Source organism: Kitasatospora sp. NPDC032757 (assembly GCF_055579305.1).
On sequence record NZ_JBVINN010000004.1, the window covers coordinates 226,009 to 281,742 of the forward strand.

Here is a 55,734-nt window from a genome sequence, read left to right on the forward strand (position 1 = left end):
CGGCAGGTGGCCGAGCAGGTCGCCCGGCTGGCGGATCCGTGGTGCGGGCGGCCGGAGGGCGGGTCGGACGGAGGTGCGCAGGAGGTGCCGCTCGCGGCGCGGATCGTCCGGGTGGCCAACGCGCACGACGACCTGCTGACGGCGGCGCGGGGGCGCGGGCTGGGGGAGGCGGTGGGGCGGCTGGAGGTGCTGGAGGTGCTGCGGCTGGGGCGGGGGCGGGTCTACGACGCCCGGGTGGTCGACGCGTTGGTCCGGGTCCGGGGGTAGGGCCCCGGGGCGCCCGCGCGGAGCAGCGTGCGGGGAATGCGCGGGAGAGTGCGGCCCGCTGGGGTTGAGGCGGGGCGGTGGGGCGGGCAGGCTGGGTAGGGGCGGGCCGGTGGCGGGGGCAACCGCGGGCGGTGGGGAGCGCGGGCGGTGGCGGGCGTGGTTGGATGCGGTCGTAGCGTGGAACACCGACCCGGGACACCGGGCCCGTGACGCGGGAGCGGATGCGGGACTTGAGCGGACGACGACGGCAGGGACGAACGTGAGGATCTTCCACCGGGCACGGCACCGGCCGTCCGCCACCTGGCGGCAGACGACCGACCGGGCTTTCACGCTGATCGGCGACGGCCGGTACGAGGACGCGGGTGCCCTGCTGGTGATGGCGGCCGATCTGGAGCCCTGGCTGTCCGACTCGTGGTTCAACCTGGCGCTGCTGCACAAGTTCCGGCGGGACTGGGAGCAGGCGCGGTCTGCCGGGCTGCGCGCGGTGGCGCTGCTGGACCGTGAGCACGGCGCCCCCGACTGGTGGAACCTGGGGATCACCGCGACGGCGCTGCAGGACTGGCCGCTGGCCCGGCGGGCCTGGCAGGCGTACGGGCTGCGGCTGCCGGGCGGGCCCGGGGCGCAGCCGGACGGTCCGGTGAGCCTGGATCTGGGGACGACCCCGGTGCGGCTGTCGCCGGACGGCGAGTCCGAGGTGGTCTGGGGCCGTCGGCTGGACCCGGCCCGGATCGAGGTGCTGTCGATCCCGCTGCCGTCGTCCGGACGCCGCTGGGGCGAGGTGGTGCTGCACGACGGCGCCCCGCACGGTGAGCGGGTGAGCGACGGAGTGGCGTACCCGGTGTTCGACGAGATCGAGCTGTGGGCGCCGTCGCCGGTGCCGACGTACGTGGTGCTGTTGCAGGCCGCCACGGCGGCGGACCGGGACGCGCTGGAGCGGCTGGTCGCGGAGGCGGGGTATGCGGCGGAGGACTGGACGTCCTCGGTGCGGCTGCTCTGCCGGGCCTGTTCGGAGAGCCGGATGGCCTCGGACGACGGGCACACCGCCCACCACGATCCGCACGACGACGGGGATGCGGCCCATCCGGGGCACCTGAGCCATCTGAGCCAGGGCGCGGGCGGCATGTCCTGGCTGGTGGAGCGGGAGTGCGGGATCGCGGCCCCGGCCGGTCTGGTGCGGACGCTGCTGGACCGCTGGGTGGCGGCCGCGCCGGGAACGCGGGCGTACCGGGATCTCGAAGAGGTCTGCTGAGCCTGGCCGCTTACCCTTGGTCGGTACGGCCAGACAGTCCACGGAAGCGGAAGATAAGCAGCGATGGCGGAGCAGCACGACCACGAGCACGAGCACGACCACGACGCGGAGGCGGCCCAGCCGGTGAAGGTGGTCGGTGAGCAGCCGGACCTCTCGAAGGGCACGGCGCGTCCGATCACCGTGTACGGCAACCCGGTGCTGCACCGGGAGGTCAAGGACGTCACCGCGTTCGACGGTGAGCTCTCGGCGCTGATCGACGACATGTTCCAGTCGATGTACGCGGCCGAGGGCGTGGGCCTGGCCGCGAACCAGATCGGCGTGGACCTCAAGGTGTTCGTCTACGACTGCCCGGACGACGAGGGCGTGCGCCACATCGGCCACGTCATCAACCCGGTGCTGGAGGAGCTGCCGGCCGGCAGCAAGCGCGTGCTGGACGACGGCAACGAGGGCTGCCTCTCGGTGCCGACGGCGTACGCCGAGCTGCCCCGGCCGGACTACGCCGCGGTGACCGGCCAGGACAAGGACGGCAACCCGATCCGGGTCGAGGGCACCGGCTTCTTCGCCCGCTGCCTCCAGCACGAGACGGACCACCTGTACGGGTTCCTCTACATCGACAAGCTGTCGAAGCGGGACCGCAAGGACGCGCTGCGGCAGATGGCTGAGGGCACTCCGCGCTACGCGACGGTGCCGAACGCCTGACGGTGTGACGAAAGGGCCGGTGCGCGCGCACCGGCCCTTTCGCGTGGGTGCCTACGGCTGGACGAACAGCCACTCCGGGCCGTAGGTGAAGCGGGGGTCGAGGGGCAGCTTGACGGCGTTGATCTGCTGGGCGGTGTGGCGCATGGAGCCCATCAGCCCGATGGCCGGGAAGATGTCCGCCCCGCCGGGGCCCCAGGCGTCTTCGAGGGCGCGCAGCATGTCGCTGTACTGCTGGTTGAAGGTCCGGAGGAGCTCGGCGGTGGTCGCGTCGGGCTCGTTGCCGGGGGAGTTGGCCCACCCGCCCGCGGGGACCCGGGCGACCGGGGAGGTGTCCGGCAGCGGGACGTCGGCGCCGGTGAAGTCGAACTGCTGCGTCTGCTCGTCGAGGACGAGCTTCTTGCCGACGGCGATCTCCTTGAAGGCGTAGTAGTGGGCGAGTTCGCCCGAAGCGCCGGGGAAGGGGTTGTCCGGGGAGACGTCGGTCCCCTCGCCCTGGGTCTGGATGATGTGGATGGCGTTCAGTACGTCGTCGATGGTGTTCATCGCGACGATGTCGTTGCCGGCGCCGTGGCCCGACCCGAGCGGGAAGGTCACCTGCCGCTGACCGGTCAGCAGGTGGGCGAACGTGGGGAAGACGTTGGCGATCCGCTGGTAGAAGGCCCCGATGGTGTTGCCGTCGACGGCGAAGGCGAGCGGGTGCTCGGGCTTCTCGATGTCGGAGAAGAGGCCGGCCGACTCCCGCGTCAGCCCGCTGAGGAAGACCTCCAACCCGGGGTTGACGCCGCCGGGCAGCTGGCCGGGGTACTTCGGGACGGTGGCCGGGTCGGTGAGGACGACGGTGCCGCCGATGCTGGTGAGCATGTTGCAGACCAGGCCGAAGTGCGACATCTCGTCGAAGACGATCTCGCGGATCGTGTGGCGGACCGGCTTGCTGTTGTCCGGGTCGGTGATCGACCAGAGCGCGGTGGCGTACGGCGGGATCGTGGAGAGCTCCAGCATGATGGCCCGCTGGAGGGCGTCCTTGAGCTCCTGCTCGGTCCAGTCGTCCTCCGCCATGTTCATGAGCTGGACGATGGCGTCGCTCTGGTAGTCGAGGATTCCGGTCGTCACGGTGGGCCCCTTTCGTTCGGCTGTGGGCCGGACCGTAGCCGGGGGGCTGATCGTGTGCGGATGTTTGCCGCCGGTGTGGCCCGGGAGTTCATCCGGACGGGCGGCGTGCGGAGGTGTGGCCGCCCCGCCCGGCGTGAGCGCCGGACGGGAGCGGGGGAGTTCACGGCCCTGGTCGACCACACAATGGTGTCGTCGACCAGGGCCAGCGGCGTTACTGCTGGGGCATCGGCCCCATCACGAAACCACGGATCGGTACGTCATCGGTGGGCACGCCGTACGACGGGCCCTCTGGCGTCTCCTGCTGCTGTCGATAGAGCGCAACCAGCTCTGCGTACCGAGGGTCAATCCACTCTTCCACCGGAGCACCTCCTGTCGTGTGCTCCGCAGGGTACGCCGCCTACGCTGCCTTCGGCTTGTGGCACGGGTGTTCCGGCTTCGGCATGGGCTTGATCGGTCCGTCCTTGGCCGGGGCGTGCTGGCAGCCCGCAGTGACCGTCACCAGGTGGTCATCGTCGGGGGCGCGCCACAGATCCTGGTCGATGTTGAAACCGGCGGCCCGGATGGCGTCCTGCGTGTGCTCCAGGATGTTCGGGTCGTAGTTCTCGACGCCGTATCCGGGGCTGTGGTGAACGAACTCCCCGAAGCGCCCACACAGGTCCGCGTAGGTCTCGGTGTGCTGGATGAGGGCGTGCCAGCCCTCGTCCACGATGCGACTGGGCACGATGGCGATGTCACGCCGGAGCGCGCCCGTGACGACGAACGCGATCGCCTCCCGGGTGATCCGCTGTGCCATCTCGACCGCCATGCCGCGGTTGTTGTCGAGCACCGTCGAGACGACGGAGTCGAACATCATCGGACCCAGCAGGACGTCGGCCATGTGCGGCGCGGCCGGGATCACCGGTCCGGGGCCGGGCGGCGCCGGCGGCGGGGGCGGCTCGGGCGGTTGGGTCGTCACGGGGGTGCTCCTCTCGGCGGTATCGAGCAGTGTTGACTCCCGGGCCTCGGTCAGTTCCACAGGCTGGTGAGGGTGGTCAGCTGGTTGACCGGCACCCGGTGCGGCGGGGCGTCCGGCTCGAAGAGCGGCCGGACCAGGGCCTTTCCGTCCTGCACGGCCACGAGCTCGACCAGGCAGCCGGTCGTCAAGTCCTTCCGGACCGGGTTGTTGTCGATCCGCTCCATGAGTTCCGTATGTGTACGGCGACGCTTCGTTTCGGTCGGTTGGGCGAAACCCGCAGCAAGCATGGACCGCTCCCGTGACTCTCGGTCTGTTCTGGCGAGTCACCAAGTTACGGGGAGGGCGGGGTGGCTCCTACAAGCTTCCCTGTTCTTGCAAGAACTCGTCCCGGGCTCTTGCGGCCATCTCCCGCATGGTGTCACCGGAAAGAGCTTTGATTTCGAATCTGCTGAACCGCTCCAGGTACAGCTCCACGTCCTTGGGCTCGCTGGTGGTGATCTCCGCGTGGGGAATCTCCACGATCACCATCCGATTGTCGAACGTGACGAAGGACGAGGACGGCGCTTCGGTCATGCGGGCCGCGAGCGGTACGACGCCAATCCAGACATTCGGGAGGCGGGAGAGAGCGATGAGCCGGTCAAGTTGGACGGCCATCGCGGGCGGGGAGACAAGTCGCCAGCGCAGTACCGATTCGGTGATCAGGAATCGAAATGACTTGGCGGGCTCGAAGAGTACGGCTTGCCGTTGGAGCCGGGCGCCGATGGTCCGTGACAGCATTTCCTCCGTCAGGCCCTTGGTGTTGAGGATCGCCCGGACGTACTCCGGTGTCTGGCACAGGCCAGGGATACAGGACGGCTGGAAGACCCGCTGGACGGCTGTCTCGGCCTCTACGGCGCGGATGGCATCCTGGTGCAAGTGGAATCCGCTGCGGCGGTACAGTCGCCATGCCGTAGCCTCAGTGGCTTCTCTCCGGGCTGTCTCTACCAGTCCGGACCGGACTTCATCGGAGACCCCGATGGCCGCAAGGATGCGGTCTACGTCCATCGCTGTCGGGGTGATCTTCCCCGTCTCGATGCGGCTCAGCTTGGACGGAGACATAGCAGCGCTGCGGGCTACTGCCTTGGCCTCCTTCCCGCTGGCCTTTCGCAGCTCCCGCAGCGCGCTACCGATATTGGCTTTCACCAGCTGCCGTACCGCTCCCACCAGTCGGTGAACGGCTCAGCGTGGCTCAGGGCCGTGTCGCGCCAGTGAACCCACTTCATCACGTCGGGCTCTTGCTCCGCCCCGAGGAATCCGCCGTCGTTGTCGTAGGTCATCGAAACGGTCGTGGACTCATCGAACATCCAGAAGTCAGAAACGCCTTCGAGAGGGTTCGACTTCTCGGTGACATCGAGGATGAAGAACTCTTCGCCGGCGGTGGCATTCGTCCGGTATCCCCAGCCCAGCTCGAACTGGAGATAGGGAGTGAGAGGCCGGGTCAGGATGTGAACCCGGTACATTCGCCGACCGGCGTCGGTGTTCCGTCGGACCTGTGCCAGCCATGCGGAGTTGTAGTCGGCGGGCTGAGGCTTCCCAGCCAAGAACGCCTGGTAGGCGTCAACGCTGCCGGACTTGCTGTAGTCGTCCAGCGTCTCCAGCCGGAACGCCTCCCGCTGGAACCCGTCGAAGAGTGCGCCGAAGGCGTCAGGAGAGATGGTCACGAGCAACCCTCACCAGGAGGTCAACCGGGATGCGTACGGCTGTCTCGGTCTCCGGCAACTGCATCGTGGCCAGGGCTTCCGGATCGTCCACCTTGAAGCCCTGGACGACCAGCTCCCCGGTGTCAGTGGCGTAGATCGTCGGGCACGGCCCGTTGTCGCACGAGCTGTCTAGTTCGGTCAGCTTCATGGATATTCCTCCCTTGGCTGCTCGTTCGATGGTCCCGACTTCCCAGGTGCAGGGTCAAGAACGCGATCTTTCCAGAACGGGAAATCGGTCGGCCGCCCCGTCCGGCGTGAGCGCCGGGCGGGGCGGGGGAGTTCAGGGGCGGCTGGTGGTGATGGTGATCGGGTGGGCGGTCCAGTCGGTGAGTTCGCCGACGTAGAGGGTGGCGCTCCACCGGCCGCCTCGGTTGAGGCAGTGGGCGACGCCGTCGCCGCCTCCCGGGCCGACGCAGAAGCGGATGAAGTCGCGGTGGGCTTCGCGGACGGGGAGTTCGCGGATGTACTCCCAGAGGACGGGGAGTGCGTGGTCGAGGCTCAGGAGCACGGCGGGCGGCATGATGCCGCCGATCTCGGCGCGGACGGCGCTCACGCGGCGGCCTCGGCGGAGATGTGGCACCAGACGAACTTGCCGATGCCGCCGGCGCGGGGGCAGCAGCCCCACTGAGTGGCCAACTCGTGGACGAGGAGCAGGCCTCGGCCGGCCTCGTCGGAGTCGGAGGCGTCGCGGAGCGCGGGCCGCTCGCTGTCGGCGTCATGGACCTCGATGCGGAGGAGGCTGTCGGCGAGCCTGAGACGGATCTGGATCAGGCGTCCTCGGGCCGCACGGGCGTGCTGGATGGCGTTGGTGACCAGCTCCGAGAGCAGCAACTCACCAGTGGGGAGCAGGTCTTCGCTGTCGGGGTGGTCGGCGAGGAAGCGACGCAGCTCCTGGCGGGCGGCGCCGGCGGACTTCCGGTGCCGGGGGAGCCAGCAGACGTGTTCGGTGGGGGAGGGAGGAGCGGTGGAGACGGTTTCGGGCATGGCGGGGCCACCTCCGAGGGGTGTGGGGTGAAGACGGCTGAAGAAGGCATGGGAATGCCCGGGCGACGAGTCGCTGGATATGATCGCGGCCATTGCGGCGGAGACATGAGACGAGATCAGACAAGAGGTGTGAGCGCATGACCGTGCCGGAGATCGCCGCTCGGGGTTGGTGCAAGAGCAGCTACAGCGCCCAGGCGAACGAGTGCGTGGAGACCGGGCAGTTGGTGCTGGGCGGAATGGCAGTCCGTGACTCGAAGGACCCGGACGGGCCGGCTCTGCTCTTCCCGGCCGAGGCGTGGTCGTCGTTCCTCGCGGGGGTCAAGGGCGGGGAGTTTACGACCGACTGAAAACGACAGAGGTGCCCCGCACGGGCTGTGGCCGTGCGGGGCACCTGTCTGTCTGTCTTCGTTCTTCCTAGAAGTCGTCGTCGAAGGCGACCGAGCCCTCGACGGCGACCTGGTACGCCGACACGCGGCGCTCGAAGAAGTTGGTCAGCTCCTGGACGTTCTGGAGCTCCATGAAGCCGAACGGGTTCGTCGAGCCGTAGCGGATCGGCAGACCCAGGCGGGCGAGGCGCTGGTCGGCCACGGCCTGGAGGTACTCGCGCATCGAGGCGGTGTTCATGCCGGGCAGGCCTTCACCGCACAGGTCCTGGGCGAACTGGAGCTCGGCCTCGACGGCCTCCTCCAGCATCTCCGTCACCTGCTTGGCCATCTCGTCGTCGAAGAGGTCGGGCTCCTCCTCGCGGACGGTGTCCACCACGGAGAACGCGAAGTCCATGTGCATGGACTCGTCGCGGAACACCCAGTTGGTGCCGGTGGCCAGGCCGTGCAGCAGGCCGCGCGAGCGGAACCAGTACACGTACGCGAAGGCGCCGTAGAAGAACAGGCCCTCGACGCAGGCCGCGAAGCAGATCAGGTTCAGGAGGAACGCGCGACGGTCCTCCTTGGTCTGCAGCGAGTCGATGTGGTCGACCGCGTTCATGTACTTGAAGCAGAACTGGGCCTTCTGGTGGATGGAGGGGATGTTCTCCACCGCGGCGAAGGCCGCGTTGCGGTCCTCCGGGTCCGGAAGGTAGGTGTCCAGCAGCGTCAGGTAGAACTGGACGTGCACGGCCTCCTCGAACAGCTGGCGCGACAGGTACAGCCGCGCCTCCGGGGAGTTGATGTGCTTGTAGAGGCTCAGCACCACGTTGTTCGCGACGATCGAGTCACCGGTGGCGAAGAAGGCGACCAGCCGGCCGATCATGTGCCGCTCGCCCTCGCTCAGCTTGGCGAGGTCGGCGACGTCGGAGTGCAGGTCCACCTCCTCGACGGTCCAGGTGTTCTTGATCGCGTCGCGGTAGCGGTCGTAGAACGACGGGTAGCGCATCGGACGCAGGGTCAGCTCGAAGCCGGGGTCGAGCAGCATCTTCTCGCGGTCGGGGGTGCTCACTGGCAGGCCTCGCAGGACTCGGGGTTCTCCAGGGAGCAGGCCAGCGCGGCCTCCTCCTCCGGGGTGAGGGTCGGGGCGCCCACGGTGACCGGGCCGGCCGGCACCGGGGCCGCGGCGCGGGCGGTGCCCGACGCGGCCTGGGCGATCCGGGTCGCCGGGCGCGAGCGCAGGTAGTAGGTGGTCTTCAGACCGACCTTCCACGCGTACGCGTACATCGAGCTGAGCTTGCCGATGGTGGGCGCGGCCATGAAGAGGTTCAGCGACTGGCTCTGGTCGAGGTACGGCATGCGGGCCGCGGCCAGGTCGATCAGCGCACGCTGGGGGAGCTCCCAGGCCGTGCGGTAGAGCGAACGGACCTCGGCGGGCAGCCAGTTGAGCTCCTGGACCGAGCCGTTGGCGTCGCGCAGCGCGTCCCGGGTCTGCTGGTCCCAGACGCCGAGCTCCTTGAGCTCGCGCACCAGGTACGGGTTGACCTGGAGGAACTCGCCGGAGAGGGTCTCGCGCTTGAACAGGTTGGAGACCTGCGGCTCGATGCACTCGTAGACGCCGGCGATCGAGGCGATCGTGGCGGTCGGCGCGATGGCGAGCAGCAGGGAGTTGCGCAGGCCGGTGGTGGCGATGCGGGTGCGCAGCGCCTCCCAGCGGCCGGCCCACTGCGGCGCGGCCGACGGGAAGTGGTCGATGTGCAGCTCGCCCCGGGCGGCACGGGTCTCGCCGTACGCCTCGTGGCGGCCCAGCTGCTCGGCCAGGTCGGCGGAGCGCTCGTACGCGGTGAGCATGATGCGCTCGGCGATCAGCGTGGAGAGCTGCTTGGCCTCGGCCGAGTCGAAGTCCAGGCGGAGCTGGAAGAAGACGTCCTGCAGGCCCATCACGCCGAGGCCGACCGGGCGCCAGCGGGAGTTGGAGGCACCGGCCTCGGGGGTCGGGTAGAAGTTGATGTCCACCACGCGGTCGAGGAAGGTGACGGCGGTGCGGACGGTCGCGTCCAGCCGGTCCCAGTCCATCGCGTTCAGCAGGTCGGCGGCGGTGGCGCCGGGGGCGACGTGGGCGCCGAGGTTGACCGAACCGAGGTTGCAGACGGCGGTCTCGGAGTCGTCCGTGACCTCCAGGATCTCGGTGCAGAGGTTGGAGGAGTGCACGGTGCGGCCGGGCAGCGCGGTCTGGTTGGCGGCGCGGTTGGAGGCGTCCTTGAAGGTCATCCAGCCGTTGCCGGTCTGCGCCAGGGTGCGCATCATCCGGGCGTAGAGGGTCTGCGCGGGGATGGTGCGGACGGCCTTGCCGGCCAGCTCGGCCTTGCGGTACGCCTCGTCGAAGTCGGCGCCCCAGAGGTCGACCAGCTCGGGCACGTCGGCCGGGGAGAACAGCGACCAGTCCTCGTTGGCGTTGACCCGGCGCATGAACTCGTCCGGGATCCAGTGCGCCAGGTTGAGGTTGTGGGTGCGCCGCGCCTCCTCGCCGGTGTTGTCGCGAAGCTCCAGGAACTCCTCGATGTCCGCGTGCCAGGTCTCCAGGTAGACGCAGGCCGCGCCCTTGCGGCGGCCGCCCTGGTTGACGGCGGCGACCGAGGAGTCGAGGGTGCGCAGGAACGGGACGATGCCGTTGGACTTGCCGTTGGTGCCCCGGATCAGGCTGCCGCGCGAACGGATCCGCGAGTAGGAGAGGCCGATGCCGCCGGCGTGCTTGGAGAGACGGGCGATCTGGGCGTACCGGGAGTAGATCGAGTCCAGGTTGTCCAGCGGCGAGTCGAGCAGGTAGCAGCTCGACATCTGCGGGTGCCGGGTGCCGGAGTTGAAGAGGGTCGGCGAGGAGGTCAGGTACTCCAGCCGGCTCATCAGGCCGTACAGCTCCGCGACCTCGCGCACCGACTGCTCGTTGTCGCCGACCGCCAGGCCGCAGGCGACGCGGAGCAGGAAGTGCTGCGGGGTCTCGACGACCTTGCGGGTGATCGGGTGGCGCAGCAGGTAGCGGGACTGCACGGTGCGCAGGCCGAAGTACTCGAAGCGGTCGTCGCCCCGGGCGTCGATCAGCGCGTCGAGCGCGGCGGCGTGCTTGGCGACGAAGCCGGCGGTGACGTCGCCGATCAGGCCCTCGGCGTGGCCGACGGCGATCGAGGCGGAGAAGGAGACCGAGCCCTGCGAGACCGCCTCGTCGACGATCTCCAGCGCGAGCAGGCGGGCCGCCAGCTTCGAGTACTGGGGGTCCTCGGCGATCATCGACGCTGCGGCGTCCACGGCCAGCCCGCGCAGCTCGGCGAAGTCCGAGCCGGCGTGGCGGCCGCGCAGCGCGGCGGCGGCGACATGGCCGGGGTCCACCTGGGGAAGGTCGACGCTGCGGTCGGTCAGCAGCCGGAGCAGCGCACCGCCGGGGTCGGAGACCGTCGGGTCGACGGGGGCTGAGCTGGACCCCTGGGCGGGCAGGGTGACTGAGGCAGCGGTGGTCAAGGCGCTCTCTCCTGGCGGCGATCGGCGGCTGTTGATCGGGGGCACCGGGCCGTTGGAGCAGGGGAGCACGGCGCGACGGCCGGACGGCGTCGCGCGACGGTGTCATCCCCGGCCCGCCCGCGAGGCCCGGAAGTACTTCGTGTGCTGGAGGCCTCTGCGGGGAGGCCGGGCGGCACGCTGTCGGCAGGTACTCGGACTCGCGGGCTCTGGTCGGAGCCGCCCGCACACCGCTGCGGGGCAGTCCCGGATTCGCACCGGGTTCCCCTGCGTCGACAGCAGGGATGAGCATACATCTAGTGGCGGTCGAGTATCGCGGCACCATATGTAGTAGCCGGTGTGTCGCGGGGCGTGGCCCGGCGCCCCGGGCTCTCAGTGCAGGAGGAACACTCTGTACGTGCCGGAATCACCGGTCGGGGAGCTGAACTGTGCGATCAGTCGGTAGCGTCCGGCGGCCCTGACAGCCTCGGTGATGGCCCGGTCCGTGGCGGTGGGCGCGGTGCTGTCGAGGACGACCACGGTGAACCAGCCGTTGCGGACGGCGGTGACCGTGCCGTCGTCCCCGTGGTGCATCACGCCGGCCGGGTCCCGGTAGTCCGTCCCCTTGCGGGCCGAGACCCACTGCTCGGGCTTGCTGACGCTGCCCAGGTAGTACTCCGGCAGCCCGTCGACCTCGGTGAGGTAGCGGCCCTGCGGGGTGGCGTGCACGCGCAGCACGCCGAGCAGCCGGCCGGAGTCGGGCCCGTCCTGGTACCGCAGCGCCGACTGCTCCAGCCCGAGGGCGAGCAGCACCACCCAGACCAGGATGCCGAGCTGCGGGTTGCGGAAGTGCGCGCCGACCAGCCTGGTGATGCCCACGCCGGCCAGCGGCGCGGCGAACAGCATGCCGAAGCCGAGGTGGCGGAACATCACGCCGGAGGTGCCCAGGTACGCGTACCCGGCCGGGATCAGCAGCGCCGACGCGCACAGGGTCAGGCTCAGCGCCGTGCGGCGCAGCCGGGAGGCCGTGATGGCGCTGTCCTCGGGCGACTCGTTCAGCCGCTCGCGGAGCGAGTAGGCGATCCCGCCCGCGCAGGCGAGCAGGGTGAACAGGCCGCTCCACTGGAGCGCGGAGGAGAGGACCGAGCCGGCCCCGCGGGCCTGGTGGCCGTGCCCGGGCGACCAGGCCCAGACGTCGTCCAGCAGGCCGAAGGCCAGGAGCGCCGCGAGGGCGCCCGCCGCCAGGAGGAGTGCGCGCCCGGCGGCGGGGCCGCGGCCGCGGTAGGGCCAGGCGGTGATCAGTGCGAGGGCGGCCAGCACGGGCAGCGCGACCACCGCGGCGTACTCCACGGCGGCCGCCAGCGCCGCCACCGGTACGGCCAGCAGCACGGTGGCCACCGGGGCGCGGGCGGTCCGCACGACGATCCAGGTGGCGGCCGCCACCAGGGCCACCGCGAGGGCGTCCGGGGCGGCGTAGAAGCCGACGACCACGGTGGACTGCAGGACGGCGTACGCGGCGGCACTGCAGATGGCCACGCGCTCGTTGAAGAGCCGGCGGGTCAGCGAGTAGAGCAGCGCGGTGGTGGCCAGCGCGAGGACCAGGCTGACCACCCGGGCCCCGAACACCCCGCTCGCGTTGGCGGCGGCGCCGGCCAGCGGGGGGTAGAGCCAGGGGGAGCCGGGGATCTGGCCGATCAGGTCGGTCGTCACCGCCGTGCCGTGGAGCAGGTTGTCCAGCTGCTGGCGGCCGACGATCATGGCGACGGCCTCGTCGGGGTGGGCGGCGCCCAGCAGGCGCAGGGAGAGCGCCGCCTGGACGGCCAGCACGCCGAAGAGCAGGCCGCGGCCGATCCAGCGGCGCCGGGGGCTGGGTGCGGGGTCCCAGCCGGTCGCGGGGACGGCCGGGATCCGGTACGGCGCGAGCTGGACGGCCTGGCTGTCCTCCTCCTTGTCGTCGGAGGGGCGGGCGCGGTCGCGACCGTCGGCCTCGGGGGCGTCGTAGCCGTCGTCCGGGTCGTGCACGTCGTCGGGGGCGTACTCGTCGTCCGGCGCGTATGCCTCGTCCGGCGCGTACGCCTCGTCGGGGGCGTCCTCGTCGTTCGGGGGAAGGACACCGTCCGGGCCGTACCCGCCGTGCCGCGGGGCCTCGCCGTCGCCGTCGGCGCCCCGGGGGTGTCCGGTCCGCTCGGGCCCGTCGGCCTTCCCGGTCTCCCCGGCCCGGGCGTTCCCGCCGTGCCCGGTCCAGCCGTGCCCGTTCTCCCGGGGGTGGGGGCGGGACCCTTCGCCGTCCGGGGTCCGGGCCGGGGTCTGCGGGGTGAACCAGGAGTCGGTCTCTGAAGGCATCATGGGTTCCGGATGTCGAAGCCGTAGCGAGGGTCGGACGCGCGCTGCTTGTAGTCCGCGAGCGACGGCGGGCTGGCCTCGATGCGCCAGTCCGCCCGCTTGACGATGTTGAACCAGACGAAGCCGACGACGTCGTCGTGCGTCTCGAGCCCGGTGAAGAGCTGGTCGATGTCCGCGCGCTGGCGCTTGCCCTGCTGGGAGGCCGTCTCGCTGATGAAGAACGGCTTCTGGCTGAAGGTGCGGATCTCGGCCATCGTCGGCCCGTAGAGCGAGTCGAAGGTCTTCGGGCCGGTGAGGGTGAAGTAGCCGGTCATGCCGGCCCAGTCCACGTAGGTGTCGCCGGGGTAGTACGGCGCGAGCCGGGTGTTGGGCGCGGGGTCGGTGATGTTGGGGCTCCAGACCCAGATCACGTTGGTCGCGCCGGCCCGGTCGAAGATGTCGTGGACGCGGCGCCAGGCCGCGACGAAGTCGGCGGGGCTGCTGGCCTGCCGGCCCCACGGGTACCAGTCGCCGTTCATCTCGTGCGCGATGCTGATGGCGATGGGCAGGTTGAGCTTGGCGGCGGCCTTGGCCACGCCCTTCACGTAGTCGTCGGTCTCGCCGGCCGCGATCGCCGCCATCGAGGGGGAGTGCGGCTCCCACGCCATGTAGGGCAGTGCCCCGGCGTCGTAGATCCGGCGGACCCCGGCGGTGTCGAAGCCGTCGCCCCAGCCGGCGTAGTACTCCAGGACGTTCGGCTGCTTGCCGATCGCGGTGGTGTAGCCGGTCAGCGCGTCCATCTTCGTGGGGACGTCGGGCAGCGCCGCCCCCAGGTACTTGTGCCCCGGCTTGAGCAGCGGCGTGACGTCGTAGGGGAGGTCGGCGGCCGGGGCCGCGGGCTTGCGGGCCGGGGCCGCGGTGCCGGCGGTGCCGGCCCCGGTGGCGGTGCCGGCCGGCTGCGCGACGGCGGCCTCGGGCACCGCGAAGCCCGGGTCCGCCGGGCCGCAGGCGGTGGCGAGCAGCAGACCGGTGGTCACGAGCGCGAGCACGGCGAGCGGACGGCGCAGACCCGCCCGGCGGCGGTGGGCGGGCACGGCGGACACGGCGGGCACGGGGATCACACAGCTTCCGTGGGACGCGGCTGGACGAGGACTCGGCCCACGATCACGGCGTAGAAGAGGCCGGACGCGAGGACCAGCGCGAAGTTCAGCGGGCCCATCGTGAGCATGCGCCAGATGCCGGCGCCCACCCAGAGGGCGGCGGTCCCGCCACCCCAGACGATCATGCCCGTCCAGAACCGGCGGGTCTTGTTCTTCTTGGCGCCGCTGGATCCGGTCGGCTGCCAGGCCATCCGGTTCTTCCGCAGGATGTCCCAGATGGCGAAGACGTGGGCCCAGCCGTACATCATGCGGGCGGCCCAGGCCTCCAGCCGGTACGGGTTGCGGTGCCACAGCGGGAAGATGAGGGTGGCGTACACCAGGCCCGGTATCACCAGCATCGTGTTCTCCCACCGGATGAGGTCCGGCCGCACGAGCAGCAGCACGATGGGCACGAGCGGGGAGACGATGGTGAACAGCGCGGTGTGGATGTAGTAGAAGAAGCCGGACATGTAGCACATCCGGGTTATCAGACGGAGCTTGGTGCCCCAGAACTTCCGGCTGCCCAGCAGGCTCATCGAGCCGGTGCACCACCGGTACTGCTGGTTGAAGAACCCGCCCACGTTGTCGGGGCAGACCCCGGCCGCCAGGGCTATCGGCACGTAGTGGAGGTCCCAGCCGAGCCTGCGCAGGTCGAAGCCGGTGTGCACGTCCTCGGAGTGCTCGATCAGCGTGGTGCCGCCGTTCTGCTCCAGCGCGGCCCGCCGGTAGACGGCGCAGCTGCCGACGCAGATCGCGCCGTCGTTGCGCTGCCGGGAGACCTGGACCGTCCGGTAGAAGAGCTCCTGGACGGCGCCGGCGCCGCGCTCGATCCAGTTCTGGGAGTCGAGGATGCGGAAGAACTGCGGGGATTGAACGATCCCGAGCCTCGGGTCGTTCTCCATGTAGGGAAGGAGCTCGTCGAGCAGATCGGAACGCGGGGCGAAGTCGGCGTCGAGGATGAGGATGTAGTCGCTGTCGGAGTTGCGGAACCCGAACTGGAGGTTGCCGGCCTTCTTGAACCAGCCGCGGTTGTTGCGGGTGCCGTAGACGAACTCGAAGTCCACGGCCATCTGCGCGAGTTCGGGGCTGTCGCTGTCGTCCAGCACGTAGGGGGTCACTTCACCCGGGTACTGGTCGCGCAGCCTGGCGACGTGCGTCCAGGTGTTGTGCAGCACCTCGATTGGCTCGCCCGCGACGGGCAGGAAGACGTCGACGGTCGGGTACCGCTCGGGGCGCCAGGCGCGCACCAGCGCGCGGTGCCCCTTGAGGTCGAAGGTCTCGTTGAACCCGTGCACCCAACGCGAGATCAGGTAGTAGACCACGGTGAACGCCAGGAACGGGACGAAGAGCCAGAACCACGGCGTCGCGCTGAGCAGGCCCACCTCGCTGGCCACCATGCAGCCGAAGCTGGCGAGCGAGAAGCAGGTCAGCACCCAGAGGTGGCTGCGCGTGTAGGAGTACTTCTCGACGTTGTCGGGCGGCTGCGGGAGCAGGCCGCGCTGTACGCGGGAGCTGGCGTCCTGTCGGGTTTTCCGGCGTGAGGTGGCTGCTCTCCTGCCGCCCGTGAGCTGCGTACTCTCGGTGACAGTCACGTGGCTCTCTCCCCCAGAAACCGTATCGAAGTGGACCAAAGACGACTGCGGCCGCGCTGAGCCCGGCCGCAGGGACGTCAGGATCGTACGGGAAGGGCTCCGGGGAAATCCTGCCCCCCCGTCTGCCGGGCTGCCCGGAACCGGGATTGAGTTCCGATCGTGATGTGGAGGCAGGCGTATACGGTGGGCGCTCGCCGCATCCGCAGGCCGGGCCGGCAGGGCTGCCGGCGGCCGTCGGGCCGGTTCATGGGAGAGGGAGGGTCGTCGTGAAGGGCACTGCCGCACGGTTGGCGCGGGGGGTGCGGGCGCTGGTCGCCCACGGCACCGTGGCCGTGCTGCTCATCGGCTGCACGAGCGAGCCCGGCGCGGCCCCCGTGCGGCCGGACGGGACGTCGTCCGCCGGTCCGGCGGCCGGCGCCTCCGGCAGGCTCTGCTCGACGGCGGAGGTTCCCTTCCCCAAGAAGCCGGTCGACGGCGGCACCAAGATCATCGAGCCGAACCCGTGGAACACCGCCGGCACGGTCTGCCTGGATGCCCCGGGGGACACCGGCTTCACGGTGACGGAGCTGCGCGACTTCGTCGCCAAGACCCCGCTCGCCCCGGGCGCCTACCCCAACATCTCCACGGCCCCCGGCGCGAGCGGACTGCCCGTCCCGGTCAGTGCCCTGGGCGACGCGACCAGCGACTGGGACGCCTCGGCCCGGGCGACCGGCTCCTACAACCTCTCCTACGACCTCTGGTACGGGCCCAGCCCCGACAACTGCGCCCCGGGGGAGAGTGCGGAGGTGATGATCTGGCTGGACGCCACCGACAGCGTCCGGCCGGCCGGGAAGAAGGTGACGGACGCCCAGACCATGGGCGACACCACGTACGACGTCTTCCAGGCGCCCATCACCGGCCCGCACAGCGTGATCAGCTACGTGCGGAAGGCGTCGACCCACAGCGCCCACGGCCTGAACCTGCGGCTGTTCACCGCCGACGCCCTGATGCGCGGTTACGTCCCGCCGGGGTCGTACCTGTGCCGGGTACAGGCGGGCTTCGAGATCTGGAGCGGCGGGACGGGCCTGCAGAGCTGGTCGTTCGCCTTCCACAACCGGGTCGGCCTGCCGGCCGGCGAGGTGCCGGCCGGCGCCCCCGGGATCTGCCTGCGGCACGGCGGCGGAGGCCTCGCCGGCACACCGGTGACGGTCGGCTCCTGCGGCGACCAGGCCGTGTCGACGAGCTGGACGGTGGGCAACGACGGCTCGCTGCGGGGCGGCGCTGCGTGCCTCGCGCTCTCCGGGGACGGCACCACCGTGGCGCTGGCCCGCTGTACCGGAGGAGCCGCGCAGCGCTGGGCCGCCGGAGCCGGGCAGAGCCTGGTGCACCTGGAGTCCGGCCTCTGCCTCGGCACCGCCGGGGGCTCCCTCGCGGACGGGACGGCGGTGAACCTCAAGCCCTGCTCGGGCGGGGTCTCACAGCGGTGGAAGCTCCCGTACAACGGACTGCCGTAGGAGCGGCCCCGGGGGTGGATCCGTCAGCCGAAGCACCCTCCATGGGCGTTGGGCGGACCATGCCTTACCATTCCGACACATGAGTGATCGACCGGTACCGACTGGCGAGCCGGACCAGAACCCGGGGTGGTCCCCGCAGCAGCCGCCGATCGGCGCGTTCGGCCCGCCGCCCGCGGCCCCGGGCCCCGCGCAGCCGCCGGTCTCCGCGCAGCCCCCCGCCGGCCCCATACCTCCGGGGCAGGTGCCTCCGCCCGGCCCGGTGCCTCCGGGGCAGGTGCCTCCGCCCGGCCCGGTGCCTCCGGGGCAGGTGCCTCCGCCCGGCCCGGTGCCCCCGGGGGCCGGTGTGCCACCACAGCAGCAGCAGCCGCCGGTCGGCGCGTTCGGCCCGCCGCCCGCCGCACCGGCCGCACCGGTTCCACCCACCGTGCCCGCCATGCCGACTGCGCCGACCTCGCCCACCGCGACCACCGTCCCCATGACGCCCGCCGCGCCCCTGGCGTCCACCGTCCCCATGACGCCCGCCCAGCAGTGGCAGCAGGGCGGCGGCTTCCCGGCGCAGGGCTCCAGCACGCCCGACTGGGAGGCGCTGGCGGCCAGGAACGAGGAGCAGGCCAAGAAGAAGCGCCGTCTGCGGCTGATCGGTGCCGCCGTGGCCGTCGTGGTCGTCGGCGCCGCCGTCGCGGGCGTCGTGGTGATGCGTCAGTCCGACAAGACGCCGGTCGCCGACGGCAGCCCGACGGCCGAGGCGCCCAAGACCCCGGGCGCGTCGTCGAGCGGGTCGCCGGCCGGGACGGCCAGTGGGACGCCGAGCGGTCCGCCGAAGGCCATCGCGGGCCCGCCGACCGTCGGCTCGCTGCCGGCGAGCAAGGGAACGGCCGCGCTGGGCCTGGGCTCCGACGCGAAGACGGGCTCGGTGGCCGGCTTCGCCGGACAGGTCCTCAAGCTGCCCAGCGGGCAGAACTCCTTCGCCCAGAGCGCCGAGCCGATCGTCGACACGAACAAGAGCTTCACCGTGTCCGTCCGGGTGTTCGTCGACGTGCCGGCGGGTGTCCGGGCCGCGGTCAGCCAGGGTGACGGCGCCTACTACTCCTACGCGCTCGGACGGGCGACCAACAACGGCCACAACCTCTGGTACTTCAAGGTCCAGCTCCCCGGCGGCGGTTCCGTGGTGGTCTACTCCAAGGGCGACGCGACGGTCAACCAGTGGGCCCTGCTGACCGGTGTCTACGACGCGGCGAGCAAGCAGATCACGCTCTACGTCAACGGCGCGGCGCAGGCGTCGGCCCAGGCGGCCGGCGTGCAGAGCAGCGGCACCAACGCGTTCCAGCTGGGCCGGCTGAGCTCGAACTCGCAGTGGAGCGACCCCTGGCACGGGGCCGTCGCCGACATCCAGGCCTGGGACCAGGTGCTGCCGGAGGCCGACATCGTGAAGATCGTCGCCGGCCCCAGCTCGCCGCCGGCGATCCCGCCCACGGCCGCCTGGCTCACCGGCTGAGCCGGACCGTACGGGCAGGCCGCCCGTCGTAAGACACCCACGGCGCCGGGGCGCAGCACCGCCCCGGCGCCCTCTGGCGCACCGAGCCCCGGTACCTGCCGTACCGGGCGCGATGTCCCGAAGCTGAGGAGCAGTACCTGATGAGCGCGGACGGCCGTTGGATCCGGCCCGAATCCACCCGGCGGCCCGTACTCAAGCCCGCCGGTGCCGTCCCGCCCGGTGGCGTCGGCACGGCCGGTCCCGGTGAACCCCCGGCGGGCTCCCAGGACGGGCCGTCGTCGCGCGGGCGCCGGAGACGTACGGCGGAGCCGGTGGCCCGGATGCCCCGGCCCGGGCTCCGGACGGACCTGCTGCCGCTGTTCGCCGTCCTGCTGGTCCAGGGCGCGCTCTCGTTCCACCTCCTCCTGAGCAACACGGCCTTCGTGGACGAGGGCACCTACATCTACGCGGGCTACCAGGAGATCGCCAACCTGGCGCACGGCACCCCGGTCGCGACGTACGAGACCTTCTTCTCCGGCTCCCCGCTGATCTACCCGGTGGTCGTGGCGGTGGCCGACATGCTCGGCGGCCTGACCACCGCGCGGCTGCTGAGCATGGCCTTCATGCTCTCCGCCACCGTGGCCGTCCACCTGGCCACCCGGCGGCTGCACGGCTCGCTCGCGGCGTTCTGTGCGGCGGCGGCCTTCGCCGCGCTCGGACCGACCCAGTTCCTGGGCGGGCTGGCCACCTACGACTCGATGGCGTTGGCGCTGCTCGCCTGGGCCGGCTACCTCGCGGTGCGGCTGACCACCGGCGGCGGCTACCCGAGCATGCTCCTGGCCGCCCTGCTGCTGGCGCTGGCCGGCTGCACCAAGTACGCCGCGCTGCTCTGGGTCCCGGTCGTCTGCGGCGTCGCGGTCTTCGCCGGCTCCGGCGGCGCCCCCGGCGCGTGGGTGCGGTGGAAGCGCGGGCTGCAGCTCCTCCTCGCCTTCGTGGCGGCGGTGGCCGTGGCGGCGCTGGTGGCGGGGAAGCGCTACATCGACGGCTTCAACCACACCACCCTCAAGCGCGCCCCCGGGCACGACGCCTACTCCTACGTGGCCGAGGAGGCCGCCAAGTGGGTGGGTGCCCTGCTGCTGCTGGCCCTGGTGGGCGTGGTGGTGCAGCTGGTGGCGGCGCGCAGGCGCGGCGGGAGCGCGTGGTCCGAGGCCTGCCTCGCCGCCGTGCTGCTGGTCGCGGGGATGCTCGCGCCGGCGAACCAGATCCGCATCCACACCTGGCTCTCCCTGCAGAAGCACGTCGACTTCGGTGCCTGGTTCGCCTGCATCGTGGTGGGCGCCCTGCTGGCCCGGGTCGTCGTCGCGCTGAAGGACCGGGTGCACGTCACGGCCGGGGTGGTGGTCGCCGCCCTGGTGGTCGGCCCGCTCGGCTGGGTGGGGGCGGCCCAGGGCCGGGAGATGTTCGGCGAGTGGTCCGACACCGAGGACTTCGTGGCCGCGCTGAGGCCGTACGTCGTCAAGGGCGACGACCGGTACCTGGTCGAGAACTACAACGTGCCCGCGTACTACCTGCGCGAGTCGAGCAACTGGCAGCAGTGGCACGACCTGGTGGCGGTCTACCGCCGGGACCCGGACACCGGCAAGCAGCAGGTCGGGGTGCCCGCCATCCAGGCCGGCATCGAGGCGCACGAGTGGAAGGTGGTGGTGCTGGACTTCACCCAGACCGGCGCCACCGACAGGGCGATCCAGCCGACGCTCAAGAGCGCCGGGTACCGCGTGGCCACCGTGGTCAAGAGCGGCGAGCACGGCCGGTACACCATCTACGTGGCGCCGGGCTACGACAAGAAGTGACCGGCCCCGGCGGTGATCCGCCGCCGGGGGCCCGCCGTCAGAACGTCATCGCGTAGACCAGCAGCGGGACACCGGGGCGCACCTCCCAGTCGCGCTCCGGCGTCCGCCGGAAGCCCAGCCGTTCGTAGAGCCGGTGGGCGGAGGTCATCGACGGCCGGGTGGAGAACGCCATCCCGTCCAGGCCCAGCTCCCGGCTGCGCGCGATCGAGGCCCGGACCAGCGCCTCGCCCACGCCCCGGCCCCGGGCCGCGCCGCCGACCGCGAGCATCCGGATCTCGCCCTCGTGCGGCCGCGCTATGTCGGCGTAGGCCGTGCCGCCGACCGCGAAGGTCACGCAGCCGAGCAGCTCCCCACCGGCCGGGTCGACCGCGACGAGGAGTTCGGCCTGCTCGAAACGGGGGCGGGCGTCGAGGAGTTGGGCCGCGTAGGGGCCGTCGGCGGGGCTGTGGCCGTCGCCGACGAAGGCCTCGTGGGTGACGGCTCCGACTGCGGTGAGGTCGGCCTCGACGGCCCGGCGGATGACGATGTCCATGCGGTCAGTGTGCCGCAGGCGGTGTCGGCGGCCGGGGCGGGGGCCGAGGTGGGGGCCGTGGCCGGTGCGGCCGTGGCCGGGTCGGCGGACGGCCGGAGCGAGGCGGCCGGCATGGTGCCGTGGAGCCGGTCGGGCAGGGCGGGGTCGACGGGGTAGCCGCCGGGCCGGTGCCAGTTGTCGCGGCCGTTGGCGGCACCCCGGGCCACGTCGCGCCCGATCAGGGTGCCGAGCAGTCCGAAGCCGCCGACGGCCCCGGCCAGGGCGAGTGCGCTTGCGAGAGTGTCGGAGTCCATGGCTCCACTCTCGCCGCGCCGCCGGGCGGCCACGAGTGGCAGCAATGCCCGATTGCATCGAAATACTGCCACCGCGGGCCTTCCCTCCGGGCCGCTCGCGGGGGCATCCTGGTCGGCATGCTCAAGAACGTGGTCGCGGTGGTGCTGGAGGAGGTCCATCCCTTCGAACTCGGGGTGGCCTGCGAGGTGTTCGGCCTGGACCGGACCGCAGACGGCCTGCCCGGCTACGACTTCGCCCTCGCCGGTGCCCGCCCCGGCCCGCACCGCACGCACGCCGGCTTCACCGTCGACGTCCCGTACGGCCCGGAGCGCCTCGCCGAGGCCGACCTGGTGCTGGTCACGGCCGTCGGGGTGCACCAGGACTACCCGGCGCCGCTGCTGGACGCGGTGCGGGCGGCCGTGGACGGCGGCGCCCGGGCGCTCTCCATCTGCAGCGGCGCCTTCGTGCTCGGCGCCGCCGGGCTGCTGGACGGCCGCCGCTCCACCACGCACTGGCGCTACACCGACGAGCTGGCCGCGCGCTTCCCGCGGACCACCGTCGAGCCGGACGTGCTCTACGTGGACGACGACCCGGTGATCACCTCGGCCGGCACGGCGGCCGGCATCGACGCCTGCCTGCACCTGGTGCGCAAGGTGCAGGGCGTGGAGGCGGCCCGGGGGATCGCCCGCCGGATGGTGGTGGCCCCGCACCGGGAGGGCGGGCAGGCGCAGTTCGTCGCCCGCCCGCTGCCGGAGGGGGACGGAGAGTCGCTCGCCCCGCTGCTGGACTGGATGCGCCACCACCTGGACCAGGAGTCCACCGTCGAGCAGTTGGCGGCCCGGGCCCACATGTCGCCGCGCACCTTCGCCCGCCGGTTCCAGCAGGAGACCGGCACGACGCCGCACCGCTGGCTGGTCGGGCAGCGGCTGCTGCTCGCCCAGCGGCTGCTGGAGTCCACCACCGAGCCGGTGGACGCGATCGCCGCCCGCTGCGGCTTCGGCAACGCGGCGACGCTGCGGCACCACTTCGGCCGCCGGCTGGGGACGACCCCGATGGCCTACCGCCGCTGCTTCGCCGAGCCGCTCGCGAGCTGACGGGCGGCGGGCGCCCGGTCGTCAGCCGGTGGTCAGGTGCCCGGTCTCGTTCCAGTGCGCCGGGCGCAGCCGCCCGCCCTCGGCGCGCCAGAGGCTGGTGGAGCAGTTGCGCACCGGCTCCAGCGCGGTCAGCTGCGCCTCGGTGAGCCGGTCCAGCGCGTAGCGGAGCATCAGCACCGTGCAGTCGTGCGCGACGACCAGGACGGGCCGGCCGGCCTCGTCGGCGCAGAGGTCGCGGAGCAGGCTGCGCACCCGCAGCGCCACGTCCGCCCAGGACTCGCCACCGGGCGGGCGGTAGTACAGCTCGCCCATCTTGCGCCGTCTGGCGGCCTCCTCCGGGTGTTTGGCCTCGATCGCGGCCCGGGGCAGCATCTCCAGGACGCCCAGTTCGCGGTCGCGCAGCCGTTCGTCGTACCGGACGGCCAGCGAGACCGGTACGGCGCCGAGTCCGGCGGCCTGGGCGAGCGCGATCCGGGCGGTCTCGGCGGTGCGCACGTAGGGCGAGCACCAGACGCTGCGCGGCCGGTCGGTGCTGGGCAGGCCGGCCCACCAGCGGCCGAGGGTCTGGGCCTGCTGCTGGCCGTGCATCGAGAGCGGGATGTCGGCGTCCCGGCAGCTGATCGGAACGCTCAGCGCACCGGCCGCCTCGGCCAGCTGGAACTCCACGTTGGCGGTGGACTCGCCGTGCCGGGTGGCGATCAGTACGGACGGCAGCCGGGTGGCCGGCGCTGCGGTCGTGGGCGGTGCGGTCGTGGGCGGGGCGCCGAGCGCCGTGCCGGGCGCGTGGACGGACTGGTGCTGGCCGTTGAGTGTGGTGCCGAGTTCTGCCATCGCGACTGCTCCCCGTGGGTCGATCCGTGGGTCGGTCGGTGCCGGCCGGCTGCCGGTCCGGTCCGGTGGTTCCCTGCACGTGCGGCCGTTCATACATATGATCGCGCCGCCTCCTCCAGTGTTCACGGAGGAGACGGCGCGATCACAGGGCGCGCGACGGGGCAATCAGTGCGCTGCCACGGGCTCCGGCGCGTTCTTCAGCTCTTCGTCGCCGGTTTCGGCGCTGTAGTCGCCGGGCCGGGTCTCGTCCGGGCTCTCCGGCGCCTTGATCGCCTTCAGCGCGAGCGTGAGCACCACCGAGACCACCAGGTTGAGCACGAAGGCGGTCAGGCCGATGTAGCCCAGCTCGCCGATGCCAGGGATCTCGGCCGCGTTGCCGCCGAAGTGCTTGGTGGCCTTGCTGGGGATGTCGTACGCCTCCCAGGTGCCGTAGATCATGCCGACCGCCCAGCCGGCGAACAGCGCCCAGTGGTGGAACCAGCGGGTGAACAGGCCGCCGACGATGGAGACGAAGGTCTGCAGGATCCAGAGGCCGCCGAGCAGCTGGAGGTTGATCGCCGCCTGCTTGTCCATGGTGAGCACGAAGACCAGGGCGCCGACCTTCACCAGCAGCGAGGCGAGCTTGGCGACCCTGGTCTCGTCCGCCGGGGTGGCGGACGGCTTCAGGAACTCCTTGTAGACGTTGCGGGTGAACAGGTTGGCCGCCGCGATCGACATGATGGCGGCCGGCACCAGCGCGCCGATCCCGATCGCCGCGAAGGCCACGCCGGTGAACCAGTCCGGGAACATGTTCTCGAACAGCTGCGGCACCGAGAGCTGGGTGTTGAACTTGCTGTCGCCCTTGCCGATGCCGGCCGCGATCGCCATGAAGCCGAGCAGTGCCAGCAGGCCCAGCATCAGCGAGTACGCGGGCATGATCGCCATGTTGCGGCGCACCGTGTTGCGGGACTTCGAGGCCAGCACGCCGGTCACCGAATGCGGGTACATGAACAGCGCCATCGCCGAGCCGAGCGCCAGCGTGGCGTACGTCCACTGCTTGTTCTCCGGCACGGTCAGCGAGCCGGCCGCCTTGGGCGCGCTGAACTTCTCGCCGACCGCGTCGAAGATGTGCCCGTAGCCGCCGAGCCGCATCGGGATGTAGATCACCGCGACGATGATCACGATGTAGATCAGGGTGTCCTTGACGAACGCGATCAGCGCCGGGGCCCGCAGGCCGGACGAGTACGTGTACGCGGCCAGCACGCCGAAGGCGATGAACAGCGGCAGGTCCTTGACGAACCAGTTGGCGTTCTCGCCGCCGCCGACGCCCAGCACGTCCAGCACCGCCTGGATGCCGACCAGCTGCAGCGCGATGTACGGCATGGTGGCCAGGATGCCGGTCAGCGCGACCACCAGCGCGAGCGGCTTGGAGCCGTACCGCCCGCGCACGAAGTCGGCCGGGGTGACGTACCCGTGCACCCGGGAGACCGACCAGAGCCGGGGCAGGAAGAGGAAGACCAGCGGGTACGCGATGATCGTGTACGGCACCGCGAAGAACCCGGCCGCGCCGGTCGCGTACACGGCGGCCGGGACGGCCACGAAGGTGTACGCCGTGTAGAGGTCGCCGCCGAGCAGGAACCAGGTGATCCAGGTCCCGAAGCTGCGGCCGCCGAGGCCCCACTCGTCCAGGTGCTGGGCGTCGTCGGCCCGGCGCCACCGCGAGGCGAGGAAGCCCATCACGGTGACCAGGACGAAGAAGAGCACGAACACCGCCAGGGCCGGCACGTTGACGCCGTTCATCGCGCGCCACCCGCCTTCCGGACGGCCTTGCGGGCCTTCTCGTCCCGGTTGATCAGCAGGTACGCGGCCACCGTGAAGACGGCCGAGACCGGCACCCAGAGCAGCTGGTACCAGTAGAAGAACGGCACCCCGCCGGCCTCGGGGCCGGTCTTGTCGTAGGAGGACACCCAGAGCATCGCGACGATCGGCACGAGCAGGGCGAGCCCGGCCAGCACCCGCTCCGGCGTCACGGCCGGAACGGCCCCGGGATCCGGTGGCTCGGGCATGACAGGTTCGGTGGCGTCGAGGTCTGACGACATGGTTCGGCTCCGCTCCGGAGGAGGGTCACCCGGTCGGCGCCGCAGCCCCACGAGGCCGCACGATCCCCCCGAGGCCCGCCGAGCAGCACCACTGGTGATCGGCAGTCAATACGGCTGCGAAATCTAGAGCATGGCGTGATCTGTGTCACCAGGAACGACCGAACTTTCCGCTATCCGGACGCTTTGCGCGCGCCCGCGCGTACGCCGGAGCGCCGTACACGGCCTGCGCGCCGCCTTGACAGTCCGCGCGCCGGTGCACGCTGCACCGCCCGCGGCCGCCCAACGCAACGGGCACCGGCGTACGCACGTGCGTACGCCGGTGCCCGGATGCCGGCAGGGGAGTGGCCGCCCTACTCGGGGCGCTTGAGCCGGGTGATGAACTTGTAGCGGTCGCCACGGTAGATGGACCGGACCCACTCGACCGGGTTGCCGTCGGCGTCGAAGGAGTGCCGGGCGAGCTGGAGCATCGGCAGCCCGAGGTCGGAGCCCAGCAGGCCGGCCTCGCGCGGGGTCGCGAGGGTGGTCTCGATGGTCTCCTCGGCCTCGGCCACCGTGACGCCGTAGACCTCGCGCAGGGCCGTGTACAGGGAGTTGTGCTTGGCCAGGTTGCGGCGCAGCGCGGGGAAGCGCTTGGCGGAGAGGTGGGCGACCTCGATGGCCATCGGGTCGCCGTTGGCCAGCCGGAGGCGCTCGATCCGCAGCACCCGGCCGCCGGGCTTGATGTCCAGCAGCGGGGCGAGCCGGTCGTCGGCGGTGATGTAGCCGATCTCGATCAGCCGGGAGGTGGGCTCCAGGCCCTGGGCGCGCATGTCCTCGGTGTAGGAGGTCAGCTGGAGCGCCTGGGCGACCTTGGGCTTGGCGACGAAGGTGCCCTTGCCCTGGATGCGCTCCAGCCGCCCCTCGACCACCAGCTCCTGGAGCGCCTGGCGGACGGTGGTGCGCGAGGTGTCGAACTGGGCGGCGAGTGCCCTCTCGGGCGGGACGGGCGTCCCGGCGGGCTGGGTCTCGGTGAGCTGCAGCAGGTGGCGCTTGAGGCCGTAGTACTTGGGCACCCGCGCGGTCGGGTCTGCGCCGGCCTGCGTCGGGAGGTTCTTCACCTGGGGGTCGTTGACCTGGGCCGTGCTGCCCCCGTCGCTGCTCATCGGACCTGTCTCCCGCTTCTCGCGCGGCCCTTGAGGGTCGCGCCACATCGTTAACAGCTCACATCGTTGCATGTATGGCTACGGAACGAATACCTCATCACGCGATGAACGATGTGCGGTGTCGGCTTGATAACGGGTGGTCCCGATCGCCTGAACAGCCGTTGACAGGCCCATTGGTCTAGGCCAAGCTCCAGGCATCTGGTCTACACCACTAGGCCGGTCACTATGAATCCCCCCACCCGTCCGATGGGGTCCGCGGCACCATTCCTCCCGCTTTACGTGGGTCTGTCGCTGTCACCCGACGGGGGTAACCCAGGCATCCCTCAGGAGGATGGCGTGAAGCGTCAGGTCATCGCGGCGGTCGGCGTCGCAGCAATGGTCGTCGGTGTGGCGGCTTGTGGTTCGGACGCCAAGTCGAGCGACGAGGGCAAGGGCGGTTCGTCCTCGTCCGCCGCCAAGAACTACGGCGGCAAGACCCTGACCGTGTGGCTGATGGACGGCTCCGCCCCGAAGGGCTGGACGGACTCGGTCAAGGCCGACTTCGAGACCGCCTACCCGGGCTCCAAGGTCGACTTCCAGATCCAGAAGTGGAACGGCATCGGCGCGAAGGTCACCACCGCGCTGTCCGAGGGCTCGGTCGACGTCCTCGAGGTCGGCAACACCCAGACCGCGGGCTACGCGGCCACCGGTGGTCTGCTCGACATCACCAAGGACAAGGCCGCCCTGGGCGGTGCCGACTGGGCCGCCAACCAGAACGAGGCCGCGATCCTGGACGGCAAGCAGTACGCCGCCCCGTGGTGGGTCAGCAACCGCGTCGTCGCCTACAACAAGGACCTCTGGGCGAAGGCCGGCCTGAGCGCCGCGCCGAAGACCCTGGACGAGTTCTACGCCGACCTGGACAAGCTGAAGGCGACCGCGGGCGTCACCGACCCGATCTACATGCCCGGCCAGGAGTGGTACGTCTACTTCGGTCTGCTGACCAGCGAGGGCGGCAAGATCGCCAAGAAGGACGGCGACAAGTGGGCCGGCGGCCTGTCCTCCCCCGAGGCGCAGAAGGCCTTCGACACCTACAAGAAGCTGCAGGGCTACTCCGCCACCGGTCCGAAGGACAAGGACGAGGCCACCCCGCAGCAGAAGGACGTCTTCGGCAAGGGTGACGTCGGCACCATGATCGGCCTCGGCTGGGAGCTGCCGGACGAGAAGACCATGGCCAAGGACAAGATCGGCTTCTTCCCGCTCCCGGGCAAGACCGCCGACAAGCCGTCCGGCGTCTTCCTCGGCGGTTCCAACCTGGCCATCGCCCAGGCCAGCAAGAACTCCGACATGGCCAAGGACTTCCTGAAGATCGCCCTCAACGACAAGAACGAGGGCCTGGTCGCCGCCGCGGGCAACATCCCGAACAAGGCCTCGCTGAACGGCCAGGTCGCCGGCGACTTCGCCAAGGCCGCCCAGCCGGCCGCCGCCGTCGGCGCGATCACCCCGAACACGCCGACCTGGGCCAACGTGGAGAACGAGCCGAACCCGATCAAGGAGTTCCTGACCGGAGCCCTGTCGGGTGACTACGCGGCCGCTGCCAAGAAGGCCGACGACGAGATCGCGAAGCGTCTCAACCAGAAGCAGTAGGCAGTCGAGCGGCGTCGCTCACCGACTCCCGGCGGGGAGCCGGTGGGCGACGCCTATCCGTCGTCGGTCAGGTTGTCAGGAAGAGAGAACGATGGCTGTGCATTCGGAGCGGGTGCAGACACAGTCCCCGGAGTCAGGGAAGGCCGCCGTGGCCATTACCGAGGAGATCGCCGGCCGCGGTGCCGGGAGCGCCCCGAAGAAGAGCGGCAGACCGGCGAAGGCGCTGGACAAGGCCGCCCTCACGCCGTACCTGCTGCTGCTGCCGGCCATCGCGGCGACTCTGGTCCTGCTGGGCTGGCCGTTGCTCAAGACGGTGGTGGTGTCGTTCCAGAACCTCAACAGGCGTCAGCTGATCCAGCACCTGACCGAATGGAACGGCTTCGAGAACTACACCGACCAGCTCACCAACTCGGAGTTCTGGTCGATCACCGGCCGCACGGTGATCTTCACCGTCGTCAACGTGGTCCTGATCATGGTGTGCGGCACCCTGGTCGGCCTGCTGCTCGACCGCCTCGGCAAGAAGATGCGGCTGGCGCTGTCGATCGCGCTCATCCTGGCCTGGGCGATGCCGGTGGTCGCCGCGACCACGGTCTACCAGTGGCTGTTCGACCAGAACTTCGGTGTCGTCAACTGGTTCCTGGACAAGCTGGGCTGGCACTCGATGGCCCACTTCAACTGGACCAGCGGCCAGTACTCGACCTTCTTCGTGATCATCCTGCTGATCGTCTGGCAGTCGGTCCCGTTCGTGGCCTTCAACATGTACGCGGGCCTGACCACCATTCCCAAGGAGCTCTACGAGGCCGCCCGGATGGACGGCGCCGCGGCCTTCAAGATCTTCGGCTCCGTGACCTTCCCGATCATGAAGCCGTTCTTCCTGGCCACGACCTTCCTCGAGGTCATCTGGGTCTTCAAGGCCTTCACCCAGGTCTACCTGATCAACAAGGGCGGCCCGGACGGACTCACCCGGACCCTCCCGGTCCACGCCTTCCTCGAAGGCTTCGGATCCCAGCGATTCGGCGTCGGCTCCGCCATCGCGGTACTCACCATCCTGATGCTGGGTGCGCTGATGGCGTACTACTTCCGCATCATTCTGAAGCAGGAGGACGAGCTGTGAGGCGCTCGCTCATCGGACGCACCTGGCCGAACGTGATCGCGGTCGTCCTCTTCGTCTTCTTCATCTTCCCCGTCTACTGGATGATCGTCACCGCCTTCAAGCAGAACAACGACATCATCAGCCGGACGCCGGTCTTCCTGCCGCTGAACGCGACCCTCGAACACTTCGACAAGGCCGTCCACGCCCCCAACTTCTGGACGTACGTCGGCAACAGCCTGATCGTGACGGTCGGCGCGGTGCTCGCCTCGCTGGTGATCGCCACCCTGGCCTCCTTCGCGATCGCGCGCATGCGCTTCCGCGGCCGCAAGAGCTTCGTGCTGGTCGTCATGGCCGCGCAGATGGCGCCGTGGGAGGTCATGATCATCTCGGCCTACCTCCTCGTCCGCGACAACGACATGCTGAACAGCCTCGTGCCGCTGACCGCGCTCTACATGATGATGGTGCTGCCCTTCACGATCTGGACGCTGCGCGGCTTCATCGCCGCCGTGCCGAAGGAACTGGAGGAGTCCGCGATGGTGGACGGCTGCACCCGCACCCAGGCCTTCCTGAAGGTGATCTTCCCGCTGCTCGCGCCCGGCCTGATGTCGACCTCGCTGTTCGGCTTCATCACCGCGTGGAACGAGTTCCCGCTGGTGAACATCCTGAACAAGAAGGAGGAGTTCCAGACTCTCCCGCTCTGGCTCTCCTCCTTCCAGACCAACTTCGGCACCGACTGGGGCGCCACCATGGCCGCGTCCACCCTCTTCGCGGTCCCGATCCTGGTCCTGTTCGTCTTCCTCCAGCGCAAGGCCGTCGGCGGCTTGACCGACGGTGCAGTGAAGGGCTGATCCCACGTGAGCATCCTCATCCCCACTCTGCCCGCCAGTGACCAGCTGCACCGCGACGCGCTGACCGTCCTCCAGCCCGGCTTCGTCGGCACCGAGCCGCCGGAGTGGGTCCGCCGCCACCTGGCGGCCGGGCTCGGCTCGGTCGCGCTGTTCGACCGCAACGTCACCGACCTGGACCAGCTCTCCGCGCTCACCAAGGCGCTGCGCGAGGAGAACCCGGACCTCCTGATCGCGATCGACGAGGAGAGCGGCGACGTCACCCGCCTGGAGGCCGGCTCCGGCTCGTCCTGGCCGGGCAACTTCGCGCTCGGCGCGATCGACGACCCGGAGCTGACCCGCGACGTCGCCCGTGAGCTGGGCCGGGCGCTGGCCGCGGCCGGCGTCAACTACAACTGGGCGCCCACCGCGGACGTCAACTCCAACCCCCGCAACCCGGTGATCGGCGTCCGCTCGTTCGGCGCCGACCCGGAGCTCTGCGCCCGGCACACCGCCGCCTGGGTGGAGGGCCTGCAGTCGGCGGGCGTGGCCGCCTGCTCCAAGCACTTCCCCGGGCACGGCGACACGGCCGTCGACTCGCACCACGGCCTGCCGGTGATCGACGTCGACCTGGACGTGCTGCGCGCCCGTGACCTCATCCCGTTCGAGGCCGCGATCGCCGCCGGGACCAAGGCCGTGATGACGGCCCACATCATGATCCCGGCACTCGACCCCAAGCTGCCGGCCACGCTCAGCCCCCGGGTGCTGCGGGACCTGCTGCGCGCCGCCCCGGCCGACGGCGGCCTCGGCTACCAGGGCCTGATCGTCAGCGACGCGATCGAGATGGGCGCCATCGCCGACACCTTCGGCATGGGCGAGGGCACCGTGCTGGCCCTGGCGGCCGGCGCGGACGCGATCTGCGTCGGCGGCGGCCTGGCCGACGAGGAGACCGTGCTGATGCTGCGCGACGCCATCGTGGCGGGCGTGCGGTCCGGCAGGCTGCCCGAGGAGCGGCTGGCCGACGCCGCCGGCCGGGTCCGCGCGCTGGGCAGCTGGGGCAGGATCGCGGCCCAGGGCGAGCGGCTGGAGCCGGACCTCGCGGTCGGCCTGCGGGCCGCCCGCCGCGCGCTGCGGGTGGTCCGGGCGCCGGGCCGCGAGGTGCTGCCGGTGACCGAGCGCCCGTACGTGGCCTCGTTCTCCGACGAGCCCAACATCGCCGTCGGCGACGTGACCCCGTGGGGCGTGGCCGGCATGCTGGCCGACCGTTTCCCCGGCACCCGCACCCGCGAGGTGGGCCCGCAGGACGCCGGCCCGGAGCAGCTGGACGCGATGGTCGCCGGGGTGCTGGCCGACGCCGAGGGCCGCCGGCTGGTGCTGGTGGTCCGGGACGCGCACCGGCACGCGTGGATGGCCGCCGCGCTGTCCCGCCTGGTGGCGGCCCGGCCGGACGCCGCGGTGGTCGAGATGGGCCTGCCGCAGTCCGAGCCGGTCGGCGCGCTGCACATCGCCACCCACGGTGCCGCCCGCGTCTGCGGTCTGGCGGCCGTGGAGGTGCTCACCGGGCAGTCGGGAGCGATCGGCTGACGTTCTGTCGGACCGTGACCCAGGGTGCCGGGAAGGCATCCCCGAGCGGGCCCGTCATGCGCATGTCGCATGACGGGCCCGCTCCGTTTTTCCCGCGTTGACCTGCGGATTCGTCGGGTGTCGGTGTTCCCTCAAATCGGTCTTAAGCCAGCCTTAAGTTCCACTGAGGGTGATGGGGCTACGACTGATCGCCACGCGGTACAACGGGTCTGCAACGTCCTTTGCGGCCCGGCCATTTGGCGTTGACACCGCCAGTGGTCTAGGCCAGGCTCCACCCATCCGGTTCGAACTTCAGCCTCACCGGATGTGGTATCGGCCCTTCCCGAAGCACATCGCCGCCCCTCCCCGGAGACCGCTCTCCGACGGGTGCCAGCGCTGCCGGCGGGCACTCAGGCTCTAACACCCTCGGAGGATGGCGTGAAGCAGCGTCAGTTCATCGCGACGTTCGGGATCATGGCGTTGGCCGTCGGATTGACGGCCTGTTCTTCGGGCGGCTCGCCGTCGGGGGACGCCAGGAGCGGCACGGCGGACCCGAAGTCGGCGACCGGGACGGTCACGGTCTGGCTGATGGAGGACGCCCAGAAGAACTGGCCGGACCTCGTCCAGCGGGTCAACGACGAGTTCGCCGCCAAGTACCCGAACGTCACCCTGAGGCTCGCCTACCAGGGCTGGGCCGACAAGGTCACCAAGCTGGACAAGGCGATCGCCGAGGGCACCGCCCCGGACGTGGTGGAGCTCGGCAACACCGAGACCATGAAGTACGTGCTGTCCGGCGCGCTCGCCCCGGTGGAGCGGAGCAGCTTCGAGAACTCCGACGCCTGGATCAAGGCGCTCGCCAACACCTGCACCTACCAGGACAAGCTCTGGTGCGTGCCGTACTACGCGGGCGCCCGGGTCGCCATCTACAACTCGGCGGCGTTCCAGACGGCCACCGGCAGCGCGGACTTCCCCAGGACCGAGGACGAGCTGCGGGCGGCGCTGGACAAGCTGGCAGACAGGAACAAGTCCGACCGGACGTACTCGGCGCTCTACCTGCCCGGCCCGTTCTGGTACGCCGCGATGAGCTACGTCTCCGCGTACGGCGGCGCCATCGCCCGCTTCGACAGCAGCGGCAACTGGCACGGCACGCTCAGCGACCCCAAGTCCGTGCAGGGGCTCAACCACTTCGTCGACCTGGTGCGCAAGTACAACAAGGGCGACCTCGCGGTGAACGAGCTGAACCAGTACGAGGCGATGGCCCGCGGGCACGCGGGCGCCTTCTACGGCAACGGCTACGAGGCGGCCAGCGTGACCGCACCGGTCACCGGCGACCCGAACCTCAAGGACGCCGTCAAGGTCGCCACCATGCCCGGCCCGGGCGGCAAGCCGCTGCCGACCTTCATCGGCGGCTCGGACCTCGCCGTCACCGCCAAGTCGCAGGTGGCCCCGCTGGCCGCCGACTGGATCCGGATGTTCACCAGTGGCAAGTCCGAGCAGGCGCTGGCCGACAAGGACATCCTGCCGAACAACCTGACCCAGCTGAACCCGCTGAAGGGCAAGCCGGCCACGGCCGCCGCGGCCAACGCGGTGCCGGACGCCTGGTTCACCCCGCTGGCGCCGGGCTGGGGCGCGATCGAGAAGCAGAAGATCCTGCCGGACATGCTCACCGCGATCCTCAAGAACAACAAGCCCGTGGACCAGGCCGCCAAGGAGGCGGACGCCGCGATCGACCAGCTGATCAACAAGCAGGGCTGATCCGGGGCCGGCCGGTCCGCCGGCCGGCGAGGGCCTGAAACCGCCGCGGCGGGAGGGGCTCTCGAATGTGCTCCACGGGGATGGCCCCGTAGGATTGCCGCAGGAATCACCGCAGCGAGTGTGCGGACTCGCCGCCGTAGAGGTCCCCGCCGGGCATCCCCGCCCGCGTGGGGTGGAACCATCTCATCGGAGGCACATCCAGATGTCCGACACGCAGACTGTCCCCGTCCCCGGCCGGATCATGGCGGCGGAGATGGCCGAGCAGCCGGCCGTCCTCCAGCGCATCCTCGACGAGGGTGCCCCGAAGATCTTCGAGATCGCGGCCGGGATCGCCGCCCGCAACCCGCGCTTCGTCCTGCTCACCGCGCGCGGTACGTCCGACAACGCGGCGCTCTACGCCAAGTACCTGATCGAGATCCTGCTCGGCAAGCCGGCCGGCCTGACCTCGATGTCGACCACCACCGCGTACGGCGCCAAGCCGGACCTCACCGACGTGCTGGTGATCACCGTCAGCCAGTCCGGCGGCTCGCCGGACCTCGTGGCCTCCACCAAGGCCGCCCGCGAGGCCGGTGCGATCACCCTGGCGGTCACCAACAACGCCGCCTCGCCGCTGGCCGAGGTCTCCGAGTTCCACATCGACGTGCTGGCCGGCCCGGAGAAGGCGCTGCCCGCCACCAAGACGTACACCGCCGAGCTGCTGGCGCTCTACCTGCTGGTGGAGGGTCTGCGCGGGGGCGACGGCGCGGCCGCCAAGGAGCTGCCGTCGCTGGCCGCCGGCATCCTGGCCCGCCAGGCCGAGGTGAAGGCCCTGGCCGAGCGTTACCGCTTCGCCCAGCGCCTGGTCATCACCTCGCGGGGCTACGGCTACCCGACCGCCCGCGAGGCGGCGCTGAAGCTCATGGAGACCACCTACATCCCGGCCTCCCCGTTCTCCGGCGCCGACCTCCTGCACGGCCCGCTGGCCATGGTGGACAACGTCTCCCCGGTCATCGCGATCGTCCCGGAGGGCAAGGGCGGCGAGGCCCTGCAGCCGGTGCTGGACCGCCTGCGCGGCCGCGGTGCGGACCTGGTGGTCATCGGCCAGCAGGCGCAGGTGGACGCCGCCTCGGCGGGCTTCGCGCTGCCGGCCGGCGTACCCGAGGAGGTCCAGACCATTCTGGAGATCCTGCCGCTGCAGCAGCTGGCCTACGAGGTCACCATCGCCCGCGGCCAGGACCCCGACGCCCCGCGCGCCCTGGCGAAGGTCACCGAGACCCACTGACGGCCGCGGTCGGCCCGCCGACGCCGCCCGTACGACGCCGAACCCCCCGTCCACAGGCTGTGGACGGGGGGTTCGGCGTTGTGAGCGGCGGAGAAGGGTCCCGGTGCACCGGCATCCGGCGGCGTCCTGCGTCCGGGGCCGGAAAGCACTACGGGCCACGGCGCCGACACGGGACCCTCAACCCATGCGGCACCGCAGCCCGGAGCTGTCGTCGGGCGCCGTGGACGAGCGAGAACTGTGCGGGGTCCTCGCTCGGCGGCGTCCGACCGAGGAGCGGCCTCGCGCGGGTCAGGGCAGTTGCGCGGGGGGCCTCTCCTTGGTGCCCTTTCATTGTGGACTAGACCAATCTGGGTTGTCCAGAGGACTCCGAAAATTGGTCTGGACAACTTGGGTGGGAGGCGCAGCCGGCACGCGGGGGCGGTCCGGACGGCCGGTGCCGGCGGGCGGCCCGGCGGGTGCGGCAGGCCCGGGCACCGGGCCTGGAGCTACCCTCGCCATGTGCCCTCGCTGAACGAACTCGTCCGCCGCCACACCACCCTGACCGGTGCCGATGTGGAGTGGCTCCACATGCTGGTCTCGGAGTGGCAGCTGCTCTCCGACCTCTCCTTCGCCGACCTGGTCCTCTGGATCCCCACCTGGGACGGCATCCGGTACGTCTCGGTGGCCCAGATGCGGCCCAACACCGGCCCCACCTCCTACCAGGACGACATGGTCGGCCACCTCGTCCCGCGCGGGCGCCGCCCCCTGCTGGACGCCGCCTTCGACGAGGGCCGGATCGTGCGCGAGGGCGACCCGGAGTGGCGCGAGGAGGTGCCGGTCAGGGTCGAGTCGATCCCGGTGCGCCGCGAGGGCAAGGTGCTCGGCGTGATCGCCCGCAACACCAACCTGCTGACCGTCCGCACCCCCAGCCGGCTCGAACTCACCTACCTGCAGAGCGCCTCCGACCTGGCCCAGATGATCGCCGCCGGCACCTTCCCGTACCCCGGCGTCGAGCAGACCGACATGGACGCCGCACCCCGGGTCGGCGACGGCCTGATCCGGGTGGACGCCGACGGCATCGTCACCTACGCCAGCCCCAACGCGCTCTCCGCCTACCACCGCCTCGGCCTCACCACCGACCTGGTCGGCAGCCACCTCGGCCGCGCCACCGCCGAGCTCGTCCCGCCCTCGCGCGCGGCCGTGCACGAGGCGCTGGTGAAGCTGGCGAGCGGCTGGGCACCCCGGCAGACCGAGGTCGAGGTGCAGGGCGGGGTGGTGACCCTGCGGGCCATCCCGCTCAAGCCCAAGGGCACGCTGACCGGCTCCCTGGTGCTCTGCCGGGACGTCACCGAGCTGCGCCGGCGCGACCGCGAGCTGATGACCAAGGACGCCACCATCCGGGAGATCCACCACCGGGTGAAGAACAACCTGCAGACGGTGGCCGCGCTGCTGCGGCTGCAGTCCCGCCGGATGGACTCGGACGCCGGCCGCGCCGCGCTGGACGAGGCGGTCCGCCGGGTCGGTTCGATCGCGATCGTGCACGAGACGCTCTCGCAGGCGCTCGACGAGAAGGTCACCTTCGACGAGATCGCCGACCGGGTGCTGGCGATGGTGATGGAGCTGTCCCAGGACGGCCGGGTGGCGACCCGCCGCACCGGAAGCTTCGGCATCCTCTCCGCCGAGGTGGCCACCCCGCTGGCGATGGTGCTGACCGAGCTGCTGCAGAACGCCCTGGAGCACGCCTTCGGCCCGTCCGCCTCCGGGAACCTGGAGGTCTCCGCGCTGCGCGGCCGGGCGCCGGCCACCGGCATGGGCTGGTCGGACAGCTGGAACGGCGGGGCCAGGCCCGAGGAGTACCTGCTGATCACCGTGCAGGACGACGGGAAGGGCATGCCGGAGGGCTTCGACCCGCAGCAGGCGGGCAACCTCGGGCTGCAGATCGTCCGGACGCTCGCCACCGGCGAGCTGGGCGGCACCTTCGACATGGTGGCGGGACCGGACGGCGGCACCAAGGTGGTCCTGGAGATCCCGGTCCGCTGAGGTGCGTCGAGGTGCGCGGGGGGCGTGCGTCCGGTGGAAGCGCCGGTCCCGCACCCTCGCACGACCGTCATGAACGGGCCGGGAAACAGAAACGAGGCCCTGTCGACCGGGGGGGGTGGGTCGACAGGGCCTCTCAACCCGTTCCGGCCGTCGGGGGGAGTCGGCCGGAACGGGGGCTCTGGGTGGTGCGACACCTCATCGGTGCGTTGCACACGGTGAGCGCCTCAGCTCCACGATATTGCTCTCAGTGAACAGTATCAAGTGCCTGGGCGGCTCGGTGTCGCGGGACCGTGTCGAGCAAGGTCCTTTGTACGGAAGGCTTCACCAGGAAGTGCAGGGAAGCCCTTGATCATGTGTTGATCGGTACTGCAGTCACTGCTGGTGTGACGGTCACTGCTGGTACTACGGCGTGTGATCAGGCGGTGCGGGCGCGGTTGCGGGCAGCACGGCGCTTCATCGCGCGACGCTCGTCCTCGCTCATACCGCCCCAGACGCCGGCGTCCTGGCCGGTCTCGAGCGCCCACTGCAGGCACTGCTCCATGACCGGACAGCGGCGGCACACGGCCTTGGCTTCCTCGATCTGCAGCAGAGCAGGACCGGTGTTCCCGATCGGGAAGAACAGCTCCGGGTCCTCTTCGCGGCAGACAGCGCGGTGGCGCCAGTCCATGGTCGTCCAACTCCTCCTGCCGCGGGGGTTGCCCGGTCGGCACAATCGATGGCTTGTGAATGTGAACGCTTTCACGAATCCCGCAACAGCAAAAGAGACCAAAGGCCCGTCGGGCCCGGGTGGTCTGTGCTGGGGAGGGATTCGGCGATTCGAGGGACACTCCGCGGTCGGCACCCGCCAGGGTCTGAGGTTGCCGTCGCTGCGATGTGTCCCGATCGCCATGTAGAGGTTCGCAAACCTCGGGCCCGGATACAACCCCCTTCAGGGAGGAATTTTTGATTCTTCGGTGTCGCCTAGCTCACAGCCAGTACTTCTATGGAGTGAAGGGGGCTTGTGCGTTCGAGAAGAAGGGCGAACCCCACTTCCGGTCACACAATCACACGCAGTGCCCGCCGTACGCCTGTGAAACTGACGCGACTCCTGTCTCCAAGGTGGTCCCCGTCCACCTGGAATGGGGTCGGTTCCTGTGAAACCAAGGTGAAGTGCCGGGCGTCGTGGTAGGAGACGACGTGCTTTCCGGACGGGCCGACAGACGTCGCGCCATCGCTCGAAGGGCTGTGCGACCGCAGGATCTGACGGACCGTTCGAGCGGTACCGAACGCCGTCATCCGGGTGATGCCGAAGACATCGAGGTCCGTGTCGAAGGAGGCGAGCGGCGAGGGGTAGACCGGGCGGTTGCCCAGGAACGTCCACGGGGACGTGTTGCTGACTATGGCCATCACCAGGCCCGGCACGGGCTCGTGGCCCGGCAGTTGCAGGGTGACCGGGCCCGATCGGCGCTGCTCACGCTGGGTGATGTAGTGCCGGAGCGCCTGCCCGACGTAGAGCGCGTGGGTGGACCTGCGACCCGCTCTGCGCTGCTCCTCCACCCGGCCGACCACGCCGGCGTCGAAGCCCAGGCCGGCCGTGAAGGTGAACCAGCGGTCCGGCAGCCCCTCGGTCATCGCCTTGCCCAGGCTGATCGGCCGATCCCGGCGGTGCTCCATGGCATCCAGCAGGGCCCCGGTGGCCTCCACGGGGTCGTTCGGCAGGCCCAGCGCACGGGCGAACACATTGGTCGAGCCGCCGGGCACCACGGCGAGCCGGGGGAGCTTCTCGGCCGGGCCGTGCGCCAGCAGTCCGTTCACGACCTCGTTGACCGTGCCGTCGCCGCCCAGGGCCACCACCAGGTCGACCGTGCCGTCCTCCGCCGCCTCGCGGGCCAGGTCACGCGCATGGCCCCGGTACTCCGTCTGCGCCACCTCCAGCTTGAGGTCGCTGCGCAGGGCGTGGATCAGCACATCCCTGGTGCGGCCACTGGTGGTGGTCGCTTTCGGGTTGACGACCAGGAGAGCGCGCATGTGCTCAGCCTACGGGTCGGTACGGACCATCCGGCGGCTACCCTGCTGGAGTGACCGCAGAATCCTCCGCACCCGTACCCGCGCACGGCTCCGACCGGCCGGCGTCCCTGACCGTGGGCGCCGTCATCACCGCCCTGGCGGGCGCCGCGCTGGCCGTCGTCGGCGTCTGGGACATGGTGGCCGCGCTGTCCGGCCAGTCCAAGCAGCTCGCCCTGAACGAGTTCGGCGGCCTGGTGATCGTGCTGCTCGGCGTGCTGCCGCTGCTGGCCGCCCGGGCGCTGCTCCGGGGCCGGCGCTGGGGCCGCAGCCCGGCGGTGCTGACCAACTCGATCTGCCTGCCGGTGGCGTACTACATGTGGCAGAGCGGCGGCGCGATGGCCCCCGTGGGGGTCGCCGTCGGCCTGTTCGGCCTGGCCGGCATCGGCGCGCTGCTGAGCCCGAAGTCGACCGCGGCCCTCTACGCTCCGCACGAGGGCTGAGCACAGAGGGCCGCGGGCCGCACCGGCCGCGCCGGGCGGCCGTCGGTTCTACTCCTCCACCAGGAGCTTCTCCCGCAGCTGGGCCAGCGTGCGGGCGAGCAGCCGGGAGACGTGCATCTGCGAGATGCCCACCTCGGCGGCGATCTGCGACTGCGTCATGTTCCGGAAGAATCGCAGCACCAGGATCTTCTGCTCCCGGGGCGGCAGTTGGGCCAGCAGCGGCTTGAGGGACTCGCGGTACTCGACGCCCTCCAGCGCCTCGTCGGTGGCGCCCAGGGTGTCCGCGACGGCCGGCGACTCGTCGTCGCTGTCCGGTACGTCCAGCGACAGCGTGGAGTACGCGTTGGCGGACTCCAGGCCCTCCAGCACGTCCTCCTCGGAGATCCCCAGGTGCTCCGCCAGCTCGTGCACCGTGGGGGAGCGGCCGTGCCGCTGGGAGAGCTCGCTGGTCGCCGTGGTCAGCGACAGCCGCAGCTCCTGGAGCCGGCGCGGCACCCGCACCGCCCAGCCCTTGTCGCGGAAGTGCCGCTTGATCTCGCCGACGATGGTCGGCGTCGCGTAGGTGGAGAACTCGACCCCGCGCTCGTGGTCGAACCGGTCCACCGACTTGATCAGCCCGATGGTGGCGACCTGGGTCAGGTCGTCGAGCGGCTCGCCGCGGTTGCGGAACCGCCGGGCGAGGTGCTCGACCAGCGGGATGTGCATGCGCACCAGCTGGTTGCGCAGCTCGACGCGCTCCGGGGAGCCCTCGGGCAGCGCGGACAGCCGGACGAACAGTGCCCGGGCCGCCTCCCGGTCCGGCGCACCCGAGCGGTGCGGGGCCTGCTGGGCCGGCACCGCACCGCGCAGCGCCTCGGCCGCCGCCGGGTCCTCGGCGGACGGCGGGGGCGAGGGCGTCTGCGACGGGTCGGACGTCGGCTCGGTCGGCTGGCTCATCCGGTGGGCGTCCTTCGGGTGCGCTTCGTCGTTGGAGGCGAGGCCGGGAACGCTCGCCTGGGTCGGTACGGCAGGGCCCGCCGTTGCGAGGCCGGTACGGTCCAGATCACTCACGGCCATTCCCCCGTTCCGTTCCGGGAGCACCGGGACCGTGGGGCGGTCCCGGATCCGTCATGTCGGTCGTACCGCGTGTAGGGCGGTACCGGGAGCCGCCCGCCGGCCCGGGTGGGGTGCCGGGCGGACGGCCCTTGTTCGGTTGCTGCTGTGGCGGCTCTAATGGGCGGCGGACCCGCCGCGCTTCTTGTGCAGGCTGATCGACACGGTGTTGTCCTCGCCGACGGAGGACTCCACCTCGCCGGCCAGTGCGGAGAGCACCGTCCAGGCGAAGGTGTCCCGCTCCGGGGCCCGGCCGTCCGTGGTCGGGGCGGAGACGATGACCTTCAGCGAGTCGCCCACCAGCCGGAACTCGCAGGAGAGGACCGAGCCGGGCACCGCCTGCTGGAGCAGGATGGCGCAGGCCTCGTCCACCGCGATCCGGAGGTCCTCGATCTCGTCCAGCGTGAAGTCCAGCCGGGCCGCCAGCCCAGCCGTCGCTGTTCGCAGGACCGAGAGGTAGGCCCCCGCCGCGGGCAGCCGGACCTCCACGAAGTCCTGCACTCCGGGCTCGCCGTCGATCTGGGACACCCTCACCTCCTGGGTGACGCGCTGTGCTTCCGGGCCGGTGGCCGCGGCACTGTCTGTTGCTTGGCTCAACTGCTTCGCCCCAACTGTCCAGAGGGGTGGTGCGGTACGTACCGGTCATACCCCTCCGAGGGTGGCCGGACGCCGCGCATCCGCACGAGACGTTACCGCTTTTGTCCCCGGTACGGGAGTCACTCATGGTAAGCCCTCGCGACACAGGGTGTCAGGGGTCGGACGACGCCGCTCGGAATTCGCCGAGGAAGTCACGGGCGGACCCCAGGACGTGCTCCCGGACGGTCAGCGGGTGCCGACGGCGGTGAGCGCCTCGCCGGTGAGGCGGTAGACGCTCCAGCCGTCCATCGGCACCGCGCCGAGCGACTTGTAGAAGTTGATCGAGGGCTCGTTCCAGTCCAGCACCGACCACTCCATCCGCGAGTAGCCGCGCTCGACGGCGATCCGCGCCAGCTCCAGCAGCAGCGCCTTGCCGTGGCCGCCGCCGCGGGCCTGCGGGCGGACGTAGAGGTCCTCCAGGTAGACGCCGTGAGTCCCGCGCCAGGTCGAGAAGTTGAGGAACCAGACCGCGAAGCCGACCGGCTCGCCGGTGGTGTCGTCCTCGGCGATCAGGCCGAACAGCGCCGGGTTGGCGCCGAACAGCGCGTCGCGCAGCTGCTCCTCGGTGGCCACCGCCTCGTGCGGAGCCTTCTCGTACTCCGCGAGTTCGCGGATCATGGAGTGAATGACCGGGACATCGGTGACTACGGCTGTGCGGATCATGCGACGAGCCTACTGGGACCGCTCGTTCTCGTCCCAGGCCTGGATCGAGGTCTGGTCGACGATCCGGCCGTCCCGCAGGCCGGCCACCGAGCTGACCAGTACCCGGACACCGTCGGGGTACTGGCAGGACTCCAGGAAGGCCACGCGGTCGTCCTGGAGCACCACCTGCTCCAGCCGGTGGGTCATCTCCCGGCCGTAGACGTCGTCCAGCATCGCGCCGATCTCGTCCCGGCCGTGCATCACCAGGGGGTGGCTGGGCTGCGTCTTGCGGTCGACCATGCGCAGTTCGGCGTCGTCCGCGTACAGCGCCAGCAGGGCGTCGGCGTCGGCGCGCTCGATGCCCTCGCGCAGCGCCGCGGTGTCGAAGGCGGACGACGCGGCCAAGGTGGTCATGTTCTCGCTCCTCCGGTCGGTTCCGTCGGCTCGTACCTTCGAGCGTACGCCCGCCGTGCCGCCGCCCGGCCGCGCCCTCCGGCCGCCCCCGCCGCCCGGCCGCGCCCTCCGGCCGCCCCCGCGGTCCGGCTCAGCCGGTCGTCACGCTGCGCAGGTACGCCGCCAGGGCGGTGATCGCGGCCGGGTTGCGCGGGCTCTCCACCAGGTCGGCGTAGTCCAGGACGAAGATCCGGTCGTTGCGGACGGCGGAGACGCCCGCGAGCGGCGGGAAGGTCTTCAGGAACTTCCGCTTGGCCTCGGCGTCGGGGGAGCCGTAGTTGTTGATGACGATCACCTCGGGGTCGCGCCGGACCACGCTCTCCCAGCCGACGGTGGTCCAGGAGTCGGCGACGTCGCCCATCACGTTCCGGCCGCCGGCCTTGGTGATGATCTCCTCCGGCGCCGCGAACTTCCCCGAGGTGTAGGGCTTGTCCTCGCCGCTGTCGTAGAGGAAGACCCGCGGCCGGCGCTCGGGCTGCGGCACGGCGGCGACCTGCGCCTTGAACTCGGCGATCAGCTCGTCGGCCCGGTCGCGGACGTCGAAGATCTCCCCCAGGTTGGCCAGGTCGGTGTAGAGCGCGTCCAGCGGGGACATCACGCCGCGTTCCTGGCCCTTGCCGCTGCGGCAGGACTCGGTGAGCACGTAGGAGCCGATGCCGAGGCCGGCCAGCGCCTGCGGGGTGAAGCCGTCGGCCTCGCTGAAGCCGTAGTGCCAGCCGGCGAAGACCAGGTCGGCCTTGGCCTCCAGCACGATCTCCTTGGTGATCTGCTGCTTGGAGAGCCACGTGGTCCGCTGGTAGCCGTCCTTCCAGGCCACCTTGTCGACCTGGCCCTTGTCGTCGGGCATCACGTAGCCGGCCATCCGGTCGGCGAGGCCGAGGGCCAGCAACAGCTCGGTGATGCCGACGTCGTTGCTCACCGTCCGGGCGGGCTTCGTCCGGTAGGTGACCTCGGCGCCGCAGTTGTCGACGGTCACCGGGTAGTGGGCGGAGCCGGTGGCGGCGTCACCGGCGGGGGCGATCTCGGCGCCGCACGCGGTCAGCCCGAGGGTGAGCAGGGCGGCGGAGGCAACGGCCTTGGTACGCACGGGGATTCCTAGGATCGGGGGAGTCGGTCGAAGAGCAGCTGGACGGCGCCGGTGTCCGGGTGTGCCACCGGGGTCGCGCGCACGCCGAACACCTCGGCCAGCAGGGCCGGCCGCAGCACCTCGGCCGGCGGTCCGGAGGTGACGATCCGGCCGGCCGCGATGACGTAGAGCAGGTCGCAGTGGCCGGCCGCCAGGTTGAGGTCGTGCAGGGCCGTGAGCACCGTCGGCCCGGCCTCCCGGACCAGCGCCAGCACCTCCAGCTGGTGCGCGATGTCGAGGTGGTTGGTGGGCTCGTCCAGCACCAGCACGCGGGGCTCCTGGACCAGCGCGCGGGCGATCAGCACCCGCTGCTTCTCGCCGCCGGACAGGCTCAGGAAGCCGCGCCCGGCCAGGTGCCCGGCGCCCACCCGGTGCAGCGCGTCACGGCACCGCTCCTCGTCGCCGTCGGCCGGGCGGGCGAAGCCGCCGCGGTGCGGCAGCCGGCCCATCCCGACCACCTCGGCCACCGTGAAGTCGAACTCGGCGGAGTGCTCCTGCGGCAGCGCCGCCACCCGCCGGGCGGCCTCCCGCGGGGTCAGCGCGTGCAGGTCGGCGCCGTCCAGCCGGACGGCGCCGGCGGCCGGCCGCAGCGCCCGGTAGACGCAGCGCAGCAGGGTGGACTTGCCGCTGCCGTTCGGTCCGACCAGGCCCACCACCTGCCCCGCGGCGGCGCGCAGCGTGATGTCGTGGACCAGCCGGGTGCCGGCCAGGTCGACCGAGACGCCGTCGAGGGCGAGGTCCATCAGCGGCCTCCGAAGGTGTAGCCGCGACGGCGCATCAGCAGCAGGAAGCAGGGCACCCCGAGCACCGCGGTGACCACCCCGACCGGCAGTTCGGCCGGGGCCAGCAGGGTGCGCGAGACGATGTCCACCCAGACCAGCAGCAGCGCGCCGGTGAGCGGGGCGACCAGCAGCACCCGGCGGTGCCCGGCGCCGACCAGCATCCGGGTCAGGTGCGGCACCATCAGCCCGACGAAGCCGATCGCGCCGCTGACCGCGACCACGGTGCCGGTGACGGCCGCCGTCACCACGAACAGCTCGCGGCGCAGCCGGTCGCCGTCCACCCCGAGCGAGGCCGCCGTCTCGTCGCCCATGGCGAGCGCGTCCAGCCGCCCGGCGGCGCAGGCCAGGTACGCCAGGCCGGCCAGCACGGTGGCGGCGGCGATCGGCACCGAGCCCCAGGTGGCCCCGCCGAGGCTGCCGAGCAGCCACATCATGGCGCTGCGGGCCGCCTCGCCGCGGGCGGCGCCGAACACCATAAGCGCCGTCACCGCCGAGAAGCCGTAGGACATCGCGGTGCCGGTGAGCACCAGCCGCAGCGGGGTGAGCCCGAAGGCCGTGCGGGCGGTGGCGTACACCAGCACCATGGCCAGCAGTGCCGCGCCGAACGCGGAGACCGAGATCGCCCAGACCCCGAGCGAGGCGAAGGCGCCGAGCAACAGCACCGCGTTGGCGCCGACGGCCGCGCCGGAGGAGATGCCGAGGACGAACGGGTCGGCCAGGGCGTTGCGGACCATCGCCTGCACCGCGACCCCGGTGGCCGCGAGCCCGGCGCCGACCACGGCGGCCAGCACGGTGCGCGGCAGCCGGATCTCCCAGACGATCGCGTAGGCGGCGGCCTCCCCGGCCTCCAGCCGACCGCCCGTCAGCCCGGCGCCGAGCAGCCGCAGTACCTGCGACCAGCCGAGGCCGGAGGAGCCCAGGGCGACCCCGCAGACCAGCGAGAGCAGCAGTGCCGCGGCCAGGCCTGCGGCCAGCGGGGCGGCGGGTATTCGACGGGCCGGCGCGGCAGCCGGTGCGGTGCTCATGCGCCCGCCTCACGTCGCACGGCGGGGGCCTTCGCCCACGAGCACCGCTCGATGGTTCGCTGGCTCACGGAGGGCGCCTTCGCCTCGGGCCGCGGGCGGGCACAGGGGCGGCGCGCCCGGGCCGCGGGGAGAGCCGGGGGCGCCATCCCCTCGCAGTCCGCGGCGAGTTGTCGGGAGGTCAGCGCCCCGGGGCGATCGGGCTCGCGGGCACAGGGCTCCGCCCACCGTTGCGGGTCAGCGCCGGAGTCGCACCGGCTTCCCCCGCGGGACGCCCTGGCAGCATAACAGGCAGTAAGGCCAGGCAACCCTTACAGGGTGATGGCGGGCCGGGAGACGCGACCGCCCCCGTCCGGTGATGCGGACGGGGGCGGTTCGGCGGCGGCTGACCCCGGGTCAGGCCTGCTTGGTCTCCCAGAAGATCTTGTCGACCTCGGCGATCAGGTCGAGCAGGGCCTGGCCGGTGGCCGGGTCCGTCGACGCCTTGGCGGCCGAGGCGGCCTTCAGGGTGTCGTTGATCAGCTGGTGCAGCTGCGGGTACTTCTCGAAGTGCGGGGCCTTGAAGTAGTCGCTCCACAGCACCGAGATGTGGTGCTTGACGGCCTCGGCACGCTGCTCCTTGATGATCAGGGCGCGGGTGCGGAATGCCGGGTCCTCGTTGGCCTGGTACTTCTCCTGGGTGCCCTTCACCGACTCGGCCTCGATCCGGGCCTGCGCGGGGTCGTACACGCCGCAGGGCAGGTCGCAGTGGGCGTGGGCGGTGGCGCGCGGTGCAAACAGACGAGAGAACATGGGAGTCCTTCCTTAGATCGTCTTCCCGCGGCTGAGATTACCCTTCCGGCCACCGGGTTTCGCGATCGGGCGGTGGGCCTAGGGCAAAAGGTGGAGCCGGAACCGGGCCAATCCGGACATCGGCGGGTGACGGCCCGTACGGCAGACTGGGACCCGGCGGGCCGGGAGGAGGAGTCGTGGCGCGGATGGCGGAACCGGAGGGCGGTACCCCGGGGGGTGGCGCCCCGTTCGGGCTGATCGACGTGGCCGGGCCCTCGATGGTGCCGACCCTGCGCGAGGGCGACCAGCTGCTGGTCCGCTACGGCGCGCGGATCCGGCCGGGGGCGGTGGTGGTCTTCCGCCACCCCTTCCAGCAGGACCTGCTGGTGGTGAAGCGGGCCGCCGAGCGGCGCCCGAAGGGCTGGTGGCTGCTCTCCGACAACCGGCCGGTCGACAGCGACAGCCGCAGCTACGGCGCCGTCCCGGACGAGCTGGTGCTCGGCCGGGTGCTGCTGCGGCTGCGTCCGCGCCCGGCCTGGCTGGCCCCGGGCCGCCGGCTGGAGCGCCTGCTGCTCACCGGCCCGCTGGCCCGGGTGCCGGGGCTGGCCCGCCGGCTCGGCGTCTGGGCCGACCCGGAGACCCTCTAGCCCTGGCCGGCGAGCGTCGCCGCCTCCTGGGCCTCCTGCCGCTTGCGGGCCCGGTACGCGGCGACGTTGGCGCGGGTGGCGCACCGGTCGGAGCAGTACCGGCGGGAGCGGTTGGTGGAGGTGTCCAGGTAGGCGTTGCGGCAGGGCGCGGCCTGGCAGATGCCGAGCCGGTCGGCGCCCAGCTCGGTCAGGTGGACCGCCAGCCCCATGCAGGCGACGGCGCTGAAGTGCGAGGTGGCGGTCGGCGAGTTGTCGGCGAGGTGCAGGTGCCAGCGCGGCCGCCCGGCGTCGTCCAGGTAGTCGTGGCCGGAGACCAGCGGGCTGACCGGGTACTCCATCAGCAGGCTGTTCAGCAGGTCGACGCCGCGGACCTCGTCCCCCTCGGCGGCGGCCTCGAACACCCCGCGCAGCCGGGTACGGACGGCCCGCAGCCGCGGCAGGTCCGACTCGTCGGCGAGCGCGGCGGCCCGCGACGACTCCGAGAACAGCGCGCGCACCGCGTCCACCGAGGTCAGCGAGTCGGTGCCGCGCTCGGGCTCCTCGGTGTTCACCAGCCGGACGGCCAGATCGGCGTACGAGGCGAGCTCCACGGTGGTCCTTCCAGAAGTCGGTAACGGGCTGATTGCGTCCAGCCTATTACCCGGGCGGGGAAAACGTCGGCGCCCGGCAGGACCGGCCTGCCGGGCGCCGCGGGAAGGTGCGCTCAGAGCACCTTGGAGAGGAAAGCGCGGGTGCGCTCGTGCTGCGGGTTGGTGAGGACCTCGCGCGGGTTGCCGGACTCGACCACGACACCGCCGTCCATGAACACCAGCGCGTCGCCGACCTCGCGGGCGAAGCCCATCTCGTGGGTGACCACGATCATCGTCATACCGTCCTCGGCGAGGCCGCGCATGACGTCCAGCACCTCGCCGACCAGCTCCGGGTCGAGCGCCGAGGTGGGCTCGTCGAAGAGCATCAGCTTGGGCTTCATGGCCAGCGCGCGGGCGATCGCGACGCGCTGCTGCTGGCCGCCGGAGAGCTGGGACGGGTAGCTCTTCGCCTTCTCGGCGAGGCCCACCCGCTCCAGCAGGGCCATGCCGCGCTCCCGGGCGTCCGCCCGGCTCTCGCCCTTGACCTGCACCGGCGCCTCGGTGATGTTCTCTATGGCGGTCATGTGCGGGAACAGGTTGAAGCGCTGGAAGACCATGCCGATGTCGCGGCGCTTGAGGGCGACCTCGCTGTCCTTGAGCTCGTAGAGCTTGTCGCCCTTGCGCCGGTAGCCGACCAGCTCGCCGTCGACGGACAGCAGTCCGCCGTTGATCTTCTCCAGGTGGTTGATGCACCGCAGGAAGGTCGACTTGCCGGAGCCGGAGGGCCCGACGAGGACGAACACCTCGTTCTGCTTGACCTCCAGGTCGATGCCCTTGAGCACCTCGACGAGGCCGTACGACTTGCGAACGCCCTCGGCGTGCACCATCGGGTGCCCGGAGACCGGGGGCTTGCTCAGGTCGGTCATTGGTGGCTGCCTCCCTCGACGCCCGGGACCACGTCGTTCTTGGCCTTGGGGACGGGCTTGCCCGCGAACAGCCGGCGCAGTCGCTCGATCGGAGTCGGCGGCAGCGTCCGGGTGGTACCACGAGCGTAGTGCCGCTCGACGTAGTACTGGCCGATGGTCAGTACGGAGGTCAGGAAGAGGTACCAGAGGCTGACGGTGATCAGCAGCGGGATGGTCTGGAAGGTCCGGGAGTAGATGTTCTGCCCGGCCCGGAAGAGCTCCTCCAGGGCGATGACGCTGACCAGCGAGGTGGTCTTCAGCATCGAGATGGTCTCGTTGCCGGTGGGCGGGATGATCACCCGCATGGCCTGTGGCAGGACGATCCGGCGCATGGTCGAGAAGCGGCTCATCCCGAGCGCGTGGGCCGCCTCGGACTGCCCCTCGTCCACCGACTGGATGCCGCCGCGGACGATCTCGGCCATGTAGGCGGCCTCGTTGAGGCCGAGGCCGAGCAGGGCCGCGGTGAAGACGGGGATCAGCTTGTTGGTCGACTCGGACCAGAACTCGGGCCCGAACGGGATGCCGATCGACAGCGTCGGCCAGAGCGCGCCCAGGAAGTTCCAGAACACCAGCTGGACCAGCACGGGAGTGCCGCGGAAGACCCAGATGTAGAACCACGCGGTGCCGGACAGCAGCGGGTTCGGCGACAGCCGCATCACCGCGAGGATGATGCCGCCGGCCACACCCATCACCATCGAGAGCGCGGTGAGCTCCAGGGTGACGCCGAGGCCGTGCAGGATGCTGGAATCGAAGAGGTAGGTGTTGACGACATCCCACTGGAAGGCGGGATTGAAGATCAGGGCGTGGAGCAGCATCGCCGCGACGATCGCGACGACGACGGCTCCCGCCCACCGGCCGGGGTGGCGGACCGGGACGGCCTTGAAGGACTCGGGCCGTCCCGGACCCGCCTTCCCCTGATCGGAAGTGTTCACAGTGGCCTCAGGGGGGTGGGGAACTGGCGAGGGGTCAGCTGGTGGCGCCGTTGATGACCGACTTGTCGATCGCGCCGGCCTGGACGCCCCACTTCTCCAGGATCTTCTTGTAGGTGCCGTCGTCCATCAGCGACTGGACGGCGCCCTGGACGGCCGGGGTGAGCGCGGCACCCTTGGCCAGCACGATGCCGTAGGGGGCCTTGCCCTCGACCGAGCCGAGCTGCTCCAGCTGGCCGTTGGTCTGCTTGATCGCGTAGTCGATGACCGGGGAGTCGGCCAGCATGACCTGGTCGCGGCCGGAGACCACGGCCTGGGTCACGTCGGTCTGCAGGTCGAACTTGTCGCCGTCGTTCGGCACCGGGGGCTTGCCGGCCGCGACGCAGGCCGGGTTGATGGTGTCCTTGATGGAGTCGGCCTGGGTGGTGCCGGTCTGGACGGCGATCTTCTTGCCGCACAGGTTGTTGATGTCGATCTTGTCCGGGTTGCCCTTCTTGACCGCCGCGCTGGTGCCCGCGAGGAAGTAGGTCACCATGTCGACGGTGGCCTCGCGCTCCTTGGTGTCGGTGAAGGAGCTCATGCCCAGCTGGAACTTGTTGGCCGCGATACCGGGGATGATCGCGGTGAACGGCGAGTTCTGGACGTCGACGCCCAGGCCCAGCTTCTGGCCGATGGCGTTGGCCAGGTCCACGTCCATGCCGATGATCTTGCCCGAGGCGTCCTGGAACTCGTTGGGCGCGTACGAGGCGTCGGCGGCGACGACCAGCTTGCCGGCGGACTTGGCGTCGGCCGGCACCAGCGCGGCGAGCGACGGGTCGGCGGTGACCGGGGGCACGGAGACGGACGCGGCGCCGCTGCCGGAGGAGCCGGACGAGGACTTGCTGCTGCCGCAGCCGGTCAGGACGAGGGAGACGGACGCGACTACCGCGCCGGCCGCGAGGAGGCGGGTGCGCTGGGTACGGGCGGTCATGAGGGGGATCTCCTCCTGAGGGAGAGGTCGGGCGGAGCGCGCCGCAGGGGAGCGGCACACCGGGACAGCGGGCCGTACGGCGCTGTACGGGTGGAGTTTCGCTGTACGTCGTACGGGCAGAGCCGGTCGTGCATGGCCTGGGCAGGGGGCGCGCAGGGTGGTGCGTGTACTGCTTCCGCCACCCTCCGCCGAGGTGGACGCCGATCGAACCGCCTCGACCAGTGGCCGGCTCGATCCGAGATGGGGGGAATCCTGCCATCTGATGACGGTCGGGTGGCCCTCATTCAGATCAAAATCGGATAACGAGGGGTCACGCTGTCCGCTATTCGGACGAATACCGTGCCCCTGTCACCCTGCGTATAAGTATGCAGATCTCCCTGCACTCTGCCCGGAGGCCCGCCCGAGGGCCGGGGCGATTTGGGCCGCCCGCGCGGGCCGGCCGGATCCCGCCCGGATCCGACCGGCCCGCCCGGTTGTGCGGGGCTCAGATCCCGCCGTTCACCACGGCGTTCTGGGCCGCGCCCGCGCTCACGTTCCACTTGGCGAGGATCTTGTCGTAGTCGCCGCTGCGGATCAGCTGGTCCACCGCCTTGGAGATGGCGTCGCGCAGCTCGGTGTCGGTCTTGCGCAGCGCGATGCCGTACGGGTTGGACTTGGACTGCGCGCCGGTGACCTCGAAGCGGTTGCCGCCGTCGGTGGTCTTCGCCGCGTAGGCCGCCACCGGGAAGTCGTTCAGGCCGGCCGCGGCCGCGCCGGAGGCCACCTCGGCCAGCGCCTTGGCGTCGCTTTCGAACTTGTGCACGGTGAGCGGCTTGCCGGCCCGGGTGCAGGCCGTCACCTGACGGGCCACGATCTCGTCCTGGGTGGTGCCCTGCTGCACCGAGACGGTACGGCCGCAGAGGTCGTCCAGGGTGTGGATGCCCTTGGGGTTGCCCTTCGGGACGGTGATCGAGGAGCCGGCGATGAAATAGTCCACGAAGTCGACGCCCGGGTTGGTCTGGTTGCCCCCGTCGTCGATGCCCTCGCGGCGCTGGCGGATGTCGCTGAGCGCGGACATCGCCACGTCGAACTGCTTGGCGTGCAGGTTCGGTATCAGTTTGTCGAACGGGGTGTCGACGATCTCGATCCGCAGGTCGAGGATCTTGCCGAGGGCGTTGGCGATGTCCGGGTCGAGGCCGTCCGGCTTGCCGTCGGCGCCCCGGAAGTCCACCGGCGCGTAGTTGAGGTCCGAGCCGACCCGGAGCACACCGGCGGATCGCTGGGCCTTCGGGACCATGCCGCGGACCACCTGCACCGGGTCCTTCGTGGCCTGCTCGTTGTCGCCGCCGCAGCCGGTCAGCAGCAGGGCTCCGGCTGTGGCCAGGGTGAGGGCGGCGATCGCCGGTCGTCGGGGGTGGAGACGGTGGTGCATGAGCGTGCTCCTGTGGGAGGGACGAGGTGGCGCCGCAGTGTCGCGGAGGTGTACGCGAGACGGCGGGCCAGGGGATCCTCCCATCCCTCCCTGCCGGGCCCGGCAGCGGGTGTGTCAGAATCTGCTACCGGGTGACCCCCGACGATCGAACCCAGACCGCCGAGTCGAGACAGGCTCGGGGTGCGCAGGAACGGAAGTCCACGACGCGGACTCCGTATCCGAAGCACCGGCTCCCCTCTGTGTCTGCGTTCACTCCTGCGGGTGTGTGTGCGTACGCGACTGCCGCCACCGGGACCGGGTGCTTCCGACGCCGGGTGCCGTCAAGGGGCGACACAGCGAATGAAAAAAAGCACATGACGTTGGACGAAACGGCATAGGTGCGATGTCGTCGTCCGACCTACGCTCAGCCTGGAAGCACGACGCAGACAACTGGAAAGAAAAATCCCTCATCCCGAGGGCGCGGCCCCGACGGCAGCGCCCCGACCCCGCTCTCCCCGGGTTCGCTTCGGCGTACCCGGTTTCGAGTTTCCGCCGGGTCGTCCGCCCGTCGGCCTCGTCCTCGCTCATCAATGACGAAGAGGTCATCGTGGCAGCGGAGATCATCCACAGCAGCACTCAGGACACCGACGATCCGGTCGACGCCGTTTTCGCGCTCCACCGCGGCGGCAAGATGGAGATCCGGGCGACCGTGCCGGTGCGCGACGCGGACGACCTGTCCCTCGCCTACACCCCCGGTGTCGCCCGGGTCTGCACGGCCATCGCCGAGCAGCCCGAGCTGGTGAACGACTACACCTGGAAGTCCAACACGGTGGCCGTCGTCACCGACGGCACCGCCGTGCTGGGCCTCGGGGACATCGGCCCGGAGGCCTCGCTGCCCGTGATGGAGGGCAAGGCCATCCTGTTCAAGCAGTTCGGCGGGGTCGACGCCGTCCCGATCGCGCTCGCCTGCACCGAGGTGGACGAGATCGTCGAGACCGTCGTCCGGCTGGCGCCCTCCTTCGGCGGCGTCAACCTGGAGGACATCTCCGCCCCGCGCTGCTTCGAGATCGAGCGCCGGCTCCAGGACGCCCTGGACATCCCGATCTTCCACGACGACCAGCACGGCACCGCGATCGTCACCACCGCGGCGCTCTGGAACGCCGCCCGGGTGACCGGCCGCGAGATCGGCACGCTGCGTGCCGTCATCTCCGGCGCCGGCGCGGCCGGCATCGCCATCGCCAAGATGCTGGTGGCCGCCGGCATCGGCGACGTCTCGGTCTGTGACCGTCGCGGCGTGGTCCACGAGGGCCGCGGCGACCTCACCGACGTCAAGGCCGAGATCGCCGCGCAGACCAACCGGACCGGCATCAAGGGCTCGCTGGCCGACGCGCTGGCCGGCGCCGACGTCTTCATCGGCGTCTCCGGCGGCACCGTGCCGGAGGAGGTCGTGGCGACCATGGCCGAGGGCGCGTTCATCTTCGCGATGGCGAACCCGAACCCGGAGATCCACCCGGAGGTCGCGCACAAGTACGCGGCGGTCGTCGCCACCGGGCGCAGCGACTTCCCGAACCAGATCAACAACGTGCTGGCCTTCCCCGGCATCTTCGCCGGCGCCCTGCAGGTCCGGGCCACCCGGATCACCGAGGGCATGAAGCTGGCCGCCGCCAAGGCGCTGGCCGGCGTGGTCGCCGACGAGCTGACGCCGCAGAAGGTGATCCCCTCGCCGTTCGACGAGCGGGTCGCCCCGGCGGTCACCAAGGCCGTCGCCGAGGCCGCCCGCGCCGAGGGCGTGGCGCGCCGCTAGGACCCAGCGGCAGCGGTTCGGACCGCAGATCGCACAGCCGAGCCGGAGCCCGGGACGCGCGTCACACCGACGTGTGGTTCCGGGCTCCGGCTGTCGCGGCTATCGTCCGGACCATGTTTGCTGCCTACGCCGCACGAATCGACGCCGACGACCCGCTGAGCGGGCTGGAGTTGGGCGAACTCCCCGAACCGCAGGCGCGCCCCGGGTGGAGCGTGGTCACGGTCAAGGCCGCCAGCCTCAACCACCACGACCTCTGGTCGCTGCGCGGGGTCGGCCTGCCCGCCGAGAGGCTGCCGATGATCCTCGGCTGCGACGCCGCGGGCATCGACGAGGACGGCAACGAGGTGGTCGTCCACTCGGTGATCGGCCAGACCGGACACGGCGTCGGGCCGGCCGAGCCGCGCTCGATCCTGACCGAGCGTTACCAGGGCACCTTCGCCCAGCGGGTGGCCGTCCCCACCTGGAACCTGCTGCCCAAGCCGGCCGGACTCTCCTTCGAGCAGGCCGCCTGCCTGCCCACCGCCTGGCTGACGGCGTACCGGATGCTGTTCACCAACGCCGGGGTGAAGCCGGGTGACACCGTCCTGGTGCAGGGCGCCGGCGGTGGTGTGGCGACGGCGCTGATCGTCCTCGGCAAGGCCGCCGGCCTGCGGGTCTGGGTCACCGGCCGGGACGAGGCCAAGCGCGCCCGGGCCCTCGAACTCGGCGCCGACGCCGCCTTCGAGAGCGGTGCCCGGCTGCCCGAGCGGGTGGACTCGGTCATGGAGACGGTCGGCGCCGCCACCTGGTCGCACTCGGTGAAGTCGCTGCGCCCCGGCGGCACCATCGTCATCTCCGGGGCCACCTCGGGCCCCAGCCCGAAGGCCGCCGAGCTGAACCGGATCTTCTTCCTGGAGCTCAAGGTGGTCGGCTCGACCATGGGCAGCAAGGAGGAGCTGGCGGGGCTGCTCTCGCTCTGCGCCACCACCGGGGTCCGTCCGGTGATCGACTCGGTGCTGCCGCTGGCCGAGGCCCGGGAGGGCTTCGCCCGGCTCGCCAAGGGCGACGTCTTCGGGAAGATCGTCCTCACGCCCTGAGACCGCGGTCCGCGGTTCCGCGCCGTGCACGCGCGGGGCCCGGCACTCCCTCCCCCCGGAGGAGTGCCGGGCCCGTGGCCGCGCGGCGGGCTCAGCCCAGCAGGCGCTTCAGCCGCTCGCCGGCCGTGCCCAGCACCGAGCGGGCCTCGGCCAGCCGGCCGGCCGTCACCCCGCCGTCCCGGGCCGCGTCGCGGACCTGGTCGCGGAAGCGGTCGAGCAGCCGCTCCAGCTCCCGCGCCGGGTCGCCGGCCGGGTCGGTGGCCGTCCACGACTGCAGGTCGGCCGGGGCTGCGCCGGCCGGCTCGTCCTTGTCCAGGTCGATCCGGGTGACGGTGACCTTCTCGGCGGGCGGCGGGGCGTCCTCCGCCGAGTGGCCCCAGCGGGCCGAGTCGGCCAGCCCGGACAGGCCCCTGGTCAGCTCGGAGAGCCCCTCGGCCAGCCCGGTGGGCCAGTCCCCGCGGGCGGCGTGCTCGCGCACCTGCTGCTCGACCCGGCGCTTGATCCGCAGCGCCTCCTGCTGGGCCGCCGTCCGCGCCGCCCGGGACTGCTCGCGCAGCCGGCGGGCCTCCTCCTCGGCGGCCTTCGCCTTGGCCTTGGCCGCCTTCTCCTGCTCCTTGGCGCGCTTGGCCTGCTCCTTGGCGTGCTTCTTGAACTGGGTGAACTCCTCCTTGGCGCGCTGCCAGGCCTCCTTGTCCCCCCACGGGCCGGCCCAGGGGTCCCCGCTCTCGGCGGTCCCGGGCCGGGGAGCCTGCTTCGCCGCGCCCCAGAGCTCCTCGCGGAGGTCCTTGGCGCTGTCCCGGACGTCCTCGCGGATCGCCCCGGCGAGCTGGGCCACCGAGTCGTGGATCTCCAGCTCCAGCTCGTCCAGCTCGCCCCGGCGGGCCTCCAGCTCGGCGCGGCCGGCGTCGGTGAGCCGGTAGACCTTGCGGCCGCCCTCGGTGCTGTGCGTGACGAGGCCCTCCTGCTCCAGCTTGGCGAGGCGCGGGTAGACGGTGCCGGCCGAGGGCGCGTACAGGCCCTGGAACCGCTCCTCCAGGAGGCGGATGACCTCGTAGCCGTGCCGCGGGGCCTCGTCGAGAAGCTTCAGCAGGTAGAGACGGAGCCGGCCGTGGCCGAAGACGGGGGTCATGTCAGGCCTCCTTGGTGAGGTCGGGGCCGTTGCCCTGGTCCGGCCCCTGCTCCGGGCCCTTGCCGAGGTCCAGGCCGGCCGGAAGTTCCTTGACGACGACCGGGCCGTCGTCCTCGGCGTCGGGGCGGCGCAGCACGGTGACGGCGCCGGAGACGGTGGTCACCGCGAGGCTGCCCTTGCCCTCGCCGAGCTGGCCGGAGAGCCGCTTGGCGCCCCAGGTGCCGCCGACCTTGAGCTGCTCGAAGGTGCTGGAGATGTCGCCGCTGTTGGTGCCGGCCTGGACCTTGGTGTCGGCCAGCGAGGGGATCCGGACGCCGACCGCGCCGCTGACCGTGGTGACCTTGATGTCGGTCGGGGTGGCCACGTCGAGGTCCAGGGTGACCGCGCCGGTGACGGCGTTGGCCTGCACCCTGTCGGCGGTGCCGGCGACCAC

Annotated in this window: 54 protein-coding genes and 1 riboswitch (2 of these 55 cut by a window edge); of the genes, 19 read left to right on the plus strand and 35 right to left on the minus strand. The window is 71.3% G+C overall.

The features are described from left to right. From ACZ5WK_RS08675 to def, 3 genes are all read left to right on the plus strand, one after another. On the plus strand, window positions 1-267 hold the 3' end of the coding sequence (locus ACZ5WK_RS08675; protein WP_465546285.1) for an HD-GYP domain-containing protein. The gene continues 1,032 nt to the left of window position 1, outside the view; the window shows 267 of its 1,299 coding nt (coding positions 1,033-1,299); its start codon lies beyond the left edge, outside the window; it ends in the stop codon at window positions 265-267. Window positions 268-526: 259 nt separating this feature from the next. Next, complete coding sequence (locus tag ACZ5WK_RS08680) at window positions 527-1,516, plus strand: tetratricopeptide repeat protein (RefSeq protein ID WP_465546287.1); 990 nt, start codon at window positions 527-529, stop codon at window positions 1,514-1,516. A gap of 63 nt (window positions 1,517-1,579) precedes the next feature. Next, window positions 1,580-2,215 (plus strand): peptide deformylase, encoded by a 636-nt coding sequence (def, locus tag ACZ5WK_RS08685; protein ID WP_465546289.1) that lies wholly within the window; start codon window positions 1,580-1,582, stop codon window positions 2,213-2,215. A gap of 51 nt (window positions 2,216-2,266) precedes the next feature. Here the strand turns inward: def and ACZ5WK_RS08690 are convergent, their stop codons facing one another. From ACZ5WK_RS08690 to ACZ5WK_RS08725, 8 genes are all read right to left on the minus strand, one after another. After that, on the minus strand, window positions 2,267-3,325 hold the full coding sequence (locus ACZ5WK_RS08690) for a ferritin-like domain-containing protein (protein ID WP_465546291.1): 1,059 nt from the start codon (window positions 3,323-3,325) through the stop codon (window positions 2,267-2,269). Between the two features lie 397 nt (window positions 3,326-3,722). Beyond that, window positions 3,723-4,280, minus strand: a complete 558-nt coding sequence (locus tag ACZ5WK_RS08695; RefSeq protein ID WP_465546293.1) for a hypothetical protein — start codon at window positions 4,278-4,280, stop codon at window positions 3,723-3,725. Window positions 4,281-4,330: 50 nt separating this feature from the next. Next, entirely contained in the window at window positions 4,331-4,504 is a 174-nt protein-coding gene (locus ACZ5WK_RS08700; RefSeq protein ID WP_465546295.1) for a hypothetical protein, read from the minus strand. Window positions 4,505-4,634: 130 nt separating this feature from the next. Further along, entirely contained in the window at window positions 4,635-5,462 is an 828-nt protein-coding gene (locus tag ACZ5WK_RS08705) for a helix-turn-helix domain-containing protein (RefSeq protein ID WP_465546297.1), read from the minus strand. Then, window positions 5,459-5,980, minus strand: a complete 522-nt coding sequence (locus ACZ5WK_RS08710) for a DUF6879 family protein (protein WP_465546299.1) — start codon at window positions 5,978-5,980, stop codon at window positions 5,459-5,461. Before ACZ5WK_RS08710 ends, ACZ5WK_RS08705 begins: the two co-directional genes overlap by 4 nt. Next, entirely contained in the window at window positions 5,964-6,167 is a 204-nt protein-coding gene (locus tag ACZ5WK_RS08715) for a hypothetical protein (protein WP_465546301.1), read from the minus strand. The genes ACZ5WK_RS08710 and ACZ5WK_RS08715 overlap by 17 nt, the downstream gene beginning before the upstream one ends. 132 nt (window positions 6,168-6,299) lie before the next feature. Beyond that, on the minus strand, window positions 6,300-6,572 hold the full coding sequence (locus ACZ5WK_RS08720; protein ID WP_465546303.1) for a hypothetical protein: 273 nt from the start codon (window positions 6,570-6,572) through the stop codon (window positions 6,300-6,302). Further along, a complete protein-coding gene (locus tag ACZ5WK_RS08725; RefSeq protein WP_465546305.1) occupies window positions 6,569-7,003 on the minus strand; it encodes an ATP-binding protein in 435 nt (144 codons plus the stop codon). The genes ACZ5WK_RS08720 and ACZ5WK_RS08725 overlap by 4 nt, the downstream gene beginning before the upstream one ends. A gap of 137 nt (window positions 7,004-7,140) precedes the next feature. On the opposite strand from ACZ5WK_RS08725, the gene ACZ5WK_RS08730 reads away from it, so the two are divergent. Continuing rightward, window positions 7,141-7,350: a DUF397 domain-containing protein gene (locus ACZ5WK_RS08730; protein WP_465546307.1), complete on the plus strand. Its 210-nt coding sequence runs from the start codon at window positions 7,141-7,143 to the stop codon at window positions 7,348-7,350. 67 nt (window positions 7,351-7,417) lie between these two features. On the opposite strand, the gene ACZ5WK_RS08735 is transcribed toward ACZ5WK_RS08730, so the two are convergent. From ACZ5WK_RS08735 to ACZ5WK_RS08755, 5 genes are all read right to left on the minus strand, one after another. Beyond that, a complete protein-coding gene (locus ACZ5WK_RS08735; protein WP_465546590.1) occupies window positions 7,418-8,413 on the minus strand; it encodes a ribonucleotide-diphosphate reductase subunit beta in 996 nt (331 codons plus the stop codon). A 20-nt stretch (window positions 8,414-8,433) separates the two neighbouring features. Then, complete coding sequence (locus tag ACZ5WK_RS08740) at window positions 8,434-10,854, minus strand: ribonucleoside-diphosphate reductase subunit alpha (RefSeq protein ID WP_465546592.1); 2,421 nt, start codon at window positions 10,852-10,854, stop codon at window positions 8,434-8,436. Between the two features lie 189 nt (window positions 10,855-11,043). Further along, window positions 11,044-11,167, minus strand: a riboswitch (cobalamin riboswitch). Between the two features lie 80 nt (window positions 11,168-11,247). Beyond that, window positions 11,248-13,200, minus strand: a complete 1,953-nt coding sequence (locus tag ACZ5WK_RS08745; RefSeq protein WP_465546309.1) for an ArnT family glycosyltransferase — start codon at window positions 13,198-13,200, stop codon at window positions 11,248-11,250. Continuing rightward, window positions 13,197-14,297, minus strand: a complete 1,101-nt coding sequence (locus ACZ5WK_RS08750) for a glycoside hydrolase family 26 protein (protein ID WP_465546311.1) — start codon at window positions 14,295-14,297, stop codon at window positions 13,197-13,199. Before ACZ5WK_RS08750 ends, ACZ5WK_RS08745 begins: the two co-directional genes overlap by 4 nt. Next, the gene (locus ACZ5WK_RS08755) at window positions 14,294-15,712 is read right to left on the minus strand and encodes a glycosyltransferase family 2 protein (RefSeq protein WP_465546594.1); all 1,419 of its coding nucleotides are present in this window, start codon (window positions 15,710-15,712) and stop codon (window positions 14,294-14,296) included. The genes ACZ5WK_RS08750 and ACZ5WK_RS08755 overlap by 4 nt, the downstream gene beginning before the upstream one ends. 461 nt (window positions 15,713-16,173) lie before the next feature. Between ACZ5WK_RS08755 and ACZ5WK_RS08760 the strand changes: the two genes are divergently transcribed. The 3 genes from ACZ5WK_RS08760 (at window position 16,174) to ACZ5WK_RS08770 (ending at window position 20,724) form a co-directional block, all read left to right on the plus strand. Then, window positions 16,174-17,400 carry a ricin-type beta-trefoil lectin domain protein gene (locus ACZ5WK_RS08760; protein WP_465546313.1) on the plus strand — a complete coding sequence of 409 codons (1,227 nt, stop codon included), beginning with the start codon at window positions 16,174-16,176 and terminating at the stop codon, window positions 17,398-17,400. Between the two features lie 433 nt (window positions 17,401-17,833). Next, window positions 17,834-18,895 (plus strand): LamG domain-containing protein, encoded by a 1,062-nt coding sequence (locus tag ACZ5WK_RS08765; RefSeq protein WP_465546315.1) that lies wholly within the window; start codon window positions 17,834-17,836, stop codon window positions 18,893-18,895. Between the two features lie 311 nt (window positions 18,896-19,206). Then, window positions 19,207-20,724 (plus strand): hypothetical protein, encoded by a 1,518-nt coding sequence (locus tag ACZ5WK_RS08770; RefSeq protein WP_465546317.1) that lies wholly within the window; start codon window positions 19,207-19,209, stop codon window positions 20,722-20,724. A gap of 37 nt (window positions 20,725-20,761) precedes the next feature. On the opposite strand, the gene ACZ5WK_RS08775 is transcribed toward ACZ5WK_RS08770, so the two are convergent. Beyond that, complete coding sequence (locus ACZ5WK_RS08775; protein ID WP_465546319.1) at window positions 20,762-21,256, minus strand: GNAT family N-acetyltransferase; 495 nt, start codon at window positions 21,254-21,256, stop codon at window positions 20,762-20,764. Window positions 21,257-21,666: 410 nt separating this feature from the next. Between ACZ5WK_RS08775 and ACZ5WK_RS08780 the strand changes: the two genes are divergently transcribed. Continuing rightward, window positions 21,667-22,623 (plus strand): helix-turn-helix domain-containing protein, encoded by a 957-nt coding sequence (locus ACZ5WK_RS08780; protein ID WP_396320770.1) that lies wholly within the window; start codon window positions 21,667-21,669, stop codon window positions 22,621-22,623. Window positions 22,624-22,644: 21 nt separating this feature from the next. On the opposite strand, the gene ACZ5WK_RS08785 is transcribed toward ACZ5WK_RS08780, so the two are convergent. The 4 genes from ACZ5WK_RS08785 to ACZ5WK_RS08800 all read right to left on the minus strand — a co-directional run bounded on the left by ACZ5WK_RS08785 (window position 22,645) and on the right by ACZ5WK_RS08800 (window position 26,674). Continuing rightward, on the minus strand, window positions 22,645-23,454 hold the full coding sequence (locus ACZ5WK_RS08785; protein ID WP_465546321.1) for a histidine phosphatase family protein: 810 nt from the start codon (window positions 23,452-23,454) through the stop codon (window positions 22,645-22,647). A gap of 165 nt (window positions 23,455-23,619) precedes the next feature. After that, on the minus strand, window positions 23,620-25,233 hold the full coding sequence (gene mctP, locus ACZ5WK_RS08790) for a monocarboxylate uptake permease MctP (protein WP_465546323.1): 1,614 nt from the start codon (window positions 25,231-25,233) through the stop codon (window positions 23,620-23,622). Continuing rightward, window positions 25,230-25,532 (minus strand): DUF3311 domain-containing protein, encoded by a 303-nt coding sequence (locus ACZ5WK_RS08795; RefSeq protein WP_396320773.1) that lies wholly within the window; start codon window positions 25,530-25,532, stop codon window positions 25,230-25,232. Before ACZ5WK_RS08795 ends, mctP begins: the two co-directional genes overlap by 4 nt. A gap of 350 nt (window positions 25,533-25,882) precedes the next feature. Next, complete coding sequence (locus ACZ5WK_RS08800; RefSeq protein WP_396320774.1) at window positions 25,883-26,674, minus strand: GntR family transcriptional regulator; 792 nt, start codon at window positions 26,672-26,674, stop codon at window positions 25,883-25,885. Between the two features lie 336 nt (window positions 26,675-27,010). Between ACZ5WK_RS08800 and ACZ5WK_RS08805 the strand changes: the two genes are divergently transcribed. From ACZ5WK_RS08805 to ACZ5WK_RS08835, 7 genes are all read left to right on the plus strand, one after another. Then, on the plus strand, window positions 27,011-28,297 hold the full coding sequence (locus ACZ5WK_RS08805; protein WP_465546325.1) for an extracellular solute-binding protein: 1,287 nt from the start codon (window positions 27,011-27,013) through the stop codon (window positions 28,295-28,297). A 91-nt stretch (window positions 28,298-28,388) separates the two neighbouring features. After that, on the plus strand, window positions 28,389-29,411 hold the full coding sequence (locus tag ACZ5WK_RS08810; protein WP_465546327.1) for a carbohydrate ABC transporter permease: 1,023 nt from the start codon (window positions 28,389-28,391) through the stop codon (window positions 29,409-29,411). After that, the gene (locus tag ACZ5WK_RS08815) at window positions 29,408-30,238 is read left to right on the plus strand and encodes a carbohydrate ABC transporter permease (RefSeq protein WP_465546329.1); all 831 of its coding nucleotides are present in this window, start codon (window positions 29,408-29,410) and stop codon (window positions 30,236-30,238) included. The genes ACZ5WK_RS08810 and ACZ5WK_RS08815 overlap by 4 nt, the downstream gene beginning before the upstream one ends. A 6-nt stretch (window positions 30,239-30,244) precedes the next feature. Then, complete coding sequence (locus ACZ5WK_RS08820; protein ID WP_465546331.1) at window positions 30,245-31,798, plus strand: glycoside hydrolase family 3 protein; 1,554 nt, start codon at window positions 30,245-30,247, stop codon at window positions 31,796-31,798. A 453-nt stretch (window positions 31,799-32,251) separates the two neighbouring features. After that, a complete protein-coding gene (locus ACZ5WK_RS08825; protein WP_465546596.1) occupies window positions 32,252-33,532 on the plus strand; it encodes an extracellular solute-binding protein in 1,281 nt (426 codons plus the stop codon). Between the two features lie 202 nt (window positions 33,533-33,734). Continuing rightward, window positions 33,735-34,793 carry an SIS domain-containing protein gene (locus ACZ5WK_RS08830; RefSeq protein ID WP_465546333.1) on the plus strand — a complete coding sequence of 353 codons (1,059 nt, stop codon included), beginning with the start codon at window positions 33,735-33,737 and terminating at the stop codon, window positions 34,791-34,793. A 498-nt stretch (window positions 34,794-35,291) separates the two neighbouring features. After that, complete coding sequence (locus ACZ5WK_RS08835; protein WP_465546335.1) at window positions 35,292-36,812, plus strand: sensor histidine kinase; 1,521 nt, start codon at window positions 35,292-35,294, stop codon at window positions 36,810-36,812. Between the two features lie 415 nt (window positions 36,813-37,227). Here the strand turns inward: ACZ5WK_RS08835 and ACZ5WK_RS08840 are convergent, their stop codons facing one another. Next, entirely contained in the window at window positions 37,228-37,479 is a 252-nt protein-coding gene (locus ACZ5WK_RS08840; protein ID WP_014138019.1) for a WhiB family transcriptional regulator, read from the minus strand. 368 nt (window positions 37,480-37,847) lie between these two features. Beyond that, a complete protein-coding gene (locus ACZ5WK_RS08845) occupies window positions 37,848-38,819 on the minus strand; it encodes a diacylglycerol/lipid kinase family protein (RefSeq protein ID WP_465546337.1) in 972 nt (323 codons plus the stop codon). Between the two features lie 50 nt (window positions 38,820-38,869). Here ACZ5WK_RS08845 and ACZ5WK_RS08850 point away from each other — a divergent pair, with 50 nt between their 5' ends. Further along, window positions 38,870-39,298: a hypothetical protein gene (locus ACZ5WK_RS08850; RefSeq protein WP_465546339.1), complete on the plus strand. Its 429-nt coding sequence runs from the start codon at window positions 38,870-38,872 to the stop codon at window positions 39,296-39,298. A gap of 48 nt (window positions 39,299-39,346) precedes the next feature. Here ACZ5WK_RS08850 and ACZ5WK_RS08855 read toward each other — a convergent pair whose 3' ends face one another. The 8 genes from ACZ5WK_RS08855 to sodN all read right to left on the minus strand — a co-directional run bounded on the left by ACZ5WK_RS08855 (window position 39,347) and on the right by sodN (window position 45,843). Next, complete coding sequence (locus tag ACZ5WK_RS08855) at window positions 39,347-40,348, minus strand: RNA polymerase sigma factor SigF (RefSeq protein ID WP_465546341.1); 1,002 nt, start codon at window positions 40,346-40,348, stop codon at window positions 39,347-39,349. A gap of 159 nt (window positions 40,349-40,507) precedes the next feature. Continuing rightward, on the minus strand, window positions 40,508-40,918 hold the full coding sequence (locus ACZ5WK_RS08860; protein ID WP_465546343.1) for an ATP-binding protein: 411 nt from the start codon (window positions 40,916-40,918) through the stop codon (window positions 40,508-40,510). A 294-nt stretch (window positions 40,919-41,212) separates the two neighbouring features. Further along, window positions 41,213-41,689 (minus strand): GNAT family N-acetyltransferase, encoded by a 477-nt coding sequence (locus ACZ5WK_RS08865; RefSeq protein WP_465546345.1) that lies wholly within the window; start codon window positions 41,687-41,689, stop codon window positions 41,213-41,215. A 9-nt stretch (window positions 41,690-41,698) separates the two neighbouring features. Next, window positions 41,699-42,082 carry a nuclear transport factor 2 family protein gene (locus ACZ5WK_RS08870; protein ID WP_465546347.1) on the minus strand — a complete coding sequence of 128 codons (384 nt, stop codon included), beginning with the start codon at window positions 42,080-42,082 and terminating at the stop codon, window positions 41,699-41,701. A 130-nt stretch (window positions 42,083-42,212) separates the two neighbouring features. Beyond that, the gene (locus tag ACZ5WK_RS08875; RefSeq protein WP_465546598.1) at window positions 42,213-43,214 is read right to left on the minus strand and encodes an ABC transporter substrate-binding protein; all 1,002 of its coding nucleotides are present in this window, start codon (window positions 43,212-43,214) and stop codon (window positions 42,213-42,215) included. Window positions 43,215-43,216: 2 nt separating this feature from the next. Then, window positions 43,217-43,990, minus strand: coding sequence for an ABC transporter ATP-binding protein (locus ACZ5WK_RS08880; protein ID WP_465546349.1), 774 nt, complete (start codon window positions 43,988-43,990; stop codon window positions 43,217-43,219). Continuing rightward, on the minus strand, window positions 43,990-45,054 hold the full coding sequence (locus ACZ5WK_RS08885) for a FecCD family ABC transporter permease (protein WP_465546351.1): 1,065 nt from the start codon (window positions 45,052-45,054) through the stop codon (window positions 43,990-43,992). Before ACZ5WK_RS08885 ends, ACZ5WK_RS08880 begins: the two co-directional genes overlap by 1 nt. A 393-nt stretch (window positions 45,055-45,447) precedes the next feature. After that, complete coding sequence (sodN, locus tag ACZ5WK_RS08890; RefSeq protein WP_063347853.1) at window positions 45,448-45,843, minus strand: superoxide dismutase, Ni; 396 nt, start codon at window positions 45,841-45,843, stop codon at window positions 45,448-45,450. 185 nt (window positions 45,844-46,028) lie between these two features. Between sodN and sodX the strand changes: the two genes are divergently transcribed. Further along, window positions 46,029-46,469, plus strand: a complete 441-nt coding sequence (gene sodX / locus ACZ5WK_RS08895; RefSeq protein ID WP_465546353.1) for a nickel-type superoxide dismutase maturation protease — start codon at window positions 46,029-46,031, stop codon at window positions 46,467-46,469. Here sodX and ACZ5WK_RS08900 read toward each other — a convergent pair. The 5 genes from ACZ5WK_RS08900 to ACZ5WK_RS08920 all read right to left on the minus strand — a co-directional run bounded on the left by ACZ5WK_RS08900 (window position 46,466) and on the right by ACZ5WK_RS08920 (window position 51,313). After that, entirely contained in the window at window positions 46,466-47,059 is a 594-nt protein-coding gene (locus ACZ5WK_RS08900; RefSeq protein WP_465546355.1) for a CGNR zinc finger domain-containing protein, read from the minus strand. The genes sodX and ACZ5WK_RS08900 overlap by 4 nt on opposite strands. A 113-nt stretch (window positions 47,060-47,172) precedes the next feature. Beyond that, on the minus strand, window positions 47,173-47,964 hold the full coding sequence (locus ACZ5WK_RS08905) for an amino acid ABC transporter ATP-binding protein (RefSeq protein WP_465546357.1): 792 nt from the start codon (window positions 47,962-47,964) through the stop codon (window positions 47,173-47,175). Next, entirely contained in the window at window positions 47,961-48,935 is a 975-nt protein-coding gene (locus ACZ5WK_RS08910; RefSeq protein WP_465546359.1) for an amino acid ABC transporter permease, read from the minus strand. Before ACZ5WK_RS08910 ends, ACZ5WK_RS08905 begins: the two co-directional genes overlap by 4 nt. Before the next feature lie 34 nt (window positions 48,936-48,969). Then, window positions 48,970-49,902, minus strand: a complete 933-nt coding sequence (locus tag ACZ5WK_RS08915; protein ID WP_465546361.1) for an ABC transporter substrate-binding protein — start codon at window positions 49,900-49,902, stop codon at window positions 48,970-48,972. Window positions 49,903-50,386: 484 nt separating this feature from the next. Next, the gene (locus ACZ5WK_RS08920; RefSeq protein ID WP_465546363.1) at window positions 50,387-51,313 is read right to left on the minus strand and encodes an ABC transporter substrate-binding protein; all 927 of its coding nucleotides are present in this window, start codon (window positions 51,311-51,313) and stop codon (window positions 50,387-50,389) included. A 586-nt stretch (window positions 51,314-51,899) separates the two neighbouring features. On the opposite strand from ACZ5WK_RS08920, the gene ACZ5WK_RS08925 reads away from it, so the two are divergent. Continuing rightward, window positions 51,900-53,096 carry an NAD(P)-dependent malic enzyme gene (locus ACZ5WK_RS08925; RefSeq protein ID WP_465546365.1) on the plus strand — a complete coding sequence of 399 codons (1,197 nt, stop codon included), beginning with the start codon at window positions 51,900-51,902 and terminating at the stop codon, window positions 53,094-53,096. Window positions 53,097-53,209: 113 nt separating this feature from the next. Next, window positions 53,210-54,172: a zinc-binding dehydrogenase gene (locus ACZ5WK_RS08930; RefSeq protein WP_465546366.1), complete on the plus strand. Its 963-nt coding sequence runs from the start codon at window positions 53,210-53,212 to the stop codon at window positions 54,170-54,172. A gap of 91 nt (window positions 54,173-54,263) precedes the next feature. On the opposite strand, the gene ACZ5WK_RS08935 is transcribed toward ACZ5WK_RS08930, so the two are convergent. Both ACZ5WK_RS08935 and ACZ5WK_RS08940 read right to left on the minus strand, forming a co-directional pair. Further along, window positions 54,264-55,301: a PadR family transcriptional regulator gene (locus tag ACZ5WK_RS08935; RefSeq protein ID WP_465546368.1), complete on the minus strand. Its 1,038-nt coding sequence runs from the start codon at window positions 55,299-55,301 to the stop codon at window positions 54,264-54,266. Window position 55,302: 1 nt separating this feature from the next. Further along, window positions 55,303-55,734: the 3' end of a DUF4097 family beta strand repeat-containing protein gene (locus ACZ5WK_RS08940; protein WP_465546370.1), read on the minus strand. 516 nt of this gene lie beyond the right edge of the window; only the last 432 of its 948 coding nucleotides appear in the window; its start codon lies off the right edge, out of view — the gene reads right to left on this strand; its stop codon occupies window positions 55,303-55,305.

Bases quoted from the DNA above. Each gene is read 5' to 3' on its own strand.
- ACZ5WK_RS08905 (WP_465546357.1), bottom strand. From the start codon at position 47,964: ATGACCGACCTGAGCAAGCCCCCGGTCTCCGGGCACCCGATGGTGCAC.
- sodN (WP_063347853.1), bottom strand. From the start codon at position 45,843: ATGTTCTCTCGTCTGTTTGCACCGCGCGCCACCGCCCACGCCCACTGC.
- ACZ5WK_RS08700 (WP_465546295.1), bottom strand. From the start codon at position 4,504: ATGGAGCGGATCGACAACAACCCGGTCCGGAAGGACTTGACGACCGGC.
- ACZ5WK_RS08785 (WP_465546321.1), bottom strand. From the start codon at position 23,454: ATGGCAGAACTCGGCACCACACTCAACGGCCAGCACCAGTCCGTCCAC.
- ACZ5WK_RS08725 (WP_465546305.1), bottom strand. From the start codon at position 7,003: ATGCCCGAAACCGTCTCCACCGCTCCTCCCTCCCCCACCGAACACGTC.
- ACZ5WK_RS08735 (WP_465546590.1), bottom strand. From the start codon at position 8,413: ATGCTGCTCGACCCCGGCTTCGAGCTGACCCTGCGTCCGATGCGCTAC.
- ACZ5WK_RS08845 (WP_465546337.1), bottom strand. From the start codon at position 38,819: ATGCGCGCTCTCCTGGTCGTCAACCCGAAAGCGACCACCACCAGTGGC.
- ACZ5WK_RS08930 (WP_465546366.1), top strand. From the start codon at position 53,210: ATGTTTGCTGCCTACGCCGCACGAATCGACGCCGACGACCCGCTGAGC.
- ACZ5WK_RS08775 (WP_465546319.1), bottom strand. From the start codon at position 21,256: ATGGACATCGTCATCCGCCGGGCCGTCGAGGCCGACCTCACCGCAGTC.
- ACZ5WK_RS08885 (WP_465546351.1), bottom strand. From the start codon at position 45,054: ATGAGCACCGCACCGGCTGCCGCGCCGGCCCGTCGAATACCCGCCGCC.
- ACZ5WK_RS08715 (WP_465546301.1), bottom strand. From the start codon at position 6,167: ATGAAGCTGACCGAACTAGACAGCTCGTGCGACAACGGGCCGTGCCCG.
- ACZ5WK_RS08920 (WP_465546363.1), bottom strand. From the start codon at position 51,313: ATGCACCACCGTCTCCACCCCCGACGACCGGCGATCGCCGCCCTCACC.
- ACZ5WK_RS08795 (WP_396320773.1), bottom strand. From the start codon at position 25,532: ATGTCGTCAGACCTCGACGCCACCGAACCTGTCATGCCCGAGCCACCG.
- mctP (WP_465546323.1), bottom strand. From the start codon at position 25,233: ATGAACGGCGTCAACGTGCCGGCCCTGGCGGTGTTCGTGCTCTTCTTC.
- ACZ5WK_RS08755 (WP_465546594.1), bottom strand. From the start codon at position 15,712: ATGGTGGCCAGCGAGGTGGGCCTGCTCAGCGCGACGCCGTGGTTCTGG.
- ACZ5WK_RS08825 (WP_465546596.1), top strand. From the start codon at position 32,252: ATGGCGTTGGCCGTCGGATTGACGGCCTGTTCTTCGGGCGGCTCGCCG.
- ACZ5WK_RS08880 (WP_465546349.1), bottom strand. From the start codon at position 43,990: ATGGACCTCGCCCTCGACGGCGTCTCGGTCGACCTGGCCGGCACCCGG.
- ACZ5WK_RS08810 (WP_465546327.1), top strand. From the start codon at position 28,389: ATGGCTGTGCATTCGGAGCGGGTGCAGACACAGTCCCCGGAGTCAGGG.
- ACZ5WK_RS08730 (WP_465546307.1), top strand. From the start codon at position 7,141: ATGACCGTGCCGGAGATCGCCGCTCGGGGTTGGTGCAAGAGCAGCTAC.
- sodX (WP_465546353.1), top strand. From the start codon at position 46,029: ATGGCGGAACCGGAGGGCGGTACCCCGGGGGGTGGCGCCCCGTTCGGG.
- def (WP_465546289.1), top strand. From the start codon at position 1,580: ATGGCGGAGCAGCACGACCACGAGCACGAGCACGACCACGACGCGGAG.
- ACZ5WK_RS08830 (WP_465546333.1), top strand. From the start codon at position 33,735: ATGTCCGACACGCAGACTGTCCCCGTCCCCGGCCGGATCATGGCGGCG.
- ACZ5WK_RS08780 (WP_396320770.1), top strand. From the start codon at position 21,667: ATGCTCAAGAACGTGGTCGCGGTGGTGCTGGAGGAGGTCCATCCCTTC.
- ACZ5WK_RS08840 (WP_014138019.1), bottom strand. From the start codon at position 37,479: ATGGACTGGCGCCACCGCGCTGTCTGCCGCGAAGAGGACCCGGAGCTG.
- ACZ5WK_RS08865 (WP_465546345.1), bottom strand. From the start codon at position 41,689: ATGATCCGCACAGCCGTAGTCACCGATGTCCCGGTCATTCACTCCATG.
- ACZ5WK_RS08800 (WP_396320774.1), bottom strand. From the start codon at position 26,674: ATGAGCAGCGACGGGGGCAGCACGGCCCAGGTCAACGACCCCCAGGTG.
- ACZ5WK_RS08870 (WP_465546347.1), bottom strand. From the start codon at position 42,082: ATGACCACCTTGGCCGCGTCGTCCGCCTTCGACACCGCGGCGCTGCGC.
- ACZ5WK_RS08765 (WP_465546315.1), top strand. From the start codon at position 17,834: ATGCCGACTGCGCCGACCTCGCCCACCGCGACCACCGTCCCCATGACG.
- ACZ5WK_RS08935 (WP_465546368.1), bottom strand. From the start codon at position 55,301: ATGACCCCCGTCTTCGGCCACGGCCGGCTCCGTCTCTACCTGCTGAAG.
- ACZ5WK_RS08745 (WP_465546309.1), bottom strand. From the start codon at position 13,200: ATGATGCCTTCAGAGACCGACTCCTGGTTCACCCCGCAGACCCCGGCC.
- ACZ5WK_RS08915 (WP_465546361.1), bottom strand. From the start codon at position 49,902: ATGACCGCCCGTACCCAGCGCACCCGCCTCCTCGCGGCCGGCGCGGTA.